Annotated in this window: 47 protein-coding genes (1 of these 47 running past the window's edge); 20 read left to right on the forward strand and 27 right to left on the reverse strand. The window is 71.6% G+C overall.

Annotation, left to right across the window (positions count from 1 at the left end; all coding sequences use genetic code 11):
- The coding region (locus IM770_RS04215; RefSeq protein ID WP_203579897.1) for a dihydroxyacetone kinase subunit DhaK at nt 1-247 on the reverse strand (247 nt) is incomplete at its 3' end.
- Nucleotides 244-1671: an MFS transporter gene (locus IM770_RS04220; RefSeq protein WP_203579898.1), complete on the reverse strand. Its 1428-nt coding sequence runs from the start codon at nt 1669-1671 to the stop codon at nt 244-246. The genes IM770_RS04215 and IM770_RS04220, both read right to left, overlap by 4 nt.
- 124 nt (nt 1672-1795) lie before the next feature.
- On the opposite strand from IM770_RS04220, the gene IM770_RS04225 reads away from it, so the two are divergent.
- On the forward strand, nt 1796-2545 hold the full coding sequence (locus tag IM770_RS04225; RefSeq protein ID WP_203579899.1) for a FadR/GntR family transcriptional regulator: 750 nt from the start codon (nt 1796-1798) through the stop codon (nt 2543-2545).
- A 9-nt stretch (nt 2546-2554) separates the two neighbouring features.
- Here the strand turns inward: IM770_RS04225 and IM770_RS18015 are convergent, their stop codons facing one another.
- Nucleotides 2555-3211 carry an RbsD/FucU family protein gene (locus IM770_RS18015; protein WP_307785372.1) on the reverse strand — a complete coding sequence of 219 codons (657 nt, stop codon included), beginning with the start codon at nt 3209-3211 and terminating at the stop codon, nt 2555-2557.
- An 18-nt stretch (nt 3212-3229) separates the two neighbouring features.
- On the opposite strand from IM770_RS18015, the gene IM770_RS04235 reads away from it, so the two are divergent.
- From IM770_RS04235 to IM770_RS04250, 4 genes are read left to right on the forward strand one after another with little or no spacing between them, the layout of a single operon-like run.
- Entirely contained in the window at nt 3230-3880 is a 651-nt protein-coding gene (locus IM770_RS04235) for a DUF2291 family protein (protein WP_203579901.1), read from the forward strand.
- A complete protein-coding gene (locus IM770_RS04240; protein ID WP_307785373.1) occupies nt 3877-5436 on the forward strand; it encodes a sugar ABC transporter ATP-binding protein in 1560 nt (519 codons plus the stop codon). Before IM770_RS04235 ends, IM770_RS04240 begins: the two co-directional genes overlap by 4 nt.
- Nucleotides 5433-6572: an ABC transporter permease gene (locus IM770_RS04245; protein WP_203579902.1), complete on the forward strand. Its 1140-nt coding sequence runs from the start codon at nt 5433-5435 to the stop codon at nt 6570-6572. Before IM770_RS04240 ends, IM770_RS04245 begins: the two co-directional genes overlap by 4 nt.
- Before the next feature lie 58 nt (nt 6573-6630).
- Nucleotides 6631-7614 (forward strand): D-ribose ABC transporter substrate-binding protein, encoded by a 984-nt coding sequence (locus IM770_RS04250; RefSeq protein WP_203579903.1) that lies wholly within the window; start codon nt 6631-6633, stop codon nt 7612-7614.
- Between the two features lie 86 nt (nt 7615-7700).
- Here IM770_RS04250 and IM770_RS04255 read toward each other — a convergent pair whose 3' ends face one another.
- Nucleotides 7701-8549 carry a ribokinase gene (locus IM770_RS04255; protein WP_203579904.1) on the reverse strand — a complete coding sequence of 283 codons (849 nt, stop codon included), beginning with the start codon at nt 8547-8549 and terminating at the stop codon, nt 7701-7703.
- A gap of 160 nt (nt 8550-8709) precedes the next feature.
- Here IM770_RS04255 and IM770_RS18135 point away from each other — a divergent pair, with 160 nt between their 5' ends.
- The gene (locus tag IM770_RS18135) at nt 8710-9960 is read left to right on the forward strand and encodes a D-arabinono-1,4-lactone oxidase (RefSeq protein WP_203579905.1); all 1251 of its coding nucleotides are present in this window, start codon (nt 8710-8712) and stop codon (nt 9958-9960) included.
- Between the two features lie 131 nt (nt 9961-10091).
- Here the strand turns inward: IM770_RS18135 and IM770_RS04265 are convergent, their stop codons facing one another.
- Both IM770_RS04265 and IM770_RS04270 read right to left on the reverse strand, forming a co-directional pair.
- Complete coding sequence (locus tag IM770_RS04265) at nt 10092-11450, reverse strand: MFS transporter (RefSeq protein WP_239065783.1); 1359 nt, start codon at nt 11448-11450, stop codon at nt 10092-10094.
- Nucleotides 11447-11920 carry a MarR family winged helix-turn-helix transcriptional regulator gene (locus IM770_RS04270; protein WP_203579906.1) on the reverse strand — a complete coding sequence of 158 codons (474 nt, stop codon included), beginning with the start codon at nt 11918-11920 and terminating at the stop codon, nt 11447-11449. Before IM770_RS04270 ends, IM770_RS04265 begins: the two co-directional genes overlap by 4 nt.
- Before the next feature lie 106 nt (nt 11921-12026).
- On the opposite strand from IM770_RS04270, the gene IM770_RS04275 reads away from it, so the two are divergent.
- The 6 genes from IM770_RS04275 (at nt 12027) to IM770_RS04300 (ending at nt 18661) form a co-directional block, all read left to right on the forward strand.
- Nucleotides 12027-12878 (forward strand): alpha/beta fold hydrolase, encoded by an 852-nt coding sequence (locus IM770_RS04275; RefSeq protein WP_203579907.1) that lies wholly within the window; start codon nt 12027-12029, stop codon nt 12876-12878.
- A 227-nt stretch (nt 12879-13105) separates the two neighbouring features.
- The gene (locus tag IM770_RS04280; protein WP_203579908.1) at nt 13106-14716 is read left to right on the forward strand and encodes a glycoside hydrolase family 6 protein; all 1611 of its coding nucleotides are present in this window, start codon (nt 13106-13108) and stop codon (nt 14714-14716) included.
- 190 nt (nt 14717-14906) lie between these two features.
- The gene (locus tag IM770_RS04285) at nt 14907-15233 is read left to right on the forward strand and encodes a hypothetical protein (protein WP_203579909.1); all 327 of its coding nucleotides are present in this window, start codon (nt 14907-14909) and stop codon (nt 15231-15233) included.
- 195 nt (nt 15234-15428) lie between these two features.
- Nucleotides 15429-16478 (forward strand): lipoate-protein ligase LplAB, encoded by a 1050-nt coding sequence (gene lplAB, locus IM770_RS04290; protein ID WP_203579910.1) that lies wholly within the window; start codon nt 15429-15431, stop codon nt 16476-16478.
- A complete protein-coding gene (locus IM770_RS04295) occupies nt 16457-17452 on the forward strand; it encodes a DNA-methyltransferase (RefSeq protein WP_239065784.1) in 996 nt (331 codons plus the stop codon). Before lplAB ends, IM770_RS04295 begins: the two co-directional genes overlap by 22 nt.
- 222 nt (nt 17453-17674) lie before the next feature.
- Nucleotides 17675-18661 carry an LLM class F420-dependent oxidoreductase gene (locus IM770_RS04300; RefSeq protein WP_203579911.1) on the forward strand — a complete coding sequence of 329 codons (987 nt, stop codon included), beginning with the start codon at nt 17675-17677 and terminating at the stop codon, nt 18659-18661.
- A gap of 38 nt (nt 18662-18699) precedes the next feature.
- On the opposite strand, the gene IM770_RS04305 is transcribed toward IM770_RS04300, so the two are convergent.
- The 4 genes from IM770_RS04305 to galT form a co-directional block, all read right to left on the reverse strand.
- The gene (locus IM770_RS04305) at nt 18700-20196 is read right to left on the reverse strand and encodes a carboxylesterase/lipase family protein (protein ID WP_203579912.1); all 1497 of its coding nucleotides are present in this window, start codon (nt 20194-20196) and stop codon (nt 18700-18702) included.
- A 200-nt stretch (nt 20197-20396) separates the two neighbouring features.
- Nucleotides 20397-21239, reverse strand: a complete 843-nt coding sequence (locus IM770_RS04310; protein ID WP_203579913.1) for an alpha/beta fold hydrolase — start codon at nt 21237-21239, stop codon at nt 20397-20399.
- Nucleotides 21240-21628: 389 nt separating this feature from the next.
- Nucleotides 21629-22819 carry a galactokinase gene (gene galK, locus IM770_RS04315; protein WP_203579914.1) on the reverse strand — a complete coding sequence of 397 codons (1191 nt, stop codon included), beginning with the start codon at nt 22817-22819 and terminating at the stop codon, nt 21629-21631.
- Complete coding sequence (galT, locus tag IM770_RS04320) at nt 22816-24012, reverse strand: galactose-1-phosphate uridylyltransferase (RefSeq protein ID WP_203580379.1); 1197 nt, start codon at nt 24010-24012, stop codon at nt 22816-22818. Before galT ends, galK begins: the two co-directional genes overlap by 4 nt.
- A gap of 88 nt (nt 24013-24100) precedes the next feature.
- Here galT and IM770_RS04325 point away from each other — a divergent pair, with 88 nt between their 5' ends.
- Complete coding sequence (locus IM770_RS04325; RefSeq protein ID WP_239065785.1) at nt 24101-25096, forward strand: LacI family DNA-binding transcriptional regulator; 996 nt, start codon at nt 24101-24103, stop codon at nt 25094-25096.
- Nucleotides 25097-25877: 781 nt separating this feature from the next.
- Here IM770_RS04325 and galE read toward each other — a convergent pair.
- Both galE and IM770_RS04335 read right to left on the reverse strand, forming a co-directional pair.
- Nucleotides 25878-26864, reverse strand: a complete 987-nt coding sequence (galE, locus tag IM770_RS04330; RefSeq protein WP_203579915.1) for a UDP-glucose 4-epimerase GalE — start codon at nt 26862-26864, stop codon at nt 25878-25880.
- A gap of 210 nt (nt 26865-27074) precedes the next feature.
- Nucleotides 27075-27785, reverse strand: coding sequence for a ThuA domain-containing protein (locus IM770_RS04335; RefSeq protein ID WP_203579916.1), 711 nt, complete (start codon nt 27783-27785; stop codon nt 27075-27077).
- A gap of 108 nt (nt 27786-27893) precedes the next feature.
- Here IM770_RS04335 and IM770_RS04340 point away from each other — a divergent pair, with 108 nt between their 5' ends.
- The gene (locus tag IM770_RS04340; RefSeq protein WP_203579917.1) at nt 27894-29021 is read left to right on the forward strand and encodes a glycerate kinase; all 1128 of its coding nucleotides are present in this window, start codon (nt 27894-27896) and stop codon (nt 29019-29021) included.
- 405 nt (nt 29022-29426) lie between these two features.
- Here IM770_RS04340 and IM770_RS04345 read toward each other — a convergent pair whose 3' ends face one another.
- The 7 genes from IM770_RS04345 to IM770_RS04375 form a co-directional block, all read right to left on the reverse strand.
- Nucleotides 29427-30893 carry an aldehyde dehydrogenase (NADP(+)) gene (locus IM770_RS04345; protein ID WP_203579918.1) on the reverse strand — a complete coding sequence of 489 codons (1467 nt, stop codon included), beginning with the start codon at nt 30891-30893 and terminating at the stop codon, nt 29427-29429.
- Nucleotides 30894-31047: 154 nt separating this feature from the next.
- Nucleotides 31048-32199: a mandelate racemase/muconate lactonizing enzyme family protein gene (locus IM770_RS04350; protein ID WP_203579919.1), complete on the reverse strand. Its 1152-nt coding sequence runs from the start codon at nt 32197-32199 to the stop codon at nt 31048-31050.
- On the reverse strand, nt 32199-33098 hold the full coding sequence (locus tag IM770_RS04355; RefSeq protein WP_203579920.1) for a 5-dehydro-4-deoxyglucarate dehydratase: 900 nt from the start codon (nt 33096-33098) through the stop codon (nt 32199-32201). The genes IM770_RS04350 and IM770_RS04355 overlap by 1 nt, the downstream gene beginning before the upstream one ends.
- Nucleotides 33095-34084, reverse strand: a complete 990-nt coding sequence (locus IM770_RS04360) for an NAD-dependent epimerase/dehydratase family protein (RefSeq protein WP_203579921.1) — start codon at nt 34082-34084, stop codon at nt 33095-33097. The genes IM770_RS04355 and IM770_RS04360 overlap by 4 nt, the downstream gene beginning before the upstream one ends.
- Nucleotides 34081-35487: a Gfo/Idh/MocA family oxidoreductase gene (locus tag IM770_RS04365; RefSeq protein ID WP_203579922.1), complete on the reverse strand. Its 1407-nt coding sequence runs from the start codon at nt 35485-35487 to the stop codon at nt 34081-34083. The genes IM770_RS04360 and IM770_RS04365 overlap by 4 nt, the downstream gene beginning before the upstream one ends.
- Before the next feature lie 216 nt (nt 35488-35703).
- Nucleotides 35704-36717, reverse strand: coding sequence for a LacI family DNA-binding transcriptional regulator (locus IM770_RS04370; RefSeq protein ID WP_203579923.1), 1014 nt, complete (start codon nt 36715-36717; stop codon nt 35704-35706).
- A gap of 75 nt (nt 36718-36792) precedes the next feature.
- On the reverse strand, nt 36793-37818 hold the full coding sequence (locus IM770_RS04375; protein ID WP_239065811.1) for a LacI family DNA-binding transcriptional regulator: 1026 nt from the start codon (nt 37816-37818) through the stop codon (nt 36793-36795).
- Nucleotides 37819-37934: 116 nt separating this feature from the next.
- Here IM770_RS04375 and IM770_RS04380 point away from each other — a divergent pair, with 116 nt between their 5' ends.
- The gene (locus tag IM770_RS04380) at nt 37935-40244 is read left to right on the forward strand and encodes a beta-L-arabinofuranosidase domain-containing protein (RefSeq protein WP_203579925.1); all 2310 of its coding nucleotides are present in this window, start codon (nt 37935-37937) and stop codon (nt 40242-40244) included.
- A gap of 79 nt (nt 40245-40323) precedes the next feature.
- Here the strand turns inward: IM770_RS04380 and IM770_RS04385 are convergent, their stop codons facing one another.
- Together IM770_RS04385 and IM770_RS04390 are read right to left on the reverse strand one after the other, a co-directional pair.
- Entirely contained in the window at nt 40324-41385 is a 1062-nt protein-coding gene (locus IM770_RS04385; protein ID WP_203579926.1) for a LacI family DNA-binding transcriptional regulator, read from the reverse strand.
- Between the two features lie 82 nt (nt 41386-41467).
- Nucleotides 41468-42490 carry a hydroxyacid dehydrogenase gene (locus IM770_RS04390; protein ID WP_239065787.1) on the reverse strand — a complete coding sequence of 341 codons (1023 nt, stop codon included), beginning with the start codon at nt 42488-42490 and terminating at the stop codon, nt 41468-41470.
- A 195-nt stretch (nt 42491-42685) separates the two neighbouring features.
- On the opposite strand from IM770_RS04390, the gene IM770_RS04395 reads away from it, so the two are divergent.
- Genes IM770_RS04395 through IM770_RS04415 form a run of 5 tightly spaced genes read left to right on the forward strand, consistent with a single transcriptional unit; the run spans nt 42686 to nt 50896 of the window.
- Nucleotides 42686-44074, forward strand: a complete 1389-nt coding sequence (locus IM770_RS04395) for an ABC transporter substrate-binding protein (protein ID WP_203579927.1) — start codon at nt 42686-42688, stop codon at nt 44072-44074.
- Nucleotides 44071-45033: a carbohydrate ABC transporter permease gene (locus IM770_RS04400; protein WP_203579928.1), complete on the forward strand. Its 963-nt coding sequence runs from the start codon at nt 44071-44073 to the stop codon at nt 45031-45033. The genes IM770_RS04395 and IM770_RS04400 overlap by 4 nt, the downstream gene beginning before the upstream one ends.
- Nucleotides 45030-45956, forward strand: a complete 927-nt coding sequence (locus tag IM770_RS04405) for a carbohydrate ABC transporter permease (RefSeq protein WP_203579929.1) — start codon at nt 45030-45032, stop codon at nt 45954-45956. The genes IM770_RS04400 and IM770_RS04405 overlap by 4 nt, the downstream gene beginning before the upstream one ends.
- A 36-nt stretch (nt 45957-45992) precedes the next feature.
- Nucleotides 45993-47849, forward strand: coding sequence for a glycoside hydrolase family 3 protein (locus IM770_RS04410; RefSeq protein ID WP_307785375.1), 1857 nt, complete (start codon nt 45993-45995; stop codon nt 47847-47849).
- A complete protein-coding gene (locus IM770_RS04415; RefSeq protein ID WP_203579930.1) occupies nt 47846-50896 on the forward strand; it encodes an alpha-mannosidase in 3051 nt (1016 codons plus the stop codon). Before IM770_RS04410 ends, IM770_RS04415 begins: the two co-directional genes overlap by 4 nt.
- Nucleotides 50897-50981: 85 nt before the next feature.
- Here IM770_RS04415 and IM770_RS04420 read toward each other — a convergent pair whose 3' ends face one another.
- The 6 genes from IM770_RS04420 to IM770_RS04445 all read right to left on the reverse strand — a co-directional run.
- Complete coding sequence (locus IM770_RS04420) at nt 50982-51860, reverse strand: sugar phosphate isomerase/epimerase family protein (RefSeq protein WP_203579931.1); 879 nt, start codon at nt 51858-51860, stop codon at nt 50982-50984.
- Nucleotides 51857-53074 carry a dihydrodipicolinate synthase family protein gene (locus IM770_RS04425; protein ID WP_203579932.1) on the reverse strand — a complete coding sequence of 406 codons (1218 nt, stop codon included), beginning with the start codon at nt 53072-53074 and terminating at the stop codon, nt 51857-51859. The genes IM770_RS04420 and IM770_RS04425 overlap by 4 nt, the downstream gene beginning before the upstream one ends.
- A gap of 12 nt (nt 53075-53086) precedes the next feature.
- Nucleotides 53087-54289, reverse strand: a complete 1203-nt coding sequence (locus IM770_RS04430; RefSeq protein WP_203579933.1) for a Gfo/Idh/MocA family protein — start codon at nt 54287-54289, stop codon at nt 53087-53089.
- A 140-nt stretch (nt 54290-54429) separates the two neighbouring features.
- Nucleotides 54430-55734, reverse strand: a complete 1305-nt coding sequence (locus tag IM770_RS04435; protein ID WP_239065788.1) for an alpha-galactosidase — start codon at nt 55732-55734, stop codon at nt 54430-54432.
- A gap of 145 nt (nt 55735-55879) precedes the next feature.
- Nucleotides 55880-57409, reverse strand: a complete 1530-nt coding sequence (arfA, locus tag IM770_RS04440) for an arabinosylfuranosidase ArfA (RefSeq protein ID WP_307785376.1) — start codon at nt 57407-57409, stop codon at nt 55880-55882.
- Between the two features lie 128 nt (nt 57410-57537).
- A protein-coding gene (locus tag IM770_RS04445) for a beta-galactosidase (protein ID WP_203579935.1) crosses the window boundary here: on the reverse strand, nt 57538-57671 show its 3' portion. Its footprint extends 1966 nt past the window's final position; the window shows 134 of its 2100 coding nt (coding positions 1967-2100); its start codon lies off the right edge, out of view; it ends in the stop codon at nt 57538-57540.

The raw sequence follows: 57671 nt of genomic DNA on the forward strand, positions 1-57671 counted from the left end.
GCGTGGAGGGCGAGGCGAACAGGTTGCCCATCGCCGCACCATGCGCCAGCCCCGGCCCCACCAGCCCGCCGAACGCGGGATAGTGACCCGAACCGCCGCCCACCACCACCGCAACCTGCCCGGCCGGCGAGGTGGTGCTGCGCACCACGCCGCCCGGCACCCGACGCACATACCGGCCATTCGCCGCCACGAACCCGTCGATCATCTCATCGGCGAAATCCGCCGGCTCATTCCACAACCGCGTCATCGCACGTCGCCCCGGGGGTCGGCCGCGGTGCGCAGGGCGTCCGCGTCCACGGCGGGTGCGGCATCCGTCACAGCATCCGTCTCATCCACGGTGACCGGGTTGATGCGGTTGCTGCGGGCGAGCAGCACCATGAGCACCGCAGAGACCAGCATGACGAGGCCCACGATGAACATCGGCACCTCGTAGCCGCCGGTCCAGTCGTGCACGAAGCCGGTGACGAACGGGGCCGAGAAGCCGGCCAGGTTGCCGATCGTGTTGATCAGCGCGACACCGGCCGCCGCGGCAGCGCCCGTGAGGAAGCGCGTCGGGAGGGTCCAGAAGTTCGGCAGGGCGGCGAAGATCGCGCACGCGGTGACGGTGATGACGGCGATGGTCGCGGCGGGCGAGCCCATGAACAGCGCGAGCGGGATGCTGATGGCACCGGCGATCGCGGGACCGGCGATGTGCCAGGTCTTGAGGCCGCGCTTGGAGGCGTCGCGTGACCAGAAGTACATGACGATGGCGGCCGGCAGGTACGGGATCGCGGTGATGAGGCCCTTCTGCAGCGTGTCGAAGGTCTGACCGGTCTGCGTCTGGAAGCCCTCGATGATCGTGGGCAGGAAGAACGCCAGCGCGTACAGGCCGTAGATGAAGCCGAAGTAGATGAACGAGAGCACCCACACGCGGCCGCTCTTGAAGGCGAAGCGGGCCGAGACGTGACCCTGCTCCTTCTTCTGCGTGGCCGCCTTCTCGCGGTCGAGGGCGTCGGTCAGCCAGACCTGCTCCTCACGCGTGAGCCACTTGGCGTCGGCCGGCTTGTCCTTGAGGTAGAACCAGGCGATGATGCCGACGATGATGGCCGGGATCGCGACGCCGAAGAACATGAAGCGCCAGCCCTCGAGGCCGAAGAACACCTCGTGCTGCTGGATGAGCCAGCCTGCGAGCGGGGCGCCGATGACCGTGGTGAGCGGCTGGGCCAGGTAGAAGAGCATCAGGATGCGCCCGCGGTACTGCGCGGGCACCCAGAGGCTGAGGAAGAGGATCGCTCCGGGGAAGAAGCCGGCCTCGGCGACGCCGAGGAGGAACCGCAGCACGACGAGCTGCTCGAAGTTCTGCACCCACGTGAACAGCAGCGCGACGATTCCCCAGCTGACCATGATGCGCGAGAGCCAGCGGCGGGCGCCGAACTTGTGCAGCGCCAGGTTCGAGGGCACCTCGAGCAGGATGTAGCCGATGAAGAAGACGCCCGACGCGAAGCCGAACTGGGCCGCGCTGAGGGCCAGGTCCTCGTTCATGCCGTTCGGGGCGGCGAACCCGATCGCGGTGCGGTCGAGGTAGTTGATGAAGAACATCAAGGCGACGAACGGCACGAGGCGGATCGACACCTTGCGGATCGCCGAGCGCGCGACCGACGGCGCTTCAGCGGTGTTCTGGTTCTGGTCCACAATGACTCCTGCTCATCGACGGTGATCGAGGTGGTTCACCCATTGTGGCAAACCGGTTGACCAATTGCAAGAACCGGTTGACCAATTCGTGGCGCACCCGCCTCGCCTGCCGTATGTTGTTGCCGTGCCCGCATTCCCTGACGACCGTTCCGCCGAGATCGCGGCAGCCCTCGGAGCGCTCCCGGCCGGCACGCCGGTCTCGGAGGTCGCGCGGCGACTGATGGACCTGTTCACCGGCGGCTCGCTCGCCGCCGGGACCCGGCTGCCACCCGAGCGGCAGCTCGCGGCGACTCTCGGCGTGGGGAGGTCGGCCGTCCGGGAGGCGCTCGCCGCCCTCGAGATCCTCGGCATCGTCGACGTGCGGGCAGGATCCGGCACCTACCTCCGCGGCACGGCGAGCGACCTGCTGCCCCAGACCCTGCGGTGGGGCCTGCTCATCGGCCAGAAGAACACGTCCGAGCTCCTCGAGCTGCGCTCCGGCCTCGAGATCTACGTCGCCCGTCTCGCCGCCACGCGAGCGGCTGCGGAGGAGGTCGAGGCGCTGGGCGCGGCGCTGGCGCGCATGCGCGACTCCGTCGGCGACCTCAAGCAGTTCGCACGCGCAGACGCCGACTTCCACAACGTGCTGGCGGCGGCCGCCGGGAACGACACGCTCGTCGACCTGCTGCACGTCACGCGATCGCTGCTGCAGGTCTACGCCGATCGCGCGGTCCACGACCGAGGTGCCGCGCTGCTGGCGATCACCGAGCATGAGGCGGTGTTCGACGCGGTCCAGCGCACGGACGAGGACTCGGCTGCGTCCGCGATGGCGGTTCACATGACGACGGCATCGGAGCGCCTCGCCTCGGAGCAGGAGTTCGCCTCGCGGTCCTGAGCGGCGTCCTCAGTCTGATCCCGCTGGGAACACCACGCCCTTCTTCAGGATGAAACAGCCCCAGGGCTGCTCTTCCAGCGTATGGACGACGGCGTACGTCCGCCGAGCGCGCTCGTAGAAGTCCAGCCGCGGGACCACCTCCCAGTCGAGTTCCCGGGGATGGTGCCGCTGAGCGACCGCGAGGACGGCATCCTGCTCCGTCGTCGTGACCGACGGGTCCTCATTCACCTCCATCCGCCCCAGTGGACGTTCGACGAATTCGTCGAGCGGAAACACGTCGAGGATCGCCTCGGCCGCGCGCACGACGCCGACGAGGCCGAGGCGGATGACGGGCCGCCCGGTGGACGCGGCCGGGAAGTTGCGGTCGACGAGCAGGAGTTCGTCACCGTGCCCCATGTCGTCGAGGATCTTCAGCAGGTCCCCGCTGAGCAGCGGGTCGATCCCTCTCAGCACACGCGGTCCTTTCGTCAGGCGGCCGCCGGATCGTCCGTGAACCGGCTTTCGACCGCTGCGGTCTGCCCGGATGCTACACGGCTGTGGGCGGTCGCCGCCGCCGCCGGAATGTGACGACCTCGATGGTTGTGTGAGCGTCCCGAGCAGGCTAGGGTCGTCCCGATTGGTCAACCGGTCGACCGACCGCGGCGCTTCCCGAAGAGGCGCCCGCACGCAGCAAAGGAGCTATCGATGCACGCTACGCCCGTCCGGCGCCGAGGGATCCGGCCATGGATGATCTGGCTGGCGGCCGGCGTCGCGGTCCTGATCGCCGCGAGCCTGACCACCAAGGTGGTCTCCATCGAGGAGGCCGACGCGGCAGCCAGTGGCGGCAGGTTCGACCCGGTGGAGTACGCCGACGAGCGGTTCGACGCCGAGATCGTCCCGCAGATCGAAGAGGAGGCTGTCGACCTCACCACGCTGCTGTCGGATCTCTCGGGCGGCGCCGACGAGGCGGAGTTCGGCAACGCGCCGGGCACCGGCAGCTCGTACAGCTTCCCGGTCGAGTTCACCGGAGTCGCCGGCGCCCCCAACGGCTCCGTCGTTCCGGTGACGGTCGAAGGCGTGCCGTCCGACGTGGTCGTGCAGGTGCAGATCGGGCCCGCGATCAACGGCACCGCGCTCCGCGACGTCACGGGCACCGTGTCGTTCAACGAGTTCACGAACCAGCTCGAGTTCCAGGAGGTCGCCACCGAGTTCAACACCCGCGTGCGCGACGGGGTGCTGAGCGAGGTCGACCCCGCGACGCTCGAGGGCAGCACCGTCAGCGTCGTCGGTGCCTTCACGAGGGTGAACCCGGCGCTCGTGTCCGTGGTTCCCGTGGCGTTCGAGGTGACCCCGTGACCACCGCTCCGGTCGTCGACTCCGTGGTGATGACCGCACGCGGCATCACGAAGGTCTACGGCGCGACGCGCGCGCTGAAAGGCGTCGACTTCGACATCCGTCGCGGCGCCGTGACCGTGCTCTTCGGCGAGAACGGGGCGGGCAAATCCACCCTGATGAAGATCCTGTCGGGCGTCGAGCAGCCCACGAGCGGCGTGCTGACCCTCGACGGCGAAGAGATCGAGTTGTCAGGGACGGTGGATGCCGCACGCCGGGGCATCGCGATCATCCACCAGGAACTCAGTCTGGCGCCGAACCTCAGCATCAAGGACAACATCTTCATGGGTCGCGAGCTGGTGCGGAACGGCATCGTCGTGGACGACCGTCGCGAGACCGAGAAGACGCGCGAGATCATGGCGCGACTGGCCGAGGAGCTGGATCCGCGCACGCTCGTCGAAGACCTGCGGCTCGGGCAGCAGCAGGTCGTCGAGATCGCCCGCGCGCTCGCCGGTGAGGCGCGCGTCCTCATCATGGACGAGCCGACCTCTGCCCTGAGCGGCGCCGAGGTCGAGGTGCTGTTCGCGCTGATCCGTGAGCTGACGGCCGCCGGGGTGGCGATCGTCTACATCTCGCACCACCTCGAGGAGGCGCTGGAGATCGCCGATCACGCGGTCGTCTTCCGCGACGGCGATCTCGTCGCCACGGGCGACCGTGCCGACATCGACCTGGAGTGGGTGGTCGGCAACATGGTCGGCAGGGCCGCGGACGACCTGGTGCCCGACCTGCTGGACGCGTTCGGCGACGTCGCGCTGCGGCTGAAGGACGTCACCGTCGCCGATCCGTCCAACCCGTCGCGGCTCGCCGTCGACGGGTTCGACCTCGACGTCCGCCAGGGCGAGATCGTCTGCCTCTACGGGCTGATGGGCGCGGGGCGCACCGAGCTGCTCGAGGCGCTGGCGGGGCGGGTGCCGATCCAGCGCGGCACCGTCGAGATCGAGGGCCGTCGCCTGACCAGGGAGACGGTGTCGGAGCGGATCGACCTCGGTCTCGCCCTGGTCCCCGAGGATCGCCAGCGCGACGGCCTCGTCCAGACCATGAGCGTGGGTGAGAACGCGTCGCTGGCGAGCCTGCTGTCGTACGTCCGGGGGCTGTGGATCAGCCGGAAGGCGGAGCAGGCGGCGGTCAATCGCGGGATCGGCGACGTGCGCGTCAAGACCTCGGGGCCGGCGGCGTCGATCACGTCGCTGTCGGGCGGCAACCAGCAGAAGGTCGTGATCGGCAAGGTGCTGATGACCGCGCCGCGCGTGATCCTCCTCGACGAGCCCTCCCGCGGGATCGACGTCGGCGCGAAGGCCGAGATCTTCGGCCTGATGGCGCGCGAGGCTCGTCGCGGGCTCGCCGTGCTCTTCGCGACCTCCGAGGTGAGCGAGGCGCTGACCGTGTCCAACCGCATCGTCGTGATGTCGAAGGGGCGGATCGTGCGCGTGCTCGATTCGGCCGGTGCGACACGAGACGACCTGATGTTCGCCTCCGGTGAGGCGACCGAAGAAGAACTGTCCGGGAGCGATCACTCATGAACACCACCACCACGCCGAGGCCGCAGCAGACGCCGCCCACCGGCGCTTCGTCGCGGAAGCCGTTCGGGCGCGATGTCGACTTCCTGTCGATCGTGCTCGAGGGACGCGCCTTCATCGCGCTCATCGTCCTCATCGTCATCTTCGCGCTGCTGTCGGACTCCTTCCTCACCTTCAGCAACCTCGTCACGATGACCAAGCACGTCGCCTACAACGCGATCCTCGCCATCGGCATGCTCTTCGTCATCCTGAGGGGCGGGATCGACCTTTCGGTGGGATCGACCGTGGGCCTCTCCGGCGTCGTCGCCGGCACCCTGCTGCAGGGGTGGCAGCTGACGCTGTTCGACATCGTCGTCTACCCGCAGGTGTGGTTCGTGGTCATCGCCGCGCTCGCCGTCGGAACGCTCGTCGGGTTCATCAACGGCTTCCTCGTCACGAAGTTCAACGTGCCGCCCTTCATCGCCACGCTCGGCATGCTCTACGTCGCGCGCGGTATCGCGCTGCTCATCTCGAACGGCACCACCTACCCGCGGCTCGGCGGCTCGGAGGAGCTGGGCAACGAGGGGTTCCTGGTGCTCGGCGGCAACCTCCTCGGAATTCCGACCGCCATCTGGATCATGGTCGTCTTCGCGCTCGTGGCGTCGTTCGTCCTCCGCAAGACGCCGTTCGGGCGGTGGGTGTACGCCTCCGGCGGGAACGAGCGGGCAGCCGCCCTCTCCGGCGTTCCGGTGCGCAAGGTGAACCTGCGCGTGTACATGATCAGCGGCTTCTGCGCCGCCACGACCGGACTCATCCTGTCGTCGCAGCTCACGAGCGCCGCGCCCCAGCTCGGCGAGACGTTCGAGCTGAACGCCATCGCGGCCGTCGTCATCGGCGGAGCGGCCCTGACCGGCGGCCGGGGCAACGTGCGCGGCGTGCTGATCGGCGCCTTCGTGATCGGCTTCCTCAGCGACGGGCTCGTGCTCGTCGGCGTCTCCACGTTCTGGCAGATCACGATCAAGGGCGCGGTCATCATCCTCGCCGTCGTGCTCGACCAGGCACAGCAGCGCATCAAGCGCTCCAAGAATGCGGCGCTCGCCGCGGCTGACAAGAACGCCCCGGGCGCGCCGACGCCACCCGCGGCGGTCGCGTCGTCCTGAAGACCTGCCCGCCGCTCGGGCGGGCATGCATCAAGAGAACACATCGAAAGGGAGAACCATGCGACGCAGGATCATCGCCGCTGCTGCAGCGACCCTCATTGCATTCGGCCTCGCCGGGTGCGCATCCGGCGGCAGCGACGAAGGGGGAGCGACCAATGACGCCGGGGGAGACGGCGGCGGGATCATCGCCATCATCACCCCCTCGCACGACAACCCCTTCTTCAAGGCGGAGGCCGACGCCGCGCAGGCCCAGGCCGAGTCGCTGGGCTACGAGACCTCCGTCGCCTCACACGACGACGACCCGAACAAGCAGAGCGAGCTCATCGACACCGCCATCAGCAACGGCGCCGCAGCGATCATCCTCGACAACGCCGGCGCCGACGCGTCGATCGGCCCGGTGCAGAAGGCGACCGACGCCGGCATCCCGGTGTTCCTCATCGACCGCGAGATCAACGAGACCGGCATCGCCAAGGCGCAGATCGTCGCCAACAACGCGCAGGGCGCGGCTGCGGTGGCCGAGGAGTGGGTCGCGGCGCTGCCGAACGGCGGCAAGTACATCGAGCTGACGGGCAAGGAGTCCGACACCAACGCCGGCGTGCGCTCGGAGGCGTTCGCCAGCGTCATCTCGCAGTACCCGAACCTCGTGTCGGTGGCGAAGGAGACCGCGAACTGGAGCCAGGACGAGGCGTTCACGAAGATCGAGACGCTGCTGCAGCGCGATCCCGACATCCAGGGCATCATCGCGGGCAACGACACCATGGCGCTGGGCGCGGTTGCGGCGGTCGAGGCGGCCGGGCTCACCGGCAAGGTCGTCATCGCCGGCTTCGACGGCAGCCCGGATGCGGTTCAGGCCATCAAGGACGGCAAGCTCCTCGCGACCGGCCTCCAGCCCGCTGTGCTGATCTCGGAGCTCGCCGTCCAGCAGGCGGACACGTTCATCAATGACGGCGAGACCGGCGAGGACGAGAAGCAGTCGATCGACTGCGTCGTCATCAACGCGGCGAACGCCGACAGCTACACCCTGTTCGCCCTGGGGGACTGACGCCACAGCGCGTCACGCGAAGGTCCGTGACGGATGCGACCGCATCCGTCACGGACCTTCCGTGTCGGCGAAGCGGTCGCAGCCGTCTACGACCCGGCGGCGACGTACTCGTCGAGGGGACGCAGCTGCGGCTGCGAGGCCGGGTCCTCCACGGCGGCCGCGCCGACTTCGCACGCGCGCGCGAGCGCGGCGCGCGGGTCTTCGCCGCGGATGAGGCCGATCGTGAGCGCAGCGCAGAAGGCGTCGCCCGCGCCCACCGTGTTGACCACCTCGGCTCGGCGGGCCGCGCATCTCGCGACGACCTCGCCGTTGCGCAGCAGCATCGCCCCATCGGCGCCCAGGGTGACGGCGACGCTGCGGGCGGTGCGCAGCTCGGGAAGCAGCTCGTACTCGTGCTCGTTGACGATGAACAGGTCGACTCGCTCGAGCAGGGCGGCGCTGAACGGCCGGGCCGGTGCCGCGTTGAGCGCGACGAACCCCGAGGTGGCCGAGATCGCCCGCTCGATCACGCCGTCGGCGATCTCGAGCTGGGCGAGCACCGCAGAGTCGTCGGGCACCGCGACGCGCTCGGGATCGATCCTCGAGTTGGCCTCCGCGCACACGACGATGGAGTTCTCGCCGTCGCCGTCCACCACGATGAGGGCCATGCCGGACTCTCCGTCGACGATCTGAACGTCGGACGTGTCGACGCCCGCCGTCGCCAGGCTGTCGAGCAGATAGGCGCCCATGTCGTCCGAGCCGACGGCACCGACCATCCGCACCGTCGCTCCCAGCCTCGCCGCCGCGACGGCCTGGTTCGCACCCTTGCCGCCGGGCTGCCGCGCGAGGACGCCGTCGCCGACCGTCTCACCGCGTCCCGGCGCGCGCTCGACGCGAGCGACCAGGTCGACGTTGATCGATCCGACCACAGTGAGCTCGGCTCGGGGTGCAGACATCGGGGTCCTCGCTGTCTTCGAGATCGGTGGACGGCTCTGGTCCGGCGCGGAATACATCCTGCCAGGCTGTCGCGCTCCGCCGCCGGTGCGCGAGGCACCGCCGTGCCTCAGGCCCGGGCCGGCGGCCGGGCCTCACCGCCGCACCGCGTAGGTTGGAGGCGTGGCACGCAACTGGGCTGGAACCTACGAGTACACCGCTCCCCGCATCATCGACGCGACGTCGGTCGACGACGTCCGGCGGGTGCTCGCGCAGCCGGGGCGCGTGCGGGCGCTGGGCACACGCCACTCGTTCACCGACCTCCCCGACACGACGGGAACCCTCGTCGACGTGACAGGGTTCGCGGCCGACTTCGAACTCGACGAGGCCGCGCGGACCGTCACCGTGCCCGCCGGCATCCGATACGGGGTGCTCGCCGTCTGGCTCGACGACCGCGGCTGGGCGCTGCGCAACATGGGCTCGCTGCCTCACATCAACGTCGGCGGCGCGACGGCCACGGCCACGCACGGATCGGGCGACCGCAATCCGGTGCTCTCGGCATCCGTCCGCGCCCTGCGCTACGTCGGGGCAGACGCCGACGTGCACGAGGTGCGCCGCGGCGACGCCGACTTCGACGCGCTCGTGGTGGGGCTCGGCGCCTACGGCATCGTCGTCGCGCTCACCCTCGACATCGAGCCGGCCTTCCGCGTGCGGCAGGACATCTACACCGGCGTCACATGGGATGCCGCACTCGCGCGCTACGACGAGCTCACGTCGGCCGCCTACAGCGTGTCGGTGTTCTCACGCTGGGAGGAGCCGTCGGTGGGCTACGTATGGGTCAAGACGCGGCTCGACGCCGACGACGACGTCGTGCCCGACACGATCCTCGACGGCGTGCGCGCGCTCACGGGCGACTCGCCCCTCGGAGCCGAAGACAACGTCACCGAGCTCGCCGGAGTGCCGGGACCCTGGATGCTGCGCCTGCCGCACTTCCGGCTCGACGCGCAGCCGTCGTTCGGCGACGAGATCCAGAGCGAGTACTTCGTCGACCGCGCTGTCGCGCCGGCCGCCCTGGACGCGGTGCGGGCGCTGGGTGACGGCATCCGTCCCCACCTCATCTGGACCGAGCTGCGCACCGCCGCCGCCGACGAGTTGTGGTTGAGCCCCGCGTACCGGCGCGACGTCGTGATCATCCACTTCACCTGGTACAACCATCCCGACGACGTCGCGGCCGCCGTCGCGCGCATCGAGGCGGCGCTCGAGCCGTTCGGTGCGCGGCCGCACTGGGGCAAGCTGCACGGCTTCGACCGGGCCGGGATGGAGCGCGTGCACCCGCGACTGGCCGATGCCCGCGCGGTGTTCGAGCGCCTCGACCCCGAGGGTCGCTTCACGAACGCCCACCTCGAGCGGGTGGGCGTCCGCGAAGCCCGCTGACCCGGCGCCCGAAGGGAGCCGAGGAGCGGGTGGGCGTCCGCGAAGCCCGCTGACCCGGCGCCTGGTAGAGCAGCAGGGAGCGAGCGCGGCTCAGGGTCGCGTGAACGGGGGTTCGCTCGCGCGGCAGCGGGTCAGCTCGCGCGGGCGCGGGTTCGGATCTCGTCGTCGTCGCCGGGGATCACCCGGATCGGCGTCGTGCCGGCGACCTCGTCGCTGAACTCCTCGGGCGCGACGATGGTGAGCGGTCGCGTCTCGTCGAGCGTCAGGCGGAAGCGCTTGCGCTCGTGGCGGTGCAGGCGGCCCGACACGAGCAGCCACGTGGCGCCGATCGCGAAGGCGACGAAGGCTGCGACGGCGCCGACCAGGATCGCTGCGCGCGGACCCCACTCGGAGGCGACCCAGCCGACGATGGGGGCGCCGATCGGCGTGCCGCCCATGAGGATCGCCATGTACAGCGCGAGCACGCGACCGCGCAGCACCGGGTCGGTCGTGGTCTGCACGTAGCCGTTGGCGGTCGTCATCATCGTGACGACGGCGAAACCGGTGAACATGAGCGTCACGGCATACAGCCAGTAGGTCGGCATGAACGCCGATACCAGGGCGGCGACGCCGAACATCGCGGTGCCCACGATGAGCACGCGCAGACGCGCGCGGTCGCGGCGGGCGGCCAGGAGCGCGCCCGCGACCGAGCCGATCGCGAGGATCGAGCTGAGCAGGCCGAAGCCGTCAGCCTCCTTGCCGAACTCGACGGCCATCGTCGACGCGAGGATGGGGAAGTTCATGCCGAACGCGCCGATGAGGAACACCATCGCGCACGTCACGATCAAGTCGGGGCGACCGGCGACGTAGCGGAAGCCGTCGGCGAGGCGGGACGACTGCGGCGCCTTGACGCGCGGGATGAGCTCGTGCGTGCGGATGAGGAGCAGTGCGGCCAGCATCGCGAGGAAGGTCACGCCGTTCGCGACGAAGACCCAGCCGGTGCCGATCGCGACGATCACGACGCCGGCGACGGCCGGTCCGATCATGCGGGCGCCGTTGAACGACGCCGCGTTGAGCGCGACGGCGTTCGACGCGTTCTCGCGGGCGACCAGGTCGGACACGAACGCCTGCCGGGCCGGGTTGTCGAACGCCGCGACGACGCCGAGGGCGAGGGCGAAGGCGTACATGATCCACAGCGTCATCACGCCGGCGAAGATCAGCACGCCGATCGCGACCCCGAGGACGAGGAGCAGGCTCTGGGTGAGCAGCAGCAGCCTGCGGCGATCGAACCGGTCGGCGACCAGACCGGTGACGCCCACCAGGAGCAGCGGCGGGGCGAACTGCAGCGCCATCGTCACGCCCATCGCGGCGGCGTCGTTGTCGGTGAGCTCGGTGAGCACCACCCAGCTGATCGCCGTGGCCTGCATCCAGGCGCCGACGTTCGACACCAGGGCGCCGATGAACCACACCCGGTAGTTGAACGCGGAGAAGGACCGGAACATCGCGCTCATCGCGCCACCATCCGCTCCATGATCTCGGCGGCGGCGGCGAGGGTCTCGCGCTCGGCCGGCGTGAGCTCGGCGAGGGACGCCTCGACCCACGCGTCGCGGCGGCGGGCGGTCTCTTCGACGACCGCCACACCTTCGGCGGTCAGCGAGATCACGACTTTGCGGCCGTCGCTCTCGTCGGCGCCGCGCACGATGTAGCCGGAGTCCTGCAGGCAGTTGACGGTGCGGTTCATCGACGGGGCAGAGACGCGCTCCCGCTCGGCGAGGTCGCCGAGCGTGTGAGGGCCGTGCACCTTGAGGGCTGCGAGAACCCCGAACTGCCCGTCGCTCATCGAGTCGACGGCGCGCTGCGTCCGCATGCGTCGCGCGAGGCGGAACGTCGCGATCCTCAGCTGCGAGGCGGCGGGGGAGAGGTCTGCGTGAGTGCCGGCATCGGGGCCGGTGTGTGTCGTCGAAGTCTCGTTGCTGCTCATCCGATTCGTTAGCCTAGCTCATTAGTCTTGCTAAAGAAAATCGCGGATGCCCCGCCCGATGGTCGGGCGCCGGGCACCAGGGTCCTGCGCCCCTAGACTTCTGCGCATGCCCGAGTTCATCGATGCGCACGGCATCACGATCTTCTTCGACGTCCACCCGGCGAAGACCGAACCCCGGGCGGTCGTGCAGCTGCTGCACGGCGTCGGCGAGCACGCGGGACGGTACGCGGTGCTCATCGAGGCCCTCACTGCGGACGGCTACACCGTGTGGGCTGCGGACCATCGCGGTCACGGCCGCACCGGCATGGCTCAGCACAAGGGGAACGCGGCCCTGCTCGGCCACCTCGGACCCGGCGGGCTGCGCGCCGCGCTGGCGACGATGTGGCAGTTCACGCAGCAGATCCGCTCCGAGCACCCTGGGCTGCCGCTGGTGCTGCTGGGGCACTCGGGCGGCTCGGTACTCGCCCAGATGCTCGTGAACGATCACCCCGATGCCTACGACGGGCTGATCCTCACAGGTTCGGCGCTGCGCATGCCCGGGTCGATCCACACCAGCGGCCTGAACAAGCCGTGGGCCGGTCCCGACGCGATCGGAACGGAGTGGCTCTCCAGCGACCTCGAGGTGGGACGCGCTTTCCTCGACGACCCGCTCACGACGAGCGAGGACCCGATCAAGCTGATCGGCGTGCTGGACTCGCTCCGGATGTACGGACTGCCCCGCCGCAATCCAGGCCGCGACATCCCGACCCTTCTGATGGTGGGGCGCGAAGACACCGTCGGAGGTCCGCGCAGCGTCCACCGTCTCGCCGACGCGTACCGCACGCGCTCGGGATTCACCGACGTGACGACGCTGGTCTATCCGGGCGCGCGGCACGAGATCTTCAACGAGGTGATGCAGAAGGACGTGCGCGGCGACCTCCGCGCGTGGCTGGATCGCCGCTTCCCCGCCCGCGACTGACGAGGGCGAGCGGATGCCGCCCCCGGCCGCCGCTCGATCGACACCGCATCTGCGACTGATCGTTGACGGCCGGGCGCCGATGCGCCATCCTGGCCGCAGTGATCACCGTGAGAGCGCTCCCACGCCCGGGTGAGGCCGCGCCGATCGGCGTGACTCCCGCGAACGCCCACACGGTGCCGCTCCCCGGACGATGACGCCCGGCGGTCGACGAAGACCCAGGAGAAGCGATGATCCACCCTCCCACCCGACCCTCCGCGCAGCCGCCCGGACGCCGCGCCCTGGCGCTGGGTGCCGCGGCCGCCCTCGCCGCGGGCCTCGCGCTGCCGCTCGGCGCGTCGGCCGCAGCCGCCGCCGAGCCCGAGCCCGCAGCGGGGCTCGCCGGCTCCGCGCTGTACGTCGACCCGTGGAGCACGACACTCGAGGCGGCGCAGTCGCTGAGCGGACAGGCGCGCGACGACGCGCAGCTGCTGGGCTCGATCGCGTCTGCGACGTGGTTCACCTCCGGAACGCCGGCGGAGGTGCAGGCCGAGGTCGACGCGGTGGTGACGGCGGCTGCCGCGCAGGGCGCGATGCCGGTGCTCGTGGCGTACAACGTGCCGTTCCGCGACTGCGCCCAGTACTCCTCGGGCGGTGCGCTCGACACCGCCGCGTACCAGGCGTGGATAGACGGGTTCGCGGCCGGTATCGGCGATCGTCCCGCCACGGTCATCCTCGAGCCCGACGGCCTCGGCATCATCCCGCACTACGTCACGCTCGACGGCGTCGCCGAGTGGTGCCAGCCGGCCGAGGTTCCCGCCGACACGGCGGCTGCGGAGCGCTTCGCCCAGCTCAACCACGCCGTGGATGCGCTCGGCGCACTGCCCGCGGCATCCGTCTATCTCGATGGCACGGGAGCGAGCTGGCTCAACGTCGGCGAGATCTCGGACCGCCTCCTCAAGGGCGGCGTGGAACGCGCGGACGGCTTCTTCCTCAACGCGTCGAACTACCAGTTCACGGCGAACTCCACGTACTTCGGCACGTGGGTGGCGCAGTGCATCGCTTACGTGACCGAGGTCAATCCCGGCGACTTCGGCTCGTGCGGCAATCAGTACTGGAACGGCGGCCCGGCGACCGGGTGGACGGGCGTCGCGATGTCGCAGTACGGCGAGTGGAGCGCGGATGCCGCGGACCCCGCGCTCAACACCAGCGGCGTGGAGTCGCGGTACGCGCTGATCCTCGGCGACGTGGAGCCCTCGACGCACTTCGTGATCGACACGAGCCGCAACGGCCTCGGGCCGTGGAACCACGAGGGCAAGTACGGCGACACGCACGAGGACTGGTGCAACCCGCCCGACCGCGGCCTGGGGCTGCGGCCCGACACCACGACGGACGTGCCGCTCGTGGACGCGTACCTCTGGATCAAGGTGCCGGGGGAGTCGGACGGCAAGTGCTACCGCGGCACGGGAGGTCCGCTCGATCCCGAGCGGGGCATGGAGGACCCCGCCGCCGGGCAGTGGTTCGTCGAGCAGGCCCGCGAGCTCATCGCCCTCGCCGATCCGCCGCTCGCACCGCTCGACTGCCACGTCGACTGGGCGCTCGAGGCCGGGTCCGGCGAGTACTCGGCGACCATCCGCCTCTCCGGCGCGGTGGCCGACCGGTACTCGCTCGCCTTCGCGGTGCGCGACGGGCAGACGGTGGTCAAGGCGACGCGGGCGGCCGTGGTGCAGGACGACGTCACCGTCACGGTCACCGGCGCGACCAAGAAGACCGGCAACGCGCCCGACACGGTGATCCACGCGAAGGGCGCGGCCGACACGCCCTGGCAGTTCCTGCTCGACGGACGCGCCTGCACCTCGTGAGCGAGCGCGCCTCGGCCTGAAGACGAGGCGGCGACGACGGATGCCTCGCCCCGTCGTCGCCGCCTCATACCAGTCCGCGCGGGCCCGCGTCCAGCCCTCGGCCATTCCGGCGGCGGAATCCGGCGCGTCGCTAGGCTGACGCGCGCCGCGGCACCCGCCCGGCATCTCCTCGCGAAAGGTTCCCCCCGCCTTGATCACTCTCAGCTGGCTCCTGCTCATCGCCCTCCTCGGAGGCGTGCTCGCGATCGTCGACGGCATCCTGCGCGTCCGCGGCCGCGGCAACACCGTCATCGGGATCATCGAGATCGTCGTCGCCGCGCTGTTCGTGCTGTCGCTGTTCCTCCCCGGCATCCCCTTCGGATCGCTCGTCCTCGCGATCGCGACGCTCATCGTGATCGTCATCGGCATCGTGTTCCGCGGCCGACAGGGCGTGGGCGTCGCGATCGCAGCGCTCGCCGTCATCGCGCTGTGGATCGTGCTGGTCAACCGCTGGCTCGTCATCCCCGGCATCAACTGAGCACCGCATCGGGCGCCGCCTTCGGGCGCCGCCCGATGCTGTGCACAGAATCGGAAGTTCTGGCCGACACGCCGGTTCGCGGCATCCGTCACCGTCGTGTCGTCGGAAAGTTCCGACGTTGTGCCGGGCAGCGAGCCGGGCGCCGCCCTCCTGCGGCGCCCGGCTTCGCCCGCACCCGCCCAATAGGCTGAATGCATGCACGGCGAATACAAGGTGCCCGGTGGCAAGCTCGTGGTCGTCGACCTCGAGGAGCGCGACGGCCGCATCGCGGAGTTCCACCTCGCGGGCGACTTCTTCCTCGAGCCCGACGACGCCCTCGCCGACATCGACGCCGCCGTCAACGGACTGCCCATCGAGTCGGATGCCGCGGCGATCGCGGCGGCCGTGCGCTCGGCGCTGCCCGAGGGTGCGCAGCTGCTGGGCTTCACGCCCGAGGCGGTCGGCACCGCCGTGCGACGCGCGCTGGTGACCGCTCCGGGGTGGCGCGACTTCGACTGGGAGATCGTGCACGAGCGGCCGGTGTCGCCCCGCATGAACCTCGCCCTGGACGAAGTGCTCACCGGCCGCGTGGGCGACGGTCGCCGCCGGCCCACGCTGCGCATCTGGGAGTGGGACGAGAACGCCGTCGTGATCGGGTCCTTCCAGTCGCTGCGCAACGAGGTCGATCCCGACGGGGCCGCCGCACACGGGTACGACGTGGTCCGCCGCATCTCGGGCGGCGGCGCCATGCTCATGGGCGCGAACTCGATCGTGACGTATTCGCTCTACGTGCCGGCATCCCTCGTCGCCGGACTCACGTTCGCCGACTCGTATGCGTTCCTCGACGACTGGGTGCTGCAGGCGCTGCGCGCCCTCGGCATCGAGGCCACCTACCAGCCGCTCAACGACATCGCCTCGCCCCAGGGCAAGATCGGCGGCGCGGCGCAGAAGCGCCTGGCCAACGGGGGCGTGCTGCACCACGCGACGCTCAGCTACGACATGGACGGCGAGGTCATGACCGAGGTGCTGCGCATCGGTCGCGAAAAGCTCAGCGACAAGGGCACGACATCGGCCGCCAAGCGCGTCGACCCGCTGCGACGCCAGACCGGGCTGCCGCGCGAGGCCATCATCGCGAAGTTCGAAGAGACCTTCGCGAACCTCTACGGCGCGGTCCCCGGGCACATCACCGATGACGAGTACGCCGAGGCGGAGGCGCTCGTCGATTCCAAGTTCGCCACCGACGCATGGCTGCGTCGCGTTCCGTGACGATCCAGCCGCTCCCTGAGCCCGTCGAAGGGGCCGTGACCCTCGGCTCGGTCGAGATCCACCACGGCGACAACCTCGAGGTCGTCCGCGCGCTGCCCGACGCGTCTTTCACGCTGATCTATCTCGATCCGCCGTTCAATACCGGCCGCCCGCAGGAGCGTTCGATCGAGACGGCGCGGTGGGCGTTCGCAACTCCGGATCCCCGCGAGCCGGAGTCCGAGGCCGCCGCAGGATCACGCGGCCGGGCCGGCGCCGCCGATGCGTCGATCCGGAGTTCCGAACGGACCGGGGCGGTGCGGCGGGGGTTCCACGGCCGCGAGTACGAGCGGATCCGAGGTGACCTGCGCGCCTACGACGACCGGTTCGACGACTACTGGGGCTTCCTCGAGCCGCGTCTGCTCGAGGCGTGGCGGCTCCTCGCCGACGACGGCACGCTGTACCTGCATCTCGACTACCGCGAGGCGCACTACGCCAAGGTGCTGATGGACGCGCTCGTCGGGCGCGAGCGGTTCCTCAACGAGCTGATCTGGGCCTATGACTACGGCGCCAAGACCCGCAAGCGCTGGCCCACCAAGCACGACACGATCCTCGTGTACGTCAAGGACCCGAAGGCGTACTGGTTCGACTCGGATGCGGTCGACCGCGAGCCCTACATGGCGCCCGGGCTCGTCACGCCCGAGAAGGCGGAGCGCGGCAAGCTCCCCACCGACGTCTGGTGGCACACCATCGTGCCGACGACCGGCCGTGAGAAGACCGGGTACCCGACCCAGAAACCCGAGGGCATCCTGCGTCGCATCGTGCAGGCCTCGTCGCGGCCCGGCGACCGGGTGCTCGACTTCTTCGCCGGCAGCGGCACGACCGGCGCGGTCGCCTCGGCGCTCGGACGCGACGCCGTTCTCGTGGACCACAATCCCGCCGCGATCGCCGTGATGCGCGAGCGGATGCCGCACGCCCGCGTCTCCCCGCCGCGCTGAGTCGCCTGGCGTGAAAGTGCGGGTGTCTGCGCCGCGGCGGGGTGACGGCCAATCCGAGGCTGGATCTCCGCGCTCCGCGGGGCGTGCAGGGGAGCGCGAGGAGGTGGATCTCTGCGCGATGCCCTGGGTCGAGTGGGCGGAAATATACCCTCTCGCGAGGTCGGCGGCGAGGGGCAGGAGGCAGCGGGTCGCGGCATCCGTCATCGCCCTAGGCTGGGGACCATGCGCTTCGGAACCTTCATTCCCCAGGGCTGGCGATTCGATCTCGTCGGCATCGAACCCGCGGACCACTGGGAGGTGATGAGCGGACTCGCGCAGCGCGCCGACGCCGGCGCGTGGGAGTCGCTGTGGGTCTACGACCACTTCCACACCACGCCGGTGCACAGCGATGAGGCGACGCACGAGGCGTGGACGCTGATGGCGGCGTTCGCGGCGACGACCAGCCGTATCCGCCTGGGCCAGATGTGCACGTGCATGGGCTACCGCAACCCGGCGTACCTGGCGAAGGTCGCCGCGACGGTCGACATCGTCTCGGGCGGACGCACCGAGATGGGCATCGGCGGCGGCTGGTACGAGCACGAGTGGAAGGCCTACGGCTACGGCTTCCCGCCGATCCCCGACCGGCTCCGGATGCTGCGCGAAGGCGTCGACATCATGCAGCAGGCCTGGACGACCGGGCGCGCGACCCTCGACGGCACGCACTATCAGGTCGACGGCGCCATCGTGCAGCCTCTCCCGCTGCAGGACGGCGGCATCCCGATCTGGGTCGCCGGCGGCGGCGAGAAGGTGACGCTGAAAATCGCGGCGAAGTACGCCTCGTACACGAACTTCACGGGCTCCATCGAGGATTTCGACCACAAGAGCGACGTCCTGCGCGGCCACTGCGAGAACCTCGGTCGCGACTTCGCCGAGATCACGCGGTCGTCGAACTTCAACACCATCCTGGGCGCCACCGAGGCGGAGGCGCACGAGCGCCTGCGCGCGGTGATGGAGCGGCTCCGCCCGCACGTCGGCGACGAGCGCGCTGCCCGCATCGAGCACGAGTACCTCGCGTCGCCCGCCTTCGGGACGCCCGAGCAGGTGGCCGAGCGGCTGACCGAGCGTGCGGAGCACGGCCTCGGCTATGCGATCCACTACTTCCCCGAGGCGGCGTACGACCTCTCCGGGGTGGAGCTGTTCGAACGCGAGGTCATTCCCGCCCTCAGCTGAGGCAGGGCTGCTGCCGCAGCGTCGGTCGCCCGAGTCGCTCAGACCAGGGCGCGGACGCTGCGGTAGCCGTCGGCGATGACGTCGGGAACGGATGCCTCGCCCCCGAACACGCGGGTCGCGCCGGGCGCTCCCGACCAGGCGGGCCACCCCGGGTCGTCGCCGCGGGTGAAGGCCACGGCCGCGCCGTGGAGCGCCGCGGCGAGCCGCCGCGGCGGTGCGTCGCCCGCGATCACGGCGACATGCGGGTCGTCGAGGCAGTCGAACCAGAACGGCACGTCGAGGCAGTGCAGCGCCCAGCGCCGCGTCGGGGAGGGCCACGAGAAGCGGTAGACCCACGTCGGCGCGGCGGCGCGGGCCTCGGCCACCTTGACCACCGTCGCGCGGAAGACCGCGTCGGTGACGTAGCGGCCGAGGACGGCCGCCGTGCCCTTGCGGCGCTGGGCGCCGTTGTCGGAGAGATACGCGCGGCGCCGCTCGCGCCCGACGCCGAGCTTGGCGAGCGCGAGGCTCGCGGGGACGACGCGGAGGCGGCGCGCCGCCGAGTCCAGCACCATCGTGAACTCGTCATCGGTGGTGCCGAGAACGAGGGGCTTGTCGGCACCGACGCCGGCGCGCAGCGCCGCGAGCGTCGGCTCGCGAACGAGGTCGCCGTCGACCATCGGCCCCCACGACAGGCCGTCGGTCAGCATGGCCCGCGCGCCGGCCAGCCGGTCGTCGGACTCCGGCCGGGACGCCGTCTCCTGCAGCGACTGCAGCGTCTCTTCGGGAACCGACGCGAAGCCGTCGCGCGTGGGCTCAACCGCGGCCAGATGGGCGAGGCGTGCGGAGGCCGCCCGGGCCCGCTCGGGCGAGACGTCGGCCAGGGCCGCGGACAGCGCCCACACCGCGCGGAACAGGTGCTGCGCCGCCGGCAGGGCCAGCAGCCGCAGCACGGCGCCGCCGCCGGCGGACTGCCCGGCGATCGTGACGCGAGCCCGGTCGCCGCCGAAGTGCGCGATGTTCGCCTGCACCCACTCGAGCGCGGCGAGCCAGTCGCGCACGCCGCGGTTCGCGGGGGCGCCCTCGATGTGCCCGAACCCGTCGAAGCCCAGCCGATACGAGATGGTCACGGTCACGACGCCGTCGCGGTTGAATGCCCGGCCGTCGTACCAAGGGCTCGCGGGCGATCCCGCAACATAGCCCCCGCCGTGGATCCAGACGAGCACGGGCAGCGACGCCGTGCGCCCGGGAGAGGGCGTGAAGACGTTGACGTTCAGCGTCGCGTCGCCCGGGACCGACGGCTCGGGGATCAGCGTGATGCCGGGGTCGCCCCGCTGGGCCGTCGGGGCGAACTCGAGCGCGTCGCGCACCCCGTCCCACGGGTCGACCGGCACCGGCGCGGCGAACCGCAGGGGACCGATGGGCGGCTTCGCGAAGGGGATGCCGAGGAAGGCGGCCGACCCGCCCGCTCCGGGGTCGCCGCGCCAGAGCCCGCGCACCTGCCCGGCCCCGGTGTCGGCTACCGCGTATCGGGTGCTCGTCGACGTGTCGGTCACTGTTCCTCCGGCTCGGTCAGGGTGAGCAGCTCCTCCACGGTCCCGGCGATGTCGGCCTCGGACTCGAGCATCTGCGGGCACGCGCCCGCCGTCGCTGTCATAGGGAGAGTAGACCGAACAGCCCCGTCTTCCGAGACGGACGCGGCGCGGATGCCCCGGCGACGCGCGCGGGCGCGGCGCCGGGGCATCCGTCGCCTTCGTCAGCTGTGGAGGAAGGAGAGCAGCGCCTCGTTGACCTCGGCCCCGTGCGTCCACAGCAGTCCGTGCGGCGCGCCCTCGAGCTCGATGTACGTGGCGTCGGGCAGCAGGTCCTTGAACCGGCGGGCCGTGACGTCGATCGGGAGGATGTTGTCGGCCGTGCCGTGGAGGATGAGCGCCGGCACGTCGACCGCGCCGATGTCGGCGCGGAAGTCGGTCGGCCAGGTGAGCGGCGCCGCCGCGATGGCGGTGTTGCCGGCCTGGTTCGCGACCTGCACGCTGGCGTCGAGCGCCTGCTGCGAGATCCGCGAGCCGAGCGTGTCGTCGAGGTTGTAGAAGTCCTTGAAGAATCCGGCGATGAAGGCGTACCGGTCCTCGCGCACCGACTGGGCGATGCCGTCGAAGAACTCCTGCGGGCCGGCGCCGTCGGGGTTGTCGTCGGTCTTGAGGAGGTACGGCTCGAGCGAGCCGAGGAACGCCGCCTTCGCGACGCGGCCGCTGCCGTAGCGCGAGAGGTAGCGCGCGATCTCGCCGGTGCCCATCGAGAACCCGACGAGGACGACGTCGCGCAGGTCGAGGTCTTCGACGAGCGCGTGCAGGTCGGCGGCGAACGTGTCGTAGTCGTAGCCCGAGCCGGCCTTCGTCGAGGCGCCGAACCCGCGGCGGTCGTACGCGATCACGCGGTAGCCGGCGTCGAGCAGGGCGGCCTGCTGCTTGCCCCACGACTCGCCGTTCAGGGGGAACCCGTGGATCAGCACGACGGGCTGGGCATCGGCCGGCCCCTGGTCGGTGTAGTAGAGGTCGACGTCGACCGAGTTCTCGGTTCCGACGGTGATGTACGCCACGATCGCTCCTTCCGGGCCGGGAGACGGATGCCGCGGCCCTGCGTTCGACGCTAGGCCGCCGCATCCGTCATCGCCAGTCTCTTGCGCCGCGCGTCACGAGCGTTCACGCCGCGTTCAGCGGCCGAGCGTGTACGCCGCGTTCGAGACGTTTCGTCTCGCTGGTTCCTCGCTCGCTCAACGACCGGCGGTCACGGTCGTGAGTGGAGGGCGCTTCGTTCAGCGGGCTAGCGTGAACGCCGCGTTCGAGGCGTTTCGTCCTCGCTCGCTCAACGACCGGGAGCACGGTCCTGCCTCGCGCGACGACAGAAGCTCCCGGTCGTTGAGCGGAGGGCGCCCCAGCGCCCGGAGACGAAACGCCCCGGACCTCGAGCAACCCCGGCGCGGGGCCGTCAGTCGCGGGCGGCGCCGGCAGACGGCGCGACCGTGAAGATCGTGGGGGCGGCGAACCCGGATGCCGCGAACGCGGCGGTTGCGGCATCCGTCACCGCCTGCACCTTGTCGTGGGCGACGAGCGCGATCGCGGCGCCGCCGAAGCCGCCGCCGGTCATGCGCGCGCCGACCGCTCCGGCCGAGAGCGCGGCCTCGACGGCCGTGTCGAGCTCGGGGACCGAGATCTCGAAGTCGTCGCGCATGGAGGCATGCGAGGCGACGAGCAGGTCGCCGATCGCGGTCGGGCCCTGCTCGCGCAGCGTCTGCACGGTGTCGAGCACGCGCTGGTTCTCGGTGACGACGTGGCGCACGCGGCGGAAGGTCACCTCGTCGACCAGCTCGGCCAGGCGCGGCAGGTCGTCGAGGCTGACGTCGCGCAGCGCGGGCACTCCGAGGGCCGCGGCACCCCGCTCGCAGGCCGCGCGGCGCTCGCCGTAGCCTCCGGTGGCGTGCGAGTGCTTCACGCCCGTGTCGATCACGACGAGCTCGAGGCCCGCGGCGGCGAACCCGAGGTTGATGACGTTCGCGTCGAGGGTGCGGCAGTCGAGGAAGATCGCGGAGTCGGCCCGCCCGAGGAGGGACGCCATCTGGTCCATGATGCCGGTGGGCGCACCGACGGCCTCGTTCTCGGCGCGGCGCCCGATCTGCGCGAGTGCGACCCGGTCGAGGTCGAGCCCCCACGTCTCGGCGAGGGCGACGGCGGTCGCGCCTTCGATCGCGGCCGACGAGGAGAGTCCCGCCCCGACGGGCACGTCCGACGCGAACGCGAGGTCGACGCCGGTGACGGATTCGGGGTGGGTGGCGGACGCCTCGAGCAGCGCCCACGCGACGCCCAGAGGGTAGCGGGCCCACTCCGGGATCTCGTCGCGGCGCTCGGGGAAGAGCGCGTGAAGCTCGGCGAGCGAGGCCTCGACGGTGCGCTCGTCGAACGTCGAAACGACCCGGACACGGCCGTCCTCGCGCGGCGCCAGCGCGACGTGCGTGCGGTGCTGGATGGCGAACGGCAGAACGAAGCCGTCGTTGTAGTCGGTGTGCTCGCCGATGAGGTTCACGCGGCCCGGGGACGACCAGGTGCCGACGGGCTCGGCGCCGAAGCTCGCGGTGAAGAGGGCGCGCGCAGCGTCGGAGGTGCGGGTGTCGGTAGTGGTCACGGGGTCTCCTCGGGGATGGATGCGACGGCCTCGCGCAGCTTCGCGGCGGCCGCCTCGGGCGGGATGTCGCCGATCCAGGCGCCCATGGCGGCCTCGGATCCGGCGAGGAACTTGAGCTTGTCGGCCGCGCGGCGGGGCGACGTGAGCTGCAGGTGCAGACGCGCGGAGTCGCGACCGCGGTGCACCGGCGCCTGGTGCCACGCCGCGATGTACGGCGTCGGCGAGTCGTACAGGGCGTCGACGCCGCGGAGCAGCCGCAGGTAGAGCGGGGCGAGCTCGTCGCGCTCGGCCTCGGTGGTCTCGGCGAAGTCGGCGACATGACGATGCGGCAGCAGGTGGATCTCGATCGGCCAGCGCGCGGCGAACGGCACGAACGCTGTCCAGTGCTCGCCCTCGAGGATCACGCGCTCGCCGGCACGCTCGAAGTCGAGGATGCGGTCGAACAGGTCGGATCCCTCACGCTCGATCGACGCGAGCAGGCTCGTGGTGCGCGGCGTGATGTACGGGTAGGCGTAGATCTGCCCGTGCGGGTGGGGGAGCGTCACGCCGATGGCCTCGCCGCGATTCTCGAACGGGAACACCTGCTCGACGCCGGGAAGCGCCGACAGCGCGGCCGTCCGATCGGCCCACGCCTCGATGACGGTACGAGCACGGGTCGGCGTGAGCGACCCGAACGAGCCGGAGTGCTCGGGGCTGAAGCACACGACCTCGCAGCGGCCGACGCTCGTGCGGGTGCGACCGAGGCCGGGCGCGACGAGGTCGTCGAGGTCGCGCGGGGCGTCGGCGCCCGCCGGGGCGTCGCCGTGGGCGGCGGTGAGCGCGGGACCGAACGACGGCGACTTGTTCTCGAACACGGCGACGTCGTAGAGCGAGGGGATCTCGGACGGGTTGGTCGGCGTCTGCGGGGCCAGCGGGTCGAGGTGGGCCGGCGGCAGGAACGCGCGGTTCTGCCGCGCGGCTGCGATCGAGACCCAGTCGCCGGTCAGCACGTCGCGCCGCATCGTGGCGGTCTCGGGGCGCGCGGCGAGCGCCCGGGCGTCGACGGCGCGGTCCGGGCCGAGGGCCGTGCCGGGGTCGTCGTAGTAGATGAGCTCGCGACCGTCGGCGAGGAGCGTCGCGCGCTTCACCACGCCGGCGCCGAGGGTCTGGGCGGGGATGTCGCGGGCGGGCGCCGTCGCGCCGTCCTGAGGCATGTTCACGTCAACACGGTATCAAGTCCGCTATGTTAGCGTCAACATGGATGCCCGGCCGGATTGTCGGCGTCCGTCGAAAGGTGGGGCGATGTCGGCGAGGCGGGTGTCGATGGCCGATGTCGCCGCGCGCGCCGGCGTCTCGGGTCAGACCGTGTCGCGAGTCGTCAACGCCAGTCCGCGCGTGGACCCCGCAACCCGCTCGCGCGTCGAGGCCGCCATGGCCGCACTCGGCTACCGCCCGCACCGCGCCGCCCGCGCGCTGCGGACCGGCCGCACCCAGACCATCGGGCTCGTGGTGTCGACGCTCGCGTCGGTGGGCAACTCCCGCATGCTGCAGGCGGTGACGGATGCCGCGGCCGCACGCGGCTACGCGCTCACGGTCGTGACGCTCGGGGCTGACGGCGAGGTCGCCGCCGCGTTCGAGCGGCTCGCCGAGCAGGGGGTCGACGGCGCGATCGTGCTGAACGAGGCGACCGAGCGCGTGCGCGAAGCGGACCTGCCCGCCGCGGGGCTGCGCCTGGTCGTCGTCGACTCCCCGCGCGATGCCCGATTCGGTGTCGTCGAGACCGAGCATGCCGCCGGAGCACGCCTCGCGGTCGAGCACCTGCTCGCGCTCGGACACGCCTCGGTGCATCACCTCGCCGGTCCCGAGGGCTCGTTCGCCGCGGCCGAGCGCGAGCGCGGCTGGCGTGAGGCGCTCGCCGGGGCGGGCGCGCCCGTTCCCGCTGCGGTGCGCGGGGATTGGACGTCGGCGTCGGGCTTCGCCGCGGCATCCGCTCTCGTCGAAGCCGGCGCGACCGCCGTCTTCGCCGCGAACGATCAGATGGCGCTCGGGGTGCTCCGGGCGGTCGCCGAAACAGGTCGGTCGGTGCCCGGCGATGTGAGCGTGGTCGGGTTCGACGACGTCGCGGATGCCGCCGACTACCGTCCGCCGCTCACCACGGTGCACCAGGACTTCGACGCCCTCGGATCCCGCGCCATCGCCGCGCTCGTCGACGGCATCGAGGCCGACGCGCCCGCCGCGTTCGAGACCGTGCCGACACGCCTCGTCGTGCGCGAGAGCACCGGCCCGCGGCGACGCTGACCCCCCCGGTCCGGACGCTCAGGCTTCTCGGCTGCGGGCGCTGGACCGTGGGAATCGGCCACCCCACCGGCCGCTGATCGAGCGAGGAACGAGCGAGACGAAACGCCCCCACCCGGCGCAGACCGGTGGGTTGAGGGCGTTTCGTCTGCGGGCGCTGGGGCGGCGAACCAGGTCACCCCACCGGCCGTTGAGCGAGCGAGGAACGAGCGAGACGAAACGCCCCGCACCCGGCGCAGATCGCAGGTTCGAGGCGTTTCGTCTGCGGGCACTGGGGCGCCCTCCGCTCAACGACCGGGAACCGGGTCATTCCACCGGCCGTTGAGCGAGCGAGGAACGAGCGAGACGAAACGCCCCGGACCCGGCGCAGATCACCAGGTTCGAGGCGTTTCGTCTGCGGGCGCTGGGGCGCCCTCCGCTCAACGACCGGGAACCGGGTCATGCCACCGGTCGTCGAGCGAGCGAGACGAAACGCCCGCACCCGGCGCAGACCGCCGGGTGCGAGGCGTTTCGCCGAGGGCGTCGGACCGGGAAATCCGGCCATCCCACCGGCCGTTGAGCGAGCGAGGAACGAGCGAGACGAAACGCCCCGCACCCGGCGCAGGCCGGCGGGTTCGAGGCGTTTCGTCTGCGGGCACTGGGGCGCCCTCCGCTCAACGACCGGGAACCAGGTCATTCCACCGGCCGTTGAGCGAGCGAGGAACGAGCGAGACGAAACGCCCCGCACCCGGCGCAGATCGCAGGTTCGAGGCGTTTCGTCTGCGGGCGCTCGGGCGCCCGCCGCTCAACGAGCGGGGGTCGCGGCCTGGCGGGCCTCCCAGCCGGAGCGGACCATCTCGTCCACGGTGTAGCGGTTCTTCCAGTCGAGGTCGCGGGCGGCGAGCTCGCCGGTCGCGACGATGCGGTCGGGATCGCCGGCGCGGCGCGGCGCGATCTCGGGCGTGAAGTCGATGCCCGTGACGCGGGCCATCGCGTCCATGATCTCGCGCACGCTCAGGCCGTTCTGCGAGCCCAGGTTGTAGGCGGGCTCGATCGGCTCGCCCGCGAGCAGACGCTGGGCGGCGGCGACGTGAGCCGCGGCGATGTCGGCGACGTGCACGTAGTCGCGGACGTTCGTGCCGTCAGGGGTGTCGTAGTCGTCGCCGTTGATCCGCGGTGTCTTGCCTGCCAGGAGTGCCTCGAACACGAGGGGGAACAGGTTGTGCGGGCTGCTGTCGTAGACCGACGGGTCCCCCGAACCGACGACGTTGAAGTAGCGCAGCGCCGTGTGGCGGAGCGGACGCTCCGACTCGGCGGTCGCGACGGCCTGATCGCGGATCAGCCATTCGCCGATGAGCTTGGACTCGCCGTAGGGCGAGGCCGGGCGCTTCGGCAGATCCTCGGTCACCAGCGGCACGTCGGGCGTGCCGTAGACGGCGGCCGACGACGAGAACACCAGGTTCGCGACGCCCGCGGCGTCCATCGCGGCGAGGAGGGCGCGCGTGCCCTCGACGTTCTGCGCGTAGGTGTGCAGCGGGCGCTGCACCGAGACGCCGGCGTACTTGAAGCCGGCGAGGTGGATGACGCCGACCACCTCGTGCTCGCGGAGGGTCCGCTCGACGAGGTCGGCGTCGAGGATCGAACCCTGGACGAACGGCACGCCCTCGGGGACGAAGCTCGCGTGCCCGCTCGAGAGGTCGTCGATCACGACGGGCGCCAGGCCCGCCTCGGCGAGTGCGCGGACGATGTGGGCGCCGATGTAGCCGGCGCCTCCGGTCACGAGCCAGGACATGTCACTCCGTCGGTCGGGGGCGAGGGGGTGGTCGCCGAGCGGCGCCGCGATCCATTCTGCCTCGTCGCGGGGATCCGCCCCGCCCCGACGTCGCCTCAGCCGCGTGCACAGAATCGGAGGTTCTGGCGGACACGCCGCGCGGCGGCATCCGTTATCGGCGTGTCGTGCAAAACCTCCGACGTTGTGCACGCCGCTGCGCGGACCCGACTGTCAGACGCGCGCTGCCCAGCGCGCCGCGCGCTGCAGCAGAGCCACGTGCGCGGGTGTGTCGTAGGCGCGCTCGTCGTGGCCGAGCGACGAGACGACTGCGCGTGTCGGCTCCTCGGTGATCCACACGGCGGGGTGCTCGTCGCCCTCGACATCGTGCACGGCGAGCACCCGCACGGCGTCATCGACCACGAGGTCGCTGTAGCGCTCGTCGAAGACGTCGAGATGCGGCATCCGCTCGCTCACAGGGTGCTCCGCGTCGACGACCCGCACCCGCGCGTCGCCGATGGGCGGGTGCCACGAGACGCCCGGCGCCCACTCGCCGCCGATCGCCTCGCGCCACGCGGGGTAGTCGCGCAGGCTCGACAGGGCCGCGTGCACGGCGACGAGCCCGATGCCCCGGTCGATGGCCGCGCGCAGCCCGGCGTCGGCGGACGGGTCGGCGCGATGCTCGAGCTCGACACCGCCCTCGCGCCAGGGGTCGCCGGCGTTGACGACCAGCAGGTGGACGCCGTCGAGGCCGGCGAGGGCGTGGTCCACGGCGTCATCGACCGTGACGTCCCACCCGTCGGCCCGGAGTGCGGCGGCGATGCGCGCCGATGTCGCGGGATACGGATGCCACGGGTCGGCGTACCGGCCCGTGCCCGTGGCGATGACGGCGCGAGGCCGCAGGGGTGCGTTCTCGGCGGCGGGCTCGGTTTCCGGTCGGTCCATGGATACCATGATGTGCAGGATAACGCTTTCCCGCACGAATGTCGCCGGAACGGGCATCGGAGCGCAGGCGCTGACGTCCGATCGTGCACGCCCGAGGAGAATGACGCCATGGCACACACCGTCGTGATCGCCCCCGATTCGTTCAAGGGCACGATCGGCGCCGCGTCGGCCGCCGACGCACTCGCCGCGGGCTGGATCCGCGAGCGCCCCGACGATCGCGTCCGCCTCATGCCCATGGCCGACGGCGGCGAAGGCACGGTCGACGCGTTCGCCGCCGCGGTGCCGGGAGCGCGCCGCATGCCGGTCACCGTGACGGGACCGGAGGGGACGCCGGTCGCGGCATCCTGGGTCCTGCTGCCGCCGACGCCCGACGCGGCGGACGGCACCGCCGTCGTCGAGCTCGCAAGCACCAGCGGCATCGAGCTGCTCGGGACGCCGCCGCGCCTGCGGCCCTTCGACGCGCACACCCGCGGCTTCGGCGAGGCCATCGCCGCGGCCCTCGACCACGGCGTATCGCGGCTCGTGCTCGGCATCGGGTCGAGCTCGTCGACCGACGGCGGCGCCGGCATGCTCACCGCGCTGGGCGCACGATTCACGGATGCCGCCGGCCGGCCTATCGCCGACGGTGCGCGCGGGCTCGGGGCCGTGGCCGCAGCCGACCTGTCGGGGCTCGTGCCGCTGCCGCCCGGCGGCGTCACCGTGCTGAGCGACGTGACCAATCCGCTGCTCGGAGCCCGCGGGGCGGCGGCCGTCTTCGGCCCTCAGAAGGGGGCGGGCGTCGACGACGTGCCGGTGCTCGACGCCGCGCTCGCGCGGCTGGCCGCGTTGCTGGAGGCCGACACGGATGCCGCGGGCGCGGGCGCTGCGGGCGGCACGGGCTTCGGCCTGCTGGCGTGGGGCGCTCGCCTCGTGCCCGGCTCGGCCGCGGTGGCGGAGCTCGTGGGACTCGATGCCGCCGTGGCCGCGGCATCCGTCGTCCTCACCGGCGAGGGGTCGTACGACGGGCAGTCCGCCGCCGGCAAGGTTCCGGCACACGTCGGCGCGGTGGCCGCGGCCGCCGGCGTGCCCGTGGCGCTCGTCGCGGGCCGCATCGCCGCGGACGCCGACGTCTCGGGCTTCGTCGCGACGGCCTCGCTCACCGACCTCGCGGGGTCGGGCGCGGCCGCGATGGCCGAGACCGCGCGCTGGCTCGTCGAGGCCGGCGCGCAGCTCGCGCGGGAGTTCGGCACCCGCTGACGCCGGCGCGCCGCGCCCGGCGCAGGCGGGATTCGCCGAAGCAGGGCGTCTCCGCCGAAACCCAGGGCGACGTCATGGGTCTCGGCGGAACCAGCTTGACTCGGCCCGGGGCGCGCCGGCTCGAGGCGTTTCGTCTGCGGGCGCCAGAGCGCCCTCCGCTCAACGACCGGGAGCGGTGACCGGGTTCGCCGAAACAGCTTGTCTCGGCGGAACCAGCTCGTCTCGGTGAGGGGCCGCGCCGGCTCGAGGCGTTTCGTCTGCGGGCGCCAGAGCGCCCTCCGTTCAACGACCGGGAGCGGTGGCCGGGTTCGCCGAAACAGGACGTTTCCGCCGAAACCCAGGGCGACGTCCTGGGTCTCGGCGGAACCAGCTTGTCTCGGCGAAGGGGGCGATCGCGCCGGGGCGTCAGCGCCCGGTGTGGAGCACCCCGTTGCGGCGGTGCGGCAGGCGCGCGAGCGCGTCGTCGCGGAGCACCTCGGGCAGGAGTGCTTCGGGGGCGTCCTGGAAGACCACGGGCCGCAGGAAGCGGCGGATCGCGGTCGCGCCGACCGAGGTGTGCAGCGAGGTGGTCGCGGGCCAGGGTCCGCCGTGCTGCTGCGACCACGTGACGGCGACGCCGGTCGGCCACCCGGCGAAGAGCACGCGGCCGGCCTTGCGGGTCAGCACCTCGAGCACCGCGGCGACGTCGTCGGAGGCCTCGGAGTGCAGCGTCGCCGTGAGCGAGCCGGGGACCGCTTCGAGTGCGGCGTGCAGCTCCTCGGCCGACGAGTAACGGACCAGCAGCGTCACCGGTCCGAAGCACTCCTCGAGAAGGGTCTCGGGGCGCGCGGCGACGGCTGCGCCATCCGTCGACAGCACGATCGGCTGCGCCGACCCCTGCTCGGCCGGAAGACCCTGGGCGACCACGCCGACCGAGGGATCGGCCTCGAGGTGCTCGATGCCCGCCGGGAACGCCTCGGTGATGCGGTCGGTGAGGAGCGGTCCACCGGAAGCACCGGCGGCGAAGCCCGCGACGAGATCCTCGAAGCCCGCGCCCGCGGGCACGAACACGACACCGGGCTTGGTGCAGAACTGGCCGACGCCGAGCGTGAACGATCCGACGAGGCCCTGCGCGAGCGACTCGCCGCGGGCGGCGACCGCGGCATCGGTGATCACCACCGGGTTCACCGAGCCCAGTTCGCCGTAGAAGGGGATGGGGTCGGGGCGGCCCGACGCGAGGTCGAACAGGGCGCGTCCGCCGCCGAGCGATCCGGTGAAGCCGGCCGCCTGGATGACGGGATGCTGCACGAGCGCGTTGCCCGCCTCGCGGCCCTCAACGAGCGCGAGCGACCCCTCGGGGGCGCCCGCCTCGACGAGCGCGGAGGCCACGATCGCGGCGGTGCGCTCCGACAGGCGGGGGTGACCCGAGTGCGCCTTCACGATGACCGGGTTGCCGGCGGCGAGGGCCGACGCGGTGTCGCCGCCCGCGACGGAGAACGCGAACGGGAAGTTCGAGGCCGAGAAGACGGCGACCGGACCGACGCCGACGAGCATGCGACGCAGGTCAGGGCGCGGGGGCGCGGCCGACGGATCGGCGTCGTCGACCGTGAGCTCGAGATACGAGCCCTCCTCGACGACCGCGGCGAAGAGCCGCAGCTGCCCGGTGGTCCGGCCGACCTCGCCGCGCAGGCGCGTCTCGCCGAGGCGGGTCTCCTCGTCGGCGATCGTGACGAGCTCGTCGACGTGGGCGTCGAGCGCGTCGGCGGCCGCGCGCAGCCACGAGGCGCGGGTCGCGGCATCAGCTGCCCGCCAGATCGGTGCGGCGGCAGCGGCGGCCGCGGCGAGGGCGTCGAGCTCGACGCCGGTCGTGGTGGTCGTGGTGGCGGTGGTCATCGGAGATCCTTTCGTCGCGGCATCCGCTCGGCTGTCGCACTCTGCCGCGCGGAGCGACCATTCGTGACAGGGGAGCCGAGGCCGTCTTCGCTCGCCCGTCGCGATCTGCCGCTCGGGGCGACCGATCGCGACAGGCGAGCAGGGAGTGAGTGGGTCATGAGAAGCGCATGCCGAGCCCAGCGTGGTCGGTGTCGGTCAGTGTGCCATCGGCGATGCGCACCGGCGACGGGTCGAGAAGGGCGCCGAGGGCTCCGTAACCAGCATCCTCCACGTCCTCGGCCATCGGGGCCGGAACGCCGGGAACCGCACGCAGGCACAGTGCGAGCTGGCCCGACAGTTCGGGAAGCAGGTGGGGGTGCACCGCGGCGCCGTACTCGGCCGCGATCGCCGCGATGCCGAGGAACGGCGTGATCCCGCCCACCCGCACGACATTGGGCTGCACGATCTGGGCGGCGCCGGTGCGCAGGAAGTCGTCGAAGCGGTAGACGTTGTGGAGGTTCTCGCCGACGGCGATGGGGATGCCGCTCGACGCGGCGAGGCGCTTCGCGAGTTCGCCGTGCCCGTACAGGTCGTCGGCGCGCAGCGGCTCTTCGATCCACGCGGGCGACACGTCGGCGAGCACCTCGAGCGAGCGCGTGGCGCGGTCGAGCTCCCACCGCTGGTTCGCGTCGATCATGAGCGCGCGATCGGGGCCGAGCACCTCCCGCACCGCGCGCATGCGGTCGAGGTCCTCGGCGACGTCGGGCTTGCCGACCTTCACCTTCACGGCGTCGAAGCCGGCGTCGACCCAGCGCCGCACCTGGGCGACCAGCTCGTCCTGCGTGTAGTGCAGGTTCACCCCCGAGCCGTAGGCCTGGACGCTGTCGCGCTGCGCGCCGAGGAATCCGGTGAGCGACGTGCCCGCGGCGCGGACGGCGGCGTCCCACAGGGCGAGGTTCAGGCCCGCCATCGCGATCGTCGTGACGCCGCCCCCGCCGGCCTCGTGGAGGTGCTGCCAGAGCGCCAGCGACTCCGATCCGGGGTCGGCCGGGCGGCCGATCGCGAACGCGGTGATGTCGTTCGCCAGCAGTGCGTGCACCGCCTCGGCCCCGATCTGCGGGGTCCACGAGAAGCCCCAGCCCTCGGCGCCGTCCGAGCGCACGACGTGCGTCGCGATCACGCCGACCGAGGTCACGTCCGCGGCCCAGGGCCGCGTGAGCGGCACCCGGACCAGCCGCGAGTCGAACGCGGCGATCGTCGGGGCGCCGTCGAACGCCGCCCCGGCGGGCACCGCCTTCGACGCCGCCGCACCACCGGCATCCGTCATCACAGCAGCGCTCGCCCCGCCTCGAGGATCTCGGCCAGACGCGCCTCCTGCGCCGGCGTCGGGTCGACGAGCGGCGCGCGCACCGAGCCGACCGGCAGTCCGCCGAGGCGCAGGCCGGCCTTGATGAGCGAGACGCCGAAGCCGGGGGTCTCGTCGCGCAGCTGCACGAGCGGCGAGTAGAAGCCGTCGAGCAGCTCGGCGCGGCGGCCCTCGTCGCCGTCGACATAGGCGCGGTAGTAGGCGTTCGCCACCTCGGGGATCATCGCGAACGCGGCCGACGAGTACAGCGGGATGCCGATGCCGCGGTACGCGCCCTGCGTGAGCTCCGCGGTGAGCAGGCCGTTGAAGAAGGCGAAGTCCTCGCGGCCCTCGGTCGCGACGGCGCGCACGATCTGCTGCGCCAGGCCCACGTCGCCGACGCCGTCCTTGAAGCCGACCACCTTCGAGTTGCCGGCGAGGCGCCGCACCGAGTCGACCGAGTACTGCGCGGTGCCGCGGTGATAGATGACGACGGGAAGATCGGATGCCGCGGCCACCGCCTCGACGTAGGCGACGAGTCCCGCCTGCGGACCGCCGACCAGGTACGGCGGCAGGACGAGCAGCGCGTCGGCGCCGGCGTCCGCCGCTGCCCGAGCGAGGGTGACGGCGTGGCCGAGCGGGCCGCCGGTGCCGGCCACGACCGGCACCCGGCCGGCGACGGTCTCGGTCGCGACCTGCACGACGCGGGTCGCCTCCTCGGTCGAGAGGGCGTGGAACTCACCGGTGCCGCACGCGGGGAACACGCCGCCGGGCGCGTGCGCGAGAGTCGTGTCGACGTGCTGCCGCAGCAGGTCTTCGTCGACGCGGCCCTCGGCGTCGAAGGGGGTGACGGGGAAGAAGAGGATGCCGTCGAAGTTCACGCCAGCACGTCCTTTCGGGCGAGGTCGGGGGAGGGGATCGCTGAGCCTGCGTCGGTCGCTGAGCCTGTGTCGGTCGCTGAGCCGGTCGAAGCGTCGCCGAGCTCGCCGCGCCACGTGTGGGCGGGACGCCAGCCGAGCACGCGGCGTGCCTTCGCGTTGGAGAACGCCGGGGCGGTGCCGGTCAATTCCGCCGCGAGCAGCTCGGTGCCCGGAACGAACTGCGGCAGCAGCTCGGCGAGCGGTCGGCGGGCGAGCGCGTCGTCGGCGCCGACGAAGAACACCTCGGCGTTGGGGATCTCGGGAAGGGCCAGCAGCAGCGTGTCGACGAACGTCGCGACATCGCGGGCGTCGACGTAGTTGAAGAGCGCGGGTGCCGAGAGGGCGGGGTCGGCGAGACGCTCGACGACGGTATGGCCCTGCTGGGTCGGTGCGCCGCGCCATTCCTCCGGAGCGATCACGTAGCAGGGGCGGAACGCCGCGAACCGGGTCGCGTCGCCGGTCTGCCGCGCGAGCATCGCGATGGTCTGCTCGGCCAGGTGCTTCGACAGTGCGTACGCGTTCCAGGGGCGGGGCGTCGACTCCTCATCGAGGGGAAGCCGCTCCGGCAGCCAGCCCGTCGGCGCGCCATAGCCGAGGACGGTCGGGCTCGACGCCGTCACGATCTTGGGGATGCCGGCAGCGACGCCCGCTGACAGCACGTTGAGCGCCAGTGCGGCGTTCGTGCGGAGGATGACGTCCTCGGGGGCGCTGAACGGCACCGCGATCGCGGCGAGGTGGATGAGCGCGTCGGCCCGGGAGTCGGAGATCGCGCGGGTTGCGGCATCCGCCTCCGTCAGGTCCACAGCGATCTGCTCGACGTCGATCAGCTCAGACGCGTCGGAGACCGCGCGGTCCAGCGATACGAGCTCGTGGCCCGCGGCGGCGAGCCCCGCGACGAGGCTGCGACCGAGGCGTCCGGCGCCGCCGGTGACGGCGATGCGCGTCATGCTCGTACGCCCGCGGCGTCGGCCCGGGCGTCGGCGGTGGCGGCGGCCGCGTTGGCGGCAGCGGACACGGCGGCCGCGTCGGCCGTGAGGAAGCGGATGCCGAGATCGGCGACCTGCACCGGCAGGCCGGTCTCGAGCGAGAGGTTGCCGGCGATGCCGACCGCGATGGAGCGGACGCCGTCGCGCCAGTCGGCGGGCCGCGCCAGCGGGTCGTCACCGGGGCCCTCGAACACGTCGGCGAGCAGGAGCGCGTCGCCGCCGCCGTGGCCGCCTTCGCCGTTGACGATCGGCACCTCGTAGGCGGCCTCCCAGTGGCGCTGCACGATGAGGCGCTCGCCCTCGGGACGCAGCGAGCCCGACGAGCCGGCGTCGACCGCCGACGGGTCGAGCACCGGGTGCAGGCCCTCGTCGGCGAGCACGGCCCCGCGCTCGACGACCTCGAGCTCGGCGCGGCCGAGCGTGCCGTTGACCGCGACGCGGTAGCCCTCCCACGGCGAGTGGGCGTTGAGCGAGTAGCTCAGCGTGGCGCCCGAGAGGTAGTCGACCACGAGCGCGAGGTTGTCCTCGATCGTGATCCCCTCGCCGAACACGTCGCGGTCGCGCACGTAGCCGTCGTGCTGCTCGGCGTCGAGGTACAGCGCCTTCAGGCGCTCGTCGGCGCGCAGGTCGAGTTCGAACGCGTCGGCGTCGTCGTGCGTGCCGCGGGCCGGACGGTTCTCGATGCCGCGCGCCGCCGCGTTGTCGGCGCCGTAGAAGCGCAGGGCGCCCGACGCGTACACGCGGCGGGGTGCGGACCGGATCCACCAGTTGACGAGGTCGAAATGGTGGCTCGCCTTGTGCACCAGGAGTCCGCCCGAGTGCTCCTTCTCGCGGTGCCAGCGGCGGAAGTAGTCCGCGCCGTGCTTGGTGTCGAGCACCCACGAGAAGTCGACCGAGGTCACCTCGCCGATGACGCCGTCCTGGATCACCTGGCGCAGCGCCGAGTTGCGCGGCGAGTAGCGGTAGTTGAAGGTGATGACGACCTCGCGGCCGGTGCGGTCGATCGCGTCCTCGATCGCCGCGGCGCTCGGCCCGTCGATGGTCAGCGGCTTCTCGACGACCACGTCGGCCCCGGCATCCAGCGACCGCACGATCAGCGGCGCGTGCAGGTCGTCGCGCGCGCAGATCACCACGCGGTCGACCTGCTCCTCGCGGATCATCGACTCCAGGTCGTCCGGACCGTAGACGGCCGGCGCCGGGAACCCGGCGGCGACCACGCGGTCGACGTAGTACTGCGCGCGGACCGGGTTCGGCTCGCAGATCGCCACGAGCGCGGCGTCGTCGGCGTAGCGCCCGATGATCGCGTCGACGTACATCTGGGCGCGGTGCCCGGCCCCCACGAGGGCGTACCGGCGGTGGCTCATCTCACTCCTTCAGGAAACGTTTTCTCAGGATAGCACGCGGTGCACGCGTCGGGCCGCGTGGCGTCAGTTCGCCGAAAGCCGGGCGCGCGGAGACAAGGCGTTTGCGCCGAGACACGCGGCGGCGTCCTCGGTCTCGTCGCAAATGACTTGGCTCGCGGGTTGTCGCCCGAACCGGCTGTGGTTCCAGGGAATGTGCCTGGGCCTGCCGTCCGAGGGTCAGCGGGCGGCGGGGCCGGTCGTGCCGCGGACGGTCACCTCGGGGAGGAGCGTGAGCGGCTCGCCCGGCTCCTCGCCCTCGAGCAGTCCCCGCATGCGCGCCCAGGCCTCGGCGCCGAGCTCCGCCGCCGGGACGGCCGCGGTCGTGAGCGGAGGCGTCGTGTACCGGGCGAACGGGATGTCGTCGAAGCCGACGATCGAGAGGTCGTCGGGGACGCGGCATCCCTTCGCCTGCACGGCACTCAGGAGTCCCATCGCCACGAGGTCGTTGAAGGCCAGCGCGGCGGTCGCGCCGGAGCCGAGCACCGCGTCGCCGGCGGCGGCGCCGGCCTCGAAGTCGACGCCGCACGGGATCTCGGTCACCGTGGTGTCGCCGTGCTCCGCGACGAACGCCGCGATCGCCTCGAGACGTGCGGCGTTCGCCACACTGCCCGGGGCGCCGGCGAGGAACACGACGCGCCGGTGCCCGAGCTCGTGGAGGTGGGCCAGCTCGGCCGCCAGCGCGGTGCGGTAGTCGGCGCGCACGAACGGAACCTCACCGGCGGCGCGGTTGATGAGCACCACCGGGCGCAGCCCGCCCACGAGGCGGTCGAGCTCGTCCTGTGGGAGGCGGGGCGCGCACAGGATCACGCCGTCCGTGCGGCGGCGGGTGGTGCCCGCGAGCACGCGCTCCTCCTCGACCGATTCCGCCGAGTCGGCGACGAGCACGTGGTAGTCGTCGGCGGCGGCCGCGCGGCTGAGCCCGCGAAGGATCGCCTGGAACGTGGGGTTGCCGAGGTCGGGCACGATGACGGCGACCGTCTGCGTGCGGCCGAGCACGAGGCTGCGGGCGAGCGGGCTCGCGGTGTAGTCGAGTGCAGCCGCGGCATCCTTCACCCGCTCGGCGAGGGCGGGATCCACGGTCGGATTGCCGTTTAGCGCGCGCGACACGGTCGAGAGCGAGACGCCCGCACGCGCGGCGACGTCGGCGATCGTGACGCGCGAGTCGCGGTCGGCGCGGGGCGGTCGAGGCATCCGTGTCTCCTTGCGTAGCGGCGCGCTCAGCCTAGCCGGAAACGTTTCCCCGCCCGGGAGCAGGCAGCCGCTCCGTCAGCCGCGAGGGGGAGTGCTGCCGCGGACGATGACCTCGAGCGGAAGCGCCGGCTCGGCGGCATCCCATTCCGGATCCGTGGCCGCGTGCAGCGCGCGATAGCCGAGTTCCTCCAACGGCACGCGCACGGTGGTGAGGCCGGGACGGATGTCGCGACCGGTGGCGATGTCGTCGAACCCGGCGACCGCGATGTCGGGGCCCACCTGGCGCCCGGCGTCGCGGACGGCCGACATGATGCCGATCGCCACGACATCGCTGATGCCGAAGATCAGCGTGCCGGCGGGCACGTCGCCCTCGAGCAGCTCGCTGGCCGTCGCGTACCCGGCGTCGCGGGTGAAGCCGCCGCGGCGGACCTCGCGCACCGTGCCGCCCGCCGAGCGGAAGCCCTCGGTGAAGCCCTCGACGCGGTCATCGGACGTGCGGATGCCCTCGGATGCCGCGACCACGATCGCATCGCGGTAGCCGATGCCCGCCAGCTCGGCGCCGAGCGCGGCCGCGCCGCCGCGGTTGTCCACGGCGACCGAGCGCGCCGCCCCGCCGCCCGGGCCGACCACCACGATGCGGCCGCCCATGTTCGAGAACGCATCGAGCTCGCCCTGGAGGCCGACCGCGTCGGGGCCTTCGACGCGCGAGGCGGCGAGGATGAGGCCGCGTGGGCGCTGCCCGCGCAGTGCGCGCACGAGTTTGACCTCGCGCTGCGGGTCGCGCTCGGTGATGGCGATCGTGACGACCAGGCCGGCTTCGTCGGCGCCGCGCGCGACGCCCGAGGCGAGCTGACCGAAGTAGGGGTCCGCGATGTCGGCGACCAGCAGTGCGACGATCGCGGCGGTGCCGCGCGCGGTTGCCTGGGCCGACAGGTTGGCCGTGTAGCCGAGCTTCTCGGCGGCGGCCTCGACGCGTTCGCGATAGCTCTCGGCCACCTTCCGCGTCGAGCCGTTGAGCACCCGCGACGCCGTGGCGAGCGAGACTCCGGCCTCGCGCGCGACATCGTGAAGGGTGGCGGCGCCTCGGGTAGGCGCGATCATGTCGCTCACAGGCGAGAGTCTAGAGCCTGTGTCCGGTTCGGGCGATAGATTGGGAAACGGTTTCCCTCCCTTCGCTCCCTCCGGGGATGCGTCCCGTGCCTTCTCGAAGGAGAGCCGTGCCCACCACCGCAGAGCCGCGCTTCGTGCCCGGTGCCCGCGTGCGCCTGGCCGAGGGCGTCGACCTCGATGCCCAGCGCACCGTGAGTGCGACGCTGAAGCGCCTCGACCTCGACCGTCTGCTGGCGCCGTTCCGCCGCGAGGCGGGCCTCCCGGCACGCGCCGAGACGTACGGCGGCTGGGAGGCCGACGGGCTCGACGGGCACACCGCCGGGCACGTGCTGTCGTCCGTGAGCACGCTCGCGGCGGCCGGAGATGCCGCCGCCGCCGCGATCGCGCAGACGCTCGTGCGCGGCATCCGTGAATGCCAGCTCGCACGCGGCACCGGCTACGTCGGTGGCGTGCCCGACGGCGAGGCGCTGTGGGACGAGCTGCGGGCGGGCCGGATCGACGCCGGCGCCTTCCACCTCAACGGCCGGTGGGTGCCCCTGTACAACCTCCACAAGATCCTCGCGGGGCTCGTCGACGCGGTGGAGCTCACCGACGATCCGGTCGCCCGCGAGACCCTGGCCGACCTCGGTGACTGGTGGCTGCGCACGACGGCCGAGCTCGACGAGGCGGCCTTCGAGCGCATCCTCGAGTGCGAGTTCGGCGGCATGACCGAGGCCTTCGCCCGTGCCGCGCTGGTGCTGGACGACGCCGCGTACCTGCGCTTGGCACGGCGCTTCGCTCGCCGCGGTCTGGTCGAGCCGCTCGCGGCGGGCCGCGACGAGCTCGATGGGCTGCACGCGAACACCCAGATCCCGGTCGCGGTCGGCTTCGCGACGATCGAGCGCGCCGCCCGCGCGCTCGCGCCCGAGCTGCTCCCCGAGATCGAGGCGCGCGAGGGCGCGGCCGCGCGCGTCTTCTTCGACCGCGTCGCCCGGCACCGCAGCGCCGCGACCGGCGGCGACAGCGTGCGCGAGCACTTCCCCTCCGACTTCGCGAGCATGTTCATCGCCCGCGAAGGCCCCGAGACCTGTAACACGCACAACATGGTCAAGCTCGCCGCCGAGCTGCACGCGCTCACCGACGACGATGCGTATCTGCTCTGGGCCGAGCGGGCGCGCGCCAACCACCTGCGCTCGGCGCAGCACCCCGTGCACGGCGGCCTGGTCTACTTCACCCCGCAGCGGCCGGCGCACTACCGGGTCTACTCGCCGGAGGCGGAGGGCTTCTGGTGCTGCATGGGCTCGGGGTTCGAGGCGCAGGCGCGACATGGCGCGCTCGTCTTCGCGGAGCACGCGGGTGAGGTGCGCATCAACGCCCTGGTGCCCTCGCACGCCGAGCTCGACGGTGCACGGCTCGCCGTGACGGTGGACGACCGGACCGATCCCGCGGTGATCGACGCCGCGATCGAGATTCGGGCGCCACGGCCGATGCGCCTGGCCGTGCTGATTCCGGACTGGGTCGACGGGCATGCGTCCGTCGGGGTGCAGACGGACGGTGAGACGGATGCCGCGCCCGTGGCCGCGGCGCCCGCCACCCGCGTGCGGGTGGACGTCAGCGAGGGTGTGTCGGTCGTCCGGCTGACGCTCCCGCGGCGCCTCCGCTTCGAGCGCCCCGCCGACGGCTCGGGGTGGGCATGGATCGTCGACGGCCCCGACGTGCTCGCCCAGCGCCTGCCCGATGACGCCGTCGCCTATCGCGGCAACGGCGCACGCATGGGCCACATCGCGGTCGGTCCGCTGCGGCCGCTCGCCGATACGCCCGTGCTCGAGCCCGACGCGCTCGAGCATGCGGTGCGCGAGGCGCCGGGCCGGCTGCGCGTGCCCACCGCCGACGGCGGCAGCGTCGATCTCGAGCCGTTCGCCGCCATCCACGACGCCCGCTACACGGTCTCGTGGCCGCTGGCCGCGGAGACGGATGCCGCAGCCGCCGCCGCCCGCCGCGCTGAGCTCGAACGCAGCGATGCCGCGTCGCTCGGGCTCGAGGCGCGCACGCGAGACGTCGTGGCCTTCGGCGAGCAGCAGCCCGAGTCGGACCACGGTCTCGCGGCCTCGGACGAGGAGATCGGCGCCCGCGGCGATGTGCGCTGGCGTCGCACGCGCGGCATCATCACGCTGACCCTCCGGGACTGGAGCGGCACGGCCGACGCGCTGCGCCTGGCCTGGCTCGGCGGCGACGAGCCGGCCCGCGTGCGCGTGCTCGTCGGCGACACGGTCGTGCTCGACGAGGCCGTGCCGGCCGGCGCCGGCGACACCGAGCGCGAGGTCGCCCTCGCCGCGGCCGCGGGCGCCGTCGAGCTGCCGGTGCGCATCGAGGCGGCGGGCTCGGTCACGCCGCGCCTGCGCGAGCTGCGCGCGCTCGCCGCCGCCTCCGACCGCTGAGCCGGCGCGCCTTCGGCCAGGAGGCGCCGGGTCTCGTTCGGGCGATCACGTGATCGCCGGTGCCGTCCGCGCCTCGTGCTCAGACGGGCGGCGGCGCCGTCGACGCGCGCACGATCAGGCGCGGGTCCACCTGGAGTTGGAGCGGCGGCTCGACGTCGCCGTTCTCGATCAGATCGAGGAGCAGTTCGACCGCGTGCACCCCCACGCGTCGGCGATCCGGTGCGACCGCGGTGATGGGCGGATCCGCGTGGGCCGACACGTCGTCGTCGTAGGCGACGATCGAGAGGCGGTCGGGCACCGTCAGTCCCCGCGCACGCGCGTTCTGAACGAGCCCGAACAGCGAGTTCTCGTCGCCGTGGCTGAACACGGCGGTCGCGCCGAGTCGCTCGACCGCATCCAGGACGACATCGGCGCTTCCCCGCTCCCACGTGGGACCGGCGCCGAGTTCGACCGGCCCCAGGATCGTGCTCTCCTCGTCGAAGCCGAGCCGTCCCATCGCGTCGCGCCAGCCCCGACGCACGAATTCCGCACTCTGTGAGGCGCCTCGGCTGACCATCACCAGGCGCCGGTGGCCCAGCTCGCGCAGGTGTCGCAGAGCGCTCACGACGCCGCGCTCGTGGGCGGACCGCACCGATGAGACCGTGCCGAGGCCGCCGCCCGGCGTCTCGCGCTCGACGAAGACGAGCGGTACCCCCACGCCTCCGACGAACTCGTCGAACTCCGGCATCTGGTTCACCTCCGACACGGTGGGCACCCAGAGAAGACCGTCCACGCCGGCGTCGGCGAGCTCTCGGACAAGTCGGTACTCGACCCCGAGGTCGTACTCCGAGATGACCAGCTTGATGTCGCCGATGCCCTCGAGCGCTTCGCCGACGCCTTCGACCACGTAGCGGTAGTAGTACGAGGTCGGCACGACGACGCCGATGGTCACCGACGACGTGCGGCTGGGAGCGCTCTGGCCGGTCGGCAGCATCGCGCCACCCCGCACCTTGTCGAGGACGTTCTCGGCGACCAGAGCATCGAGGTCCCGTCGCACCGTGACGTGCGACACGCCCAGGTCGGCCGTCAGGCGAGAGATGCTCACCGCGCCGTCCTGACGCGCGAGTTCCAGGATCCGCGCGCGACGTTCCGCTGCCAGCATGTGCGCCCCTCCTGTCGGTGCCGGACTCACACTAACGTTCTTCACGAGAAAGGACAGGATTCTCAGAATGAGTCAGAACTGCTCATGCGATGAAACCGAGGCTGGCTCGATCGATCCGATGCCGCGGCGGCTGACCCTGCGCGACGCGCCGGAGCTCCTCGAGGACCGCGTCGGCGAGGCGGTGCGTCTCGGCGTGCATCGCTCCCGCGATATGGGGACTCATGACGACTCCGGGAGTCGTGAAGAGCGGCGAATGCGACGGCAGCGGCTCGGGGTCGGTCACGTCGAGGATGGCGCGCAGCGTGCCGGTGCGGCAGCGCGCGATGAGCGCCTCGGTGTCCACGAGCGATCCGCGCGCCGTGTTGATGATCACACTGTGGGGGCGCAGCAGGGCCATGCGGCGGGCGTCGATGAGGTGGCGCGTCTCTGGCAGCTCCGGGGCGTGCAGCGTGACGATGTCGCTCTCTGCGAGCAGGTCGTCGAGAGAGGTCAGACGCGCCCCGGCGAGCGCGGCGCTGCGCTCGTCCTGGAGCGGGTCCGCGACCAGAACGCGCAGATCGAACGGTCGCAGCAGGTCGGCGACGCGCCGGCCCACCCGCGACAGCCCCACGATGCCGACGGTGCCGCCGAAGCCGAGCGCGGGAGGGATGTCGCGACGCCACGCTCCGGCGACGTCTCTGCTGCGCGCGTATCCCTCGATGTAGCTCGGCGCGCGCTTGGCCTCGAGCAGGATCATCGCGAGCGTGTACTCCGCGACCGGGACCGCGTTCGCGTCCGCGGCGCTGGTGACGAGGACCCCCGCTTCCCAGAAAGCGGGGCTGACGTGCCCCTTGACCGAACCGCCGGCGTGCAGCACGGCACGCAGCCGCGGCGCCATGCTCAGCAGCTCCGGCCCGAGGCGAGGGCCGCCCCATCCGGTGATCAGGATCTCGGCCTCGCGCAGGCGGGGGAGGGTCTGCGGCGCGGTGAGGTCGTCGACCCGCAGCGGATCGTCGATCGTGGCGGTGGCGCGCAGCGTCGACAGCCGCGGCGGATCGAACAGATCCGCGAAAGCGTCGGCCCCCATCGCGACGAGGGCGTGCGGGCGGGTGGACGTCATTGCCATGACCGCATCAGATCACAATCGCGATGAAATGCACAACTTAGAAACCAGATGGTTTAAATAATTTGAAAAAGGCTTGCGAGATGTGAACTTCATGCTCATACTGGCCAGGACGCACGACGCCGTGTGACCGGAACCTCCGATCCCACCGTCCGCGCGGAACCCGCGGCTGTGCCGCACAGCTCTCTCGGAGGAAACATGCACCAGCGAACACGTCGGCTCGTCGCCGCCCTCATCACCGTCCCGCTCCTCGCCGGCACCGCGGCGTGCAGCACCACCTCGGGCGAACCCGTATCGAGCGACGATGACGCCCCGGAGGACGTCACCATCACGATCATGGGCAAGCCCGCCGCCACCAACACCGCGGCAGTCGCGCTGTTCGAGAGCATGGTCGAGGACTTCGAGAAGGCGAACCCGCACATCACGATCGAGGCCTCGGATGTGCCGTGGGACGCCAAGACCTTCGCCACGCGGCTCGCGGGCGGGAGCGCGCCGACGCTCCTGCGCATTCCGCTCACCGAGCCTCCCGCGCTCATCGAGCGAGGACAGGTCGCCGACCTCGCGGACGTCGTGGCCGAGATCGAGGGGTTCGAGAACCTCAACCCCCGCATCATGCAATTCCTCGAGCGCGACGGCGCCGTCTACGGCATCCCCGAGAAGAGCTACGCGTTCGGACTGGTCTACAACCGTGACCTCTTCGAGCAGGCAGGGCTCGACCCCGACTCGCCTCCGACCACGTGGGAGGAGGTGCGCGAGTACGCGAAGCAGATCGCCGACGCGACGGGCAAGACCGGCTTCGGCGAGATCAGCACCAACAACTCCGGCGGCTGGCACCTGACGGGGTACACCTACAGCAACGGCGGGACGATGATCGAGCAGGGCTCGGACGGGTCGTGGTCGGCCGCCTTCGATGACGACGCGTCCCGTGACGTGATGGAGCTGTGGCAGCAGATGCGCTGGGAGGACGACTCCCTGGGCGACAACGTGCTCGGCAAGCAGGAGGACCTCGTCGCCGACTTCACCGCGGGGAACGTGGGCATGTGGGTCTCGGCTCCGCCGGACGTGTACCCGAACTACATCGCGCAGGGGGGAGACCCCGACGCGTTCGGAGCCGGCCCGATGCCGCAGGGGGGTGCAGACGCCACGCTCGCCGGCGCGACCGTCCTCATGGTGAGCGCGGACGCGACGCAGGCCGAGAAGGAGGCTGCGGTCAAGTGGATCGAGTACCGCGCGCTGCGGCCGAACTACGATCCGGAGTTCGCGGCGGCGACAGCCGAGGCCGCGGCCGCCGACGGTGTCCCCGTCGGGGTGCCCGTGCTGCCGATCTTCGACGAGGAGACGTACGCCGCCTACCGCGACGCGATCGAGCCGTTCGTCAACGTGCCGGTCGAGAACTTCGACCCGTACGTCGCGTCGCTCTCCTCGTTCGAGTACGTTCCCGAGCCCGTCGTGGCGTCACAGGAGATCTACGCCGCACTGGACCCGATCGTGCAGGCCGTGCTCACGGATGAGAACGCCGACATCGACGCCCTCCTCGCCGATGCCGGCGACCGAGTGAACACGATCCTGGCGCAGTACGCCGAATGACGATCGCTCCTGAGCGTCCGGGTGGCACGGTCCGGGACCGTGCCACCCGGCCCGGCGAGCCCGCCCGCCGTACCCGTCGCGGGCTGTCCGTGCGTCATCGGGCAGCGCTGGCCGGGCTGGTGTTCCTGCTGCCGGCGCTGCTCGTCTTCGCCTACTTCGCGTGGTGGCCGATCGCGCAGAGCCTGCTCCTCGCCTTCCAGAAGACGAACCTGGTGGAGCCTGCGGAATGGGTCGGCTGGCGCAACTTCGAGATCCTCTTCGCCGACCCGCTGCTGCCCACGGCGGCGTGGAACACGCTGTGGTTCACGCTGCTCTCCCTCGCGATCGGCCTGCCCGTTCCGCTGGTGTGCGCGGTGCTCATGTCGGAGCTGCGGCGGGGCGGAACTGCGGCGCGCGTACTCGCCTACCTTCCCGTCGTGATCCCGCCCGTGGTCGCCGTGCTGCTGTGGAAGGTGTTCTTCGCGCCCGGGGAGTCCGGCGTCGTCAACAGCGTGCTCGGCATCTTCGGGCTCGGACCGCTTCCGTGGCTGCAATCGCCGGAACTCGCCATGCCGAGCCTCGTCATCGTCGCCACATGGTCGGGGGCGGGCACCGCGATCCTCATCTATCTGGCCGCGCTGACCGGGGTGAGCACCGAGCTCTACGAGGCAGCGGAGCTCGACGGCGCGTCCGTCTGGCGGCGCGTGTGGCACATCACACTCCCGCAGATGCGAGGCGTGATCCTCATCCTGCTCCTGCTGCAGATCATCGGAGCGATCCAGGTCTTCACCGAGCCGTACGTCATGACCGACGGCGGCCCCGCCAACGCGACGGTGACGGTGATGCTGATGGTGTACCGCTACGCATTCCTTTTCGGGAACTACGGTGTCGCGACCGCGCTCAGCGTGCTCCTGGCAATCGTCCTCGTCATCGTCTCCGCCATCTACCTGCGACTCACTCGAACCTGGAGCACCCGATGAGCGCGCTCGCTCGCACCACCAGCCGTCCTCGCCGGCGGACCGAGGCGGCGGCCGGCCGCGGCATCCTCTCTCCCTTCGACTGGCACCGACCGCGTACAGCCACGGGGTGGCGGCTCATGCACCTGGTGCTGTTCGCCGGGCTCGTCGGCTTCGGTGCCATCCCGCTGGTGTGGATGCTGCGCGCCTCGATCTCGGAGCCCATCGATCTGGTGAACCGGCCGCTGAGCCTCATCCCTCAGCCGGCGGTGTGGGAGAACATCAGCACCGCCTGGTCGGTGCTCGACATCGGGCACTACCTCGCCAACACCGTGATCCTCGTGCTCGGGTCATGGGTGGTCCAACTGCTGGTGTCGGCGACGGCGGGGTTCGCGCTCTCGGTGATCCGCCCGTGGTACGGCCGTTACGTCTACGGTGCGTTCCTGCTCACGCTCTTCGTGCCGGGCACGGTCACGCTCATCGCCCTGTACCTCACGGTTCTGGACCTGCCGCTGCTGGGATTCGGGATCGCCGACACACCCTGGGCGGTGTGGCTACCCGCCGGCGCGAACGCCTTCACGATCCTCCTCGTGAAGCAGTTCTTCGATGAGATCCCGCGCGAGCTCTTCGAAGCGGCGCAGGTGGATGGTGCGGGGTGGTTCACGATCTTCTGGCGGATCGTGCTGCCCATGTCGAAGCCGATCCTCGCGGTCGTGTCGCTGCTGTCCATCATGACCGCGTGGAAGGAGTTCCTCTGGCCGCTGATCGTGCTGACCGACCCGGAGTCGCAGCCGCTTGCGGTCGCGCTGCCGCGCCTGGCTCAGGCGACCAACCCCGCCTACCTCATCTCGGGCCTGCTGATCGCCAGCATCCCGCCGATCCTCCTCTTCCTGGTCTTCCAGCGCTCCATCGTGCGAGGCATCGGCTTCACCGGCCTCAAGGGCTGAGCCGCTTCCACGCACCCGATACCCGAAAGAACAGCAGTGCTCCACACATCTCCCGACGGTCCGCCGTGGCGCGACCTGAACCACAACGGCCGCCTCGATCCGTACGAGGACCCTCGGCTCTCCCCGGAAGCCCGCACCGCGGACCTGCTCCCGCGGCTCAGCCTCGAGGAGAAGGCCGGCCTCATGTTCCACACCGTGATCGAAAGCGGACCGGACGGCACTCTCCTCGACGCACCCGGTGCCCTGAGCAAGTCCCCGACTCGCTCGGTCGTCCTCGACAAGCGGATGAACCACTTCAACGTGCACGCCCTCGGCTCGCCGCGGGAGGCGGCCAGATGGGCGAATGCGCTGCAACGCCTGGCGGAGGAGACACCCCACGGCATCCCGGTCACCATCAGCACCGACCCGCGTCACGCCTTCGTCGAGAACGCCGGCACGTCGTTCACCGCAGGATCGTTCTCGCAGTGGCCGGAGCCGCTCGGGATGGCGGGGCTGGATGACGACGACATCCGTGCCTTCGCCGACATCGCGCGCCGCGAATATCTGGCCGTCGGCATCCGGATGGCGCTGCACCCGCAGATCGACCTCGCGACCGAGCCGCGATGGGGACGGCAGCTGCACACGTTCGGCGCAGACCCGGACCGCACTGCACGTGCACTCGCCGCCTATATCGCGGGCTTCCAGGGCGACGGCATCGGGACCGCTTCCGTCGCCTGCGTGTCGAAGCACTTCCCCGGTGCCGGACCGCAGCAGGACGGTGAGGACGCACACTTCCCCTACGGCCGCGAGCAGGTGTACCCCGGCGATGCCTTCGATCTGCACCTCGGGCCGTTCCGCGCGGCGATCGCATGCGGAACGGCGGGCATGATGCCGTACTACGGCATGCCCGTCGGACTCACGCTCGACGACGAGCCGGTGCCGGCGGTCGGCTTCGGATACAACCGGCGCATCGTCACGGGTCTTCTCCGTGAACAGCTGGGGTTCGACGGTGTCGTCGTGACCGACTGGGAACTCGTGAACGACAACGTGGCGCAAGGGCAGGTGCTCCCGGCGAAGGCGTGGGGCGTGGAGCACCTGACGCCACGGGAGCGGATCGTCGCGATCCTCGACGCCGGTTGCGACCAGTTCGGCGGTGAGGAGTGCGTCGACCTTCTGATCGCGCTGGTGCGCGAGGGCGTGGTCGCCGAATCACGACTCGACGAGTCCGCACGACGGATCCTCGAGCTCAAGTTCCGTCTGGGGCTCTTCGACGACCCGTATGTCGATGAGGACGCAGCAGAGCAGATCGTCGGGTGCGCCCCTCATCGCGCCGCAGGCTTCCGCGCGCAGGCGGAAGCCGTCGCGGTGCTCGCCGACGGGGCGGGGATGCTGCCGCTGAAGCGCGGCTCCCGCGTCTACGTCGAGAACGTCTCCCCGGACGTCGCGGCCACCCTCGGCGAGGTCGTGGAGAACGTCGGCGATGCCGATCTCGCAGTGGTGCGCCTGGCAGCCCCCTTCGAGCCGCGGGACGATCTGCTGTTCGAGTCGCTGTTCCACCAGGGATCGCTGGACTTCCGCCCCGGACTCGTCTCCCGATTGGCCGACATCGCGGCGAGGGTGCCGCTCGTCGTCGACGTCGCGCTCGAACGCCCCGCGATCCTCGCGCCGATCGAGCGGATCGCATCCGTGCTCACCGGCACATTCGGCACGAGTGACGCCGCCTACGTCGCGGCGCTGACCGGCGAGATCGCGCCGCGGGGGAGCCTGCCGTTCGAGATCCCGCGGTCCATGCAGGCGGTGCGCGAATCGCGGGAGGACGTGCCGCACGACACCGCCGATCCGCTCTACACCGTCGGGCACCGCGTGGTGCCGCAGCGCGGAACGATCATGGCCGGGGTAGGGTTCGCAGAATGAGGCGCGCCGGCATCAGGACCGACCCCGGGCGGGTCGCGGATCGGATCTCGAGACTGCTCGACGAGTCGCTGCGGGCGGCCGTCTACGCGAAGGTCGCTCCACTCGACCTCGAGGCGTGGGAGGTGCCCGGCGAGCCCGTGCCGTTCGCCGACGCAGCGGCACAGGCGTACGCCCCGTTCACGGTCGGCACCGCGTGGGGGCGCCCGTGGAGCACACTGTGGCTGCGTGCACGGGGCCGCGTTCCCGAGGACTGGCCCGTCGACGACCGGTACCGCGTCGAGGTGGTGGTAGATCCCGGCTTCGACGACAACATGCCGGGCTTCCAGTGCGAGGGCCTGGTCTTCCGGCCGGACGGCACGATCGTCAAGGCGATCTCGCCGCGGAACTCCCGCGTCGCCGTCGTGGGACGTGACATCGACCTCTATCTCGAGCTCGCCGGCAACCCGAGCATCCCGCCGGAGTCGCACTGGCGCGCCACGCGGATGGGTGATGCGGCGACGGCCGGCGACGCCCCGCAATACCGGCTTCGCCGACTCGACGTCGCTCTCGTCGACCGTTGCGTCTGGGAGCTGCTGCAAGACATCGAGACCGTGCGAGGCCTCGCGTCGGAGCTCCCGCCCACGGCGCCGAGGCACGCGCAGCTGTGGGCCGCGCTCGACCGCATGCTCGACGTCGTCGACCCCGACGACGTCCACGGCACCGCCTCCGCGGGGCGCGATGCGCTCGCCGCCGTGCTGGCGGCGCCGGCTGCGGCGAGCGCCCATACCGTGCTGGCGACCGGTCACGCGCACATCGACACCGCGTGGCTCTGGCCGGTGCGCGAGACGGTGCGCAAGTGCGCCCGCTCGTTCTCCAACGCGCTGGCCCTGATGGAAGAGGACGCCGACTTCCGGTTCGTGTGCTCGCAGGCTCAGCAGCTGGCATGGGTGAAGTCGGCCTACCCCGAGCTCTTCGAGCGCATCCGCGAGAAGGTCGCATCGGGCCAGTTCGTGCCCGTGGGCAGCCAGTGGGTCGAACCCGACACCAACATGCCGAACGGCGAGGCGACCATCCGGCAGCTGACGTACGGCAAGCGGTTCTTCCTCGAGGAGTTCGGCGTCGAGACCCGAGAGGTCTGGCTTCCCGACACCTTCGGGTACTCGGCAGCGCTGCCCCAGATCATGCGACTGGCCGGTGTGGACTGGTTCATGACCCAGAAGATCTCGTGGAATCAGACCAACGCCATGCCGCACCACACCTTCCTGTGGGAGGGCCTCGACGGCACGCGGATCTTCACGCACTTCCCTCCGATCGAGACCTACAACGCACAGCTGTCGCCCGCCGAGCTCGCGCACGCCGAGCGGACCTTCGCCGACCACGACGCCGGCACCGTCTCGCTCGCGCCGTTCGGCTGGGGCGACGGCGGTGGCGGGCCGACGCGCGAGATGGTGGCGGCTGCGCGGCGGCAGGCCGACCTGGACGGCTCGCCGAGGGTGGTGCTCGGAGCACCCGCCGACTTCTACGCGCGCGCGTCGACCGAGAGCGAGGAGCTGCCGGTGTGGCGCGGCGAGATGTATCTCGAGCTGCACCGCGGCACGCTCACCAGTCAGCTGCGCACCAAGCAGGGCAACCGCCGCAGCGAGGAGCTGCTGCACGAGGCGGAGCTGTGGGCGGCGACGGCCGCGGTGCGCCGCGGCACGGAGTATCCCTACGACGAGCTTGACCGCCTGTGGAAGCGCGTCCTCATGCTCCAGTTCCACGACATCCTGCCCGGCAGCTCGATCGCGTGGGTGCACCGTGAGGCCGAAGCCGATCACGAGGCCATCCAGCGCGATCTGCAGGAGATCGTCGCGCGGAGCGTGACCGCTCTCGCAGCCACCGCCGACGTCGAGGCCGAGCCCGCATCCACTCCTGGGTACGCCGTCAACTCCGCGGCCGTCGCCATCGATGGCGTCGCCGCGTTCTCCATCGGCACCCCGGCCGAGCACCCGGCGGCCGTCGTCGAGGAGACCGCCGACGGCTGGCTCCTGCGCAACGGCACGGTGAGCGCCATTGTCGACCGCCGTGGGCTGATCGTGTCGCTCGCCGGCGCCGACGCCCGCGAGGTCATCCCCGAAGGCGAGCCCGGGGGCCTGCTGCGACTGCACCGCGATTCCCCCGACAAGTGGGATGCGTGGGACATCGATCGCCACTACCGCCACAATGCGCACGACCTCATCGAGACCGACGAGATCTCTGCGGGGACGGATGCCGGGACGGTGTTCGTGCGCGCGACCCGCAGCTTCGGGTCATCCTCGGTGACGCAGACCGTCGCCCTCGGCCCCGGGCGCGCGGCTCTCGACATCTCGCTCGACATCGACTGGCAGGAGCGCGGACGGCTGCTGAAGCTGGTGTTCCCGCTGGACCTGCACGCCGACGAGACCTCGACCGAGACCCAGTTCGGTCACCTGCGCCGGCCGACCCACCGCAACACCTCGTGGGACGAGGCGCGGTTCGAGGTCTCGGGCCAGCGCTGGCTGCACCTTGACGAGGCGGGTTTCGGCGCCGCCATCGCGAACGACTCGTCGTACGGCCACTCCGTCGATCGCGTCACCCGTCCGAGCGGCCAGACCACGACGACGGTCGAGATGTCGGTGCTCCGTGGGGCGCGCTTCCCCGACCCGAACGCCGATCGTGGACGCCATCGGGTGCGCTACTCGCTCCGCCCCGCAGCGACGATCGGCGATGCGCGCGAGGAAGGGCGGCGGATGTCGCATTCCCTGCGCTTCATCGATGCGGCGGAGCCCGTCGAGCCGCTCGTCTCGTCGAGCAGCGCCGACGTGATCGTCGAGACGGTGAAGCTGGCCGACGACCGCACCGGCGATGTGGTGGTGCGGCTCTACGAGGCCTCCGGTGGTCGCCGCCGGACCACCATCCGCCCCGCGTTCGCCGCGGATGCCGTCGAGCTGGTCGACCTGCTCGAGCGGACGATCGTCGGAAGGACGCGCGTCGGCGACGATCCGGCCGCGGTGACCCTCACCCTGCGCCCCTTCGAGATCGTCACACTGCGGTACCGGCGCGCGACCTGAGCGAACGCCCGCCTCGGTGCACCCGCAGACGACGAAGCGCCCGCGGGGGCGAAGACCCCGCGGGCGCTCCGAGTCGTGCGCCGCGTCAGCTCGCGACGCGAGCGCGCAGGTGAGGGGAGACGGATGCCGCGAACCCGGCGGCCGTGCGCTGCACGGCGAGGAGCGGGTCGGTGGCCCAGATCTCCTCGTTGAAGATCTCGACCTCGATGTCGCGGTCGTAGCCGGTCGCCTCGACGGCGGCCGTCAGCGACGCGAAGTCGATGACGCCGTCGCCCGGGTAGTGGCGGCTGAGCAGCACGTCCGCGGGGAGCGGGGTCTTCCAGTCGCACACCTGGTACGTCGCGATGCGGCCCTCGCGGCCGGCGCGCTCGATCGAGGAGAGGACGTCCGGATCCCACCAGATGTGGAACGTGTCGACGGTGGCGCCGACCACGGCCGGGTCGAAGTCCGCCGCGATGTCGAGCGCCTGCCCGAGCGTCGAGACGACGCAGCGGTCCGACGCGTACATCGGGTGCAGCGGCTCGATCGCGAGCGTCACGCCGGCGGACGCGGCATCCGGAACCAGCTCGCCGATGGCGTCGCGCACCCGCTCGCGCGCGCCCACCAGGTCGCGGGAGCCCTCGGGCAGTCCGCCCGCCACGAGCACCAGGATCGCCGTGGAGCCCTCGGCGCCGGCGGCCGCCAGCGTGGCGGCCTCTTCGATCGCCACGCGGTTGTCGTCGATCGACGCGCGGCGCGCCGCGCCCTCGGGCATCGTGAAGAAGCCCGAGCGGCAGTGCGTGGTGAAGCGCAGGCCCGAGTCGGCGAGCATCGAGGCGGCGGTCGCGAGACCGACCTCCTGCACGGGCTCGCGCCAGAGGCCGATCGCCTGCACGCCCGCCTCGGCGGTCACCCGCAGCGCGGTGGCGAGATCGGCGTACTTGATCGTCGCCTGGTTGATCGACAGGCGCGGGTCGGCGCTCATGCGAGCACCCCCGGGACGTCGATGCCGTTGATGCGCAGCATGCCGTGCCAGCGGACGGCCGCCAGCTCGGGCTGCTCGAGCGCGAGCGAGGAGTTGGCCAGCTCGACGATGCGCGACAGGTGCGGGAGGCTGCGCGCGGAGTGCAGCCCGCCGACCATCTGGAACGCGGACTGGTGGCCGTTCAGCCACGACAGGAACGCGACGCCGGTCTTGTAGTAGAAGGTCGGCGCGGCGAACACCTGGCGGCTGAGCTCCTCGGTGGGGCCGAGGATCTCGAGGTAGCGCGCCGGGTCGCCGGCGTCGATCGCCTGGATGGCGGCCGACGCGACCGGCGTGATCGCTGCGAAGGCGCCCAGCAGCGCGTCGGAGTGCTGGCGCGGCGAGTTCGCGTCGCGCTCGGGCTGCGTCGCGTCGGGCACGTCCTGCCCGCCGATGAGGCCCACGTAGTTGAAGTCGTCGCCGGTGAACATGCGCACGCCCTCGGGCAGGCGCTCGCGCACCGACACCTCGGAGGCGGCGTCCAGCAGGCTCATCTTGACGCCCGCGACCTTGTCGACGTTCTCCTCGATGATCTCGAGCAGCACCGACGACGCCTCGCGCCAGTCGGGCGAGCCGAAGTAGCCCTCGAGCGCCGGGTCGAACGCCGTGCCGAGCCAGTGGAGCACCACCGGCACGGTCGCGGACTGCAGCACCTCGCGGTAGACGCGGCGGTAGTCGTCTGCCGACTCCGCCACGCGGGCCAGGTGGCGCGATGCCATGAGCACCGGACCGGCGCCCTGCTCCTCGGTGAAGTGGAGCTGCTCCTTGTAGGCGTCGATGACCTGGTCGAGCGAGATCCGCTCGGCGTCGACGTGGTCGGTGTTGACGCCGACCACGACCGAGCCGCCCTCTTCGCGGGCGACCTGGGCCGAACGCGCGATCAGGTCGCGCGTCGCCGCGGCGTCGAGACCCATGTTGCGCTGCGCGGTGTCCATGGCGTCGGCGACGCCCAGGCCCCACGAGTACACGGCGCGACGGAAGTCCAGCGTCGCATCCCAGTCCACGTCGGCCGGCTGACCCGGAGTGTTGTCGGCCGAGGTCTTGGGGACCACGTGTGCCGCGGCGTACGCCACGCGGCTGCGCAGGGCGCCCTCGGGCTTCGTGTAGCCGGGTGATTCGTTGAGCTCGACGGCGGAGAGGGCTCCGTCGACGGCCAGGAGGTTGAGCTTCGTCATCCGTGCCTCGGATCAGTCCAGCGACAGCGTCGGCAGCTCGACCTTGCGGCCTTCGCGGCTGGACTGCAGACCGGCCTCGGCCAGCAGCACCCCGCGCGCGCCCGACAGCAGGTCGAACTCGTAGTCGGTGCCCTCGACGTACGACACGAGGAACTCCTCCCACTGCTGGCGGAAGCCGTTCTGGAACACGTCGTTGGTCGGAACCTCGGCCCAGTCGGCGTCGTAGTCGTGGTCGTCGGCGAGGTCGGGGTTCCACACCGGCTTCGGGGTGGCGTTGCGGTGCTGGATCTTCGCGCCGAAGAGGCCGACCACGGCCGAGCCGTGGGTGCCGTCGACGTGGAACTCGACGAGCTCGTCGCGGTTCACGCGCACGGTCCACGACGAGTTGATCTGGGCCACGATGTCGCCCTCGAGCTCGAAGATGCCGTAGGCGGCGTCCTCCGCGGTGGCGGTGTAGTGCTCGCCCTTCTCGTCCCAGCGGTCCTGGATGTGCACGGCGGCCTGCGCGTAGACGGTCTTGACCTCGCCGAAGAGGTTCTCGAGCACGTAGTTCCAGTGCGGGAACATGTCGACGATGATGCCGCCGCCGTCCTCGGCGCGGTAGTTCCACGACGGGCGCTGGGCGGGCTGCCAGTCGCCCTCGAAGACCCAGTAGCCGAACTCCCCGCGCACCGACAGGATGCGGCCGAAGAAGCCGGAGTCGATGAGGCGCTTGAGCTTCTGCAGGCCCGGGAGGTAGAGCTTGTCGTGCACGACGCCGGTCTTGACGCCGGCCTCCTGCGCGAGCTTGGCGAGCTCGAGGGCCTCGTCGACCGTCTCGGCCGTGGGCTTCTCGGTGTAGATGGTCTTGCCGGCCGCGATCGCCTTGCGCAGGGCCGAGGCGCGCGCCTTGGTGACGAGGAAGTCGGCGTAGATCTCCCAGCGCGGGTCGGCGAGGGCCGCGTCGAGGTCGGTCGTGTAGTCCTCGATGCCGTGCTTGGCGGCGAGCTCGGCGAGCTTCGCCTCGCTGCGGCCGACGAGGAGCGGCTTCACGGTGACCTTGGTGCCGTCGGGCAGCTCAATGCCGCCCTGCTCGCGGATCGCGAGGATCGAGCGCACGAGGTGCTGACGGTAGCCCATGCGGCCCGAGACGCCGTTCATGATGATGCCGATCTCGCGCACCTGCGGACGGGCCGATGCCTCGGCCGAGGCGGGAGCGAGTGTCGTGTCGGTCATGGGGTCCTGCTTTCTTCTCTGAAGGCCTGTAGTACCCGCCCGGCACGGGTGTCCGGTTGCGGGTAAACGCTTTCCAATAGTGTGCCATGGGATCGGATGCTGCGCAAGCGCTTTCCCAGCGGCATCCGATCACCGATCCGTCACGCGCGCAAGAGCACGCACCCGTGCGGCTCGAGCGAGAGCCGCACGACCGAGCCGCCGGGGGCGACGCCGCGCGCGGCATCCGACTGCTCGTGAACGGCCTCGACGGGAACGGATGCCGCATCCCACACGTCGACGACCGCGTCCGGTGCCGGCCCGAGGCCGAGGGAGCGCGTGTCGAAAGGCTCGTCCCGGGCCTTATCGGAGGTGTTGAAGACGGCGACCCAGCGGGCGTCGCCGCGTTCGGCCGCCCAGACCACGAGGTCGCGCTCGCGCAGCAGCTCGCGATTGCGGGACGAGTCGCGCAGGATCTCGAGCACCGCGTCGTTCGTGAAGAGGGCGATGGTCTCGGGTGCGCTCGTGGGCAGGTCGCCGCCGATCATCAGGGGCGAACGCGCCATGACCCACAGCGTCACCAGCGTGCGCCGCTCCGCGAGGGTCAGGGCGCCCTCGCGCGGCTCGCCGCGCTCGGCGCGGAGTCCGATGCGGCCGAGCGGCAGCATGTCGGCGTCGGGCCAGCCGTCAGGGCCGGCGAGCGGCGCCCAGCGCGCGAGGCGGGCGAAGTTCGCCTCGACGTCTTCCCACCTGTCCCACAGGTCGTCGCAGACTCGCCACATGGTGGCATGCGCCCGCAGGTGCTCGAGGTGCGCCGCCGACAGGTCGCGCCCGGGTGAGAGCGACAGCGCGATCGCGCGCGGGGCCGTCTCGATCGCCGTCGAGAAGGCCTCGATCTCGGCGGCCTGGTAGGGCCACAGCAGGTCGTCGGCCTTGATGAAGTCGACGCCCCACATCGCGTACTGGTCGGCGATCGAGTGGTAGTACGCCGCCGCGCCGGGCTTCGCGTGATCGAGGCCGAGGTAGTGCGGGTTCCACTCGCACACGTTCGCCGGATCGGCGACGGCCGAGGCGGTGACGCCGGCACCGAGTACCGGCAGGTCGCGCTCGACGGCGAGGCGGGGGATGCCGCGCATGATGTGGATGCCGAACTTCAGGCCGAGCTCGTGCACGCGGGCGGCGAGCGGCGCGAAGCCGGCGCCGCCGGCCGACGACGGAAAGCGCACCGGGTCGGGCTGCACCCGCCCGAACTCGTCGATGACCAGCGGTGCGGACTCGTTGTAGCCGTGCGACCGCGCGGTCGGGTCGGCCCAGTCGATGTCGACGACGACGGTGTCCCACCCGTACGGCAGCAGGTGCTCGGCCATGAACCGGGCGTTCGCGAGCACCTCGTCCTCGGTCACCGTCGTGCCGTACGAGTCCCAGCTGTTCCAGCCCATCGGGGGAGTGGCGGTCTTGCGCAGCGTCATCGCTCTGTCGTCCTGTCGTCGTCGGACCTGCGCCGCAGAGCGCGCTGGCAGGTGGGTGGGAATCGGAGATCCCGCGAATATCGGACGCTTCGGCCTGGGACGTCTAATATTCGCAGGATGTCCGAGATTCGCGGGCGCCGGCGACTCAGGCCAGCCGGATCGCGGCCCACGATACGGCGGGCAGCGCGACCGACAGCTCCTCGCCGTCGACGGATGCCCCGGCGTCGCGCACGCCGACGCGCTCACGGTCGTCGAGCGTGTTGGCGGCGTAGAGGTCGTCGTCGTGCAGCAGATGCGACTCGACGACGGCGACCTCGCGGCGGAGGGCCCGCACGAGCGGTGCGAGGTCGACGCGCAGGGTCGCGGCATCCGTCGTCGAACGGTTCACCACGAAGAGCGACACGCCCTCGTCGTCGATGGTCGCGACGGCGTTCAGCGCGTCGACGTCGCCGAGCTTCTCGGTCGCGATCGTCGCCGACGAGACCGGCACGCGCACGGCGCGACCCTGAGCGAGGCGCGAGGTGATCGAGAACGGGAAGAACGTGGTCTGGCGCCACGCCGGGCCGCCGGGCTCGGTCATGATCGGGGCGATCACGTTCACCAGCTGCGCGAGCGACGCTGAGCGCACGCGGTCGGCGTGCTGGAGCAGCGTGATCATGAGGTCGCCGAAGACGACGGCGTCCAGCGCGTTGTACTTGTCTTCGAGCAGCCGGGGCGCGACCGGCCAGCCCTTCTCCTCGGGCTTGTCGTTCTGGCCGCCCTCGTCGTCGTGGAGGTACCAGACGTTCCACTCGTCGAACGAGATCATGATGCGCTTGTCGCTCTTCTTGGTGGCCGCCACCGTGTCGGCGATCGCGACGACCGACTCGATGAAGCGCGCCATGTCGACGCCCGAGGCGAGGAACTCCTGCGCGTTCCCGCCCTGCTCCTGGTAGTAGGAGTGGCACGAGATGAAGTCGACGTCGTCGAACGTGTGCTCGAGCACGGTGCGCTCCCACGAGCCGAAGGTCGGCATCGAGCGCGCCGACGAGCCGCACACGACGAGCTCGACGCCCGGGTCGACCATGCGCATCGCCTTGGCCGTGCGCGAGGCGAGCTTGCCGTAGTCGTCGGCGTTGCGGTGGCCGACCTGCCACGGGCCGTCCATCTCGTTGCCGAGGCACCACATCTTCACGCCGAACGGCGTCTCGCGCCCGTTCGCGGCGCGCTGGTCGGTCCACTCCGTGCGGGTGTCGATGTTGGCGTACTCGAGCAGGTCGAGCGCCTCCTGCGTGCCGCGGGTGCCGAGGTTCACGGCGAGCATCAGCTCGCTGCCGACGCGGTCGAGCCACGCCTGGAACTCATGGAGGCCCACCTCGTTCGTCTCGGTGGAGTGCCACGCGAGGTCGAGACGGCGGGGGCGGTCGGCCTTCGGGCCGATGCCGTCCTCCCAGCGGTACCCCGACACGAAGTTGCCGCCGGGGTAGCGGATGGTGCTGACGCCGAGCTCCTTCACGAGGTCGATCACGTCGGTGCGGAAGCCCTCGTCGTCGGCCGACGGGTGCCCCGGCTCGAAGATGCCGTCGTAGATGTGGCGGCCGAGGTGCTCGACGAAGCCGCCGAACAGGCGGCGGTCGATGTCGGCGATCTCGTGGTGCGGATCGAGGCGGGCGGAGGCGTCGTGCGAAGCGGTCACGGGCGGCCTTTCATCGGTTCGGTCGGGGTGCGGATGCGGGATGTCGGTCACGGATCTTCCTCGGAAGACGGATGCCGCGGCCCCGCGCCACGGCATCCCTCACTCCATCCGCCCTCGGGCGAGGGTGCTCAGGCGATCGTCACCGCGTCGCGGTCGGGAGCTTCGGCGGCTGTGCTGGCGGGCGCGGAGACGAAGGCCACGCCCTGGGCGTCGAGCACCACGCGGTCGACGGCGACGCCGGTCTCGGCATCCGTCCCCTCGA

Source organism: Microbacterium hibisci (genome assembly GCF_015278255.1).
GTDB classification, from domain to species: Bacteria; Actinomycetota; Actinomycetes; order Actinomycetales; family Microbacteriaceae; genus Microbacterium; species Microbacterium hibisci.

Excerpts from the sequence above, each read along its gene's own strand:
- IM770_RS04235 (WP_203579901.1), top strand. The coding sequence starts at position 3,230 with ATGCACGCTACGCCCGTCCGGCGCCGAGGGATCCGGCCATGGATGATC.
- IM770_RS04245 (WP_203579902.1), top strand. The coding sequence starts at position 5,433 with ATGAACACCACCACCACGCCGAGGCCGCAGCAGACGCCGCCCACCGGC.
- IM770_RS04250 (WP_203579903.1), top strand. The coding sequence starts at position 6,631 with ATGCGACGCAGGATCATCGCCGCTGCTGCAGCGACCCTCATTGCATTC.
- IM770_RS04255 (WP_203579904.1), bottom strand. The coding sequence starts at position 8,549 with ATGTCTGCACCCCGAGCCGAGCTCACTGTGGTCGGATCGATCAACGTC.
- IM770_RS04265 (WP_239065783.1), bottom strand. The coding sequence starts at position 11,450 with ATGAGCGCGATGTTCCGGTCCTTCTCCGCGTTCAACTACCGGGTGTGG.
- IM770_RS04270 (WP_203579906.1), bottom strand. The coding sequence starts at position 11,920 with ATGAGCAGCAACGAGACTTCGACGACACACACCGGCCCCGATGCCGGC.
- IM770_RS04275 (WP_203579907.1), top strand. The coding sequence starts at position 12,027 with ATGCCCGAGTTCATCGATGCGCACGGCATCACGATCTTCTTCGACGTC.
- IM770_RS04280 (WP_203579908.1), top strand. The coding sequence starts at position 13,106 with ATGATCCACCCTCCCACCCGACCCTCCGCGCAGCCGCCCGGACGCCGC.
- lplAB (WP_203579910.1), top strand. The coding sequence starts at position 15,429 with ATGCACGGCGAATACAAGGTGCCCGGTGGCAAGCTCGTGGTCGTCGAC.
- IM770_RS04295 (WP_239065784.1), top strand. The coding sequence starts at position 16,457 with ATGGCTGCGTCGCGTTCCGTGACGATCCAGCCGCTCCCTGAGCCCGTC.
- IM770_RS04300 (WP_203579911.1), top strand. The coding sequence starts at position 17,675 with ATGCGCTTCGGAACCTTCATTCCCCAGGGCTGGCGATTCGATCTCGTC.
- galT (WP_203580379.1), bottom strand. The coding sequence starts at position 24,012 with ATGCCTCAGGACGGCGCGACGGCGCCCGCCCGCGACATCCCCGCCCAG.
- IM770_RS04325 (WP_239065785.1), top strand. The coding sequence starts at position 24,101 with ATGTCGGCGAGGCGGGTGTCGATGGCCGATGTCGCCGCGCGCGCCGGC.
- galE (WP_203579915.1), bottom strand. The coding sequence starts at position 26,864 with ATGTCCTGGCTCGTGACCGGAGGCGCCGGCTACATCGGCGCCCACATC.
- IM770_RS04335 (WP_203579916.1), bottom strand. The coding sequence starts at position 27,785 with ATGGACCGACCGGAAACCGAGCCCGCCGCCGAGAACGCACCCCTGCGG.
- IM770_RS04340 (WP_203579917.1), top strand. The coding sequence starts at position 27,894 with ATGGCACACACCGTCGTGATCGCCCCCGATTCGTTCAAGGGCACGATC.
- IM770_RS04345 (WP_203579918.1), bottom strand. The coding sequence starts at position 30,893 with ATGACCACCGCCACCACGACCACCACGACCGGCGTCGAGCTCGACGCC.
- IM770_RS04350 (WP_203579919.1), bottom strand. The coding sequence starts at position 32,199 with ATGACGGATGCCGGTGGTGCGGCGGCGTCGAAGGCGGTGCCCGCCGGG.
- IM770_RS04360 (WP_203579921.1), bottom strand. The coding sequence starts at position 34,084 with ATGACGCGCATCGCCGTCACCGGCGGCGCCGGACGCCTCGGTCGCAGC.
- IM770_RS04365 (WP_203579922.1), bottom strand. The coding sequence starts at position 35,487 with ATGAGCCACCGCCGGTACGCCCTCGTGGGGGCCGGGCACCGCGCCCAG.
- IM770_RS04370 (WP_203579923.1), bottom strand. The coding sequence starts at position 36,717 with ATGCCTCGACCGCCCCGCGCCGACCGCGACTCGCGCGTCACGATCGCC.
- IM770_RS04375 (WP_239065811.1), bottom strand. The coding sequence starts at position 37,818 with ATGATCGCGCCTACCCGAGGCGCCGCCACCCTTCACGATGTCGCGCGC.
- IM770_RS04385 (WP_203579926.1), bottom strand. The coding sequence starts at position 41,385 with ATGCTGGCAGCGGAACGTCGCGCGCGGATCCTGGAACTCGCGCGTCAG.
- IM770_RS04390 (WP_239065787.1), bottom strand. The coding sequence starts at position 42,490 with ATGGCAATGACGTCCACCCGCCCGCACGCCCTCGTCGCGATGGGGGCC.
- IM770_RS04395 (WP_203579927.1), top strand. The coding sequence starts at position 42,686 with ATGCACCAGCGAACACGTCGGCTCGTCGCCGCCCTCATCACCGTCCCG.
- IM770_RS04400 (WP_203579928.1), top strand. The coding sequence starts at position 44,071 with ATGACGATCGCTCCTGAGCGTCCGGGTGGCACGGTCCGGGACCGTGCC.
- IM770_RS04405 (WP_203579929.1), top strand. The coding sequence starts at position 45,030 with ATGAGCGCGCTCGCTCGCACCACCAGCCGTCCTCGCCGGCGGACCGAG.
- IM770_RS04415 (WP_203579930.1), top strand. The coding sequence starts at position 47,846 with ATGAGGCGCGCCGGCATCAGGACCGACCCCGGGCGGGTCGCGGATCGG.
- IM770_RS04420 (WP_203579931.1), bottom strand. The coding sequence starts at position 51,860 with ATGAGCGCCGACCCGCGCCTGTCGATCAACCAGGCGACGATCAAGTAC.
- IM770_RS04425 (WP_203579932.1), bottom strand. The coding sequence starts at position 53,074 with ATGACGAAGCTCAACCTCCTGGCCGTCGACGGAGCCCTCTCCGCCGTC.
- IM770_RS04430 (WP_203579933.1), bottom strand. The coding sequence starts at position 54,289 with ATGACCGACACGACACTCGCTCCCGCCTCGGCCGAGGCATCGGCCCGT.
- IM770_RS04435 (WP_239065788.1), bottom strand. The coding sequence starts at position 55,734 with ATGACGCTGCGCAAGACCGCCACTCCCCCGATGGGCTGGAACAGCTGG.